Here is a 57,671-nt window from a genome sequence, read left to right on the forward strand (position 1 = left end):
GCGCCGCCGGAGCCGGGGCGGGCGCCGCCGGAGCAGCGGGAGCCGGGGCGGCAGCGGCGGGTGCCGGGGCCGGGGCGGCCGGGGCCGGGGCAGCCGCGGGAGCGGCACCCGGCTGGCCGATGACGGCGAGCTTGGAGCCGACCTCGGCCGTCTCGTCCTCGCCGACCACGATCTCCAGCAGCACACCGGAGGCGGGCGCCGGGATCTCGGTGTCGACCTTGTCGGTGGAGACCTCGAGCAGCGGCTCGTCGGCCTCGACGGAGTCACCGACCGACTTCAGCCAGCGGGTGACGGTGCCCTCGGTGACCGACTCGCCGAGCGCGGGCAGGACCACGTCGGTGCCCTGGGCGCCACCGGCCGGAGCGGGCTCGGCGGCGGGAGCGGCAGCGGCAGGCGCGGGAGCGGCCGGGGCCTCGGCGGCCGGAGCCGGAGCGGGCTCGGCGGCGGGGGCGGGCTCGGCGGCCGGAGCCGGAGCGGCGGCCGGGGCGCCCGAGCCGTCGTCGATGACGGCCAGCTCGGCGCCGACCTCCACCGTCTCGTCCTCGGCGACCTTGATGGAGGACAGCACGCCGGAGGCGGGCGCCGGGATCTCGGTGTCGACCTTGTCGGTCGAGACCTCGAGCAGCGGCTCGTCGGCCTCGACGCGTTCGCCCTCGGCCTTCAGCCAGCGGGTGACAGTGCCCTCGGTGACGCTCTCACCGAGCGCCGGAAGGGTTACGGAAACCGCCATGGTTTCGGTTTCTCCTTAACGAAGTGCGGAAGTCTGTGTCGTCGCGTCCGAAGACTGAAGGCGTCAGTCGTGGGAGTGCAGGGGCTTGCCGGCCAGGGCCAGGTGGGCCTCGCCGAGCGCCTCGTTCTGCGTCGGGTGGGCGTGGATGAGCTGGGCGACCTCGGCCGGCAGCGCCTCCCAGTTGTAGATCAGCTGCGCCTCGCCGACCTGCTCGCCCATGCGGTCGCCGACCATGTGTACGCCGACCACGGCACCGTCCTTGACCTGGACGAGCTTGATCTCGCCCGCGGTCTTGAGGATCTTGCTCTTGCCGTTGCCCGCCAGGTTGTACTTGAGAGCGACGACCTTGTCCGCGCCGTAGATCTCCTTGGCCTTGGCCTCGGTGATGCCCACGGAGGCGACCTCCGGGTGGCAGTACGTCACCCGCGGCACACCGTCGTAGTCGATCGGGACGGTCTTGAGGCCGGCCAGCCGCTCCGCCACCAGGATGCCCTCGGCGAAGCCGACGTGGGCGAGCTGGAGCGTCGGGACCAGGTCGCCGACGGCGGAGACGGTCGGGACGTTGGTGCGCATGTACTCGTCGACGAGGACGTAGCCGCGGTCCATGGCGACCCCGGCCTCCTCGTAACCCAGCCCCTGGGAGACCGGGCCGCGGCCGACGGCGACGAGGAGGACCTCGGCCTCGAACTCCTTGCCGTCGGCGAGGGTGACCTTGACACCGTCCTGGGTGTACTCGGCCTTCTGGAAGAAGGTGCCCAGGTTGAACTTGATGCCGCGCTTGCGGAAGGCGCGCTCGAGAAGCTTGGAGGAGTTCTCGTCCTCGACCGGGACGAGGTGCTTGAGGCCCTCGATGATCGTGACGTCGGAACCGAAGGACTTCCAGGCGGAGGCGAACTCGACGCCGATGACGCCGCCGCCGAGGATGATCGCGGACTTGGGCACGCGGTCGAGGACGAGGGCGTGGTCCGAGGAGATGATGCGGTTGCCGTCGATCTCCAGCCCCGGCAGCGACTTCGGCACGGAACCGGTCGCCAGGAGGATGTGGCGGCCCTGGATCCGCTGACCGTTCACGTCGACGGACGTCGGGGAGGACAGCCGGCCCTCGCCCTCGATGTAGGTCACCTTGCGGGAGGCGATCAGGCCCTGCAGACCCTTGTACAGGCCCGAGATGACCTCGTCCTTGTACTTGTGGACGGCCGGGACGTCGATGCCCTCGAAGCTGGCCTTGACACCGAACTGCTCGCTCTCGCGGGCCTGGTCGGCGATCTCGCCCGCGTGCAGCAGGGCCTTGGTGGGGATGCAACCCCGGTGCAGGCAGGTGCCGCCGACCTTGTCCTTCTCGACCAGGGCGACGTCCAGGCCCAGCTGCGCCCCGCGCAGGGCCGCGGCGTAACCACCGCTACCACCGCCGAGGATCACTAGGTCGAAAACGGTGCTGGCGTCGTTCGCCACGTCACGTCCTCCATGCATGTGCGCCGTGCGCCGGTCTCCGATGACCGGCAGGCGGCTGGTGTCCGGCCGCTTGTTGCTTCGGCCCTTCGGTGGGGCCCTGTCCTGCCGAGACCCCATCTTTGCACTTGTCGGCGGCTGAGGAGACGCCGGGCCGCTGTCTGCAACGTCTGATCCATCACGTCGGGAGGTCGCGGCCGCCCCGCCCGCGAGGAATTCGTCGACGGCGTAACGCCCGTACGCCCGGGAGAGCGGGCCGGGGTGTGCGGCGACGAGTGCGGCGGTCGCGGGTACGCCCCGACGAGGGCGGCCCCGGGTGCCGTGGCACCCGGGGCCGCCCTCATGTGCGCCTCATGCGCGCGGGGGGAGTCAGCCGAGGTCGCCCTCGGCGGTCAGCTCCGCGAGCCGCACCAGGGTGCGGACCGCCGAACCCGTGCCGCCCTTCGGGGTGTACCCGAAAGGCGCCTGCTCGTTGAAGGCCGGGCCGGCGATGTCGAGGTGGGCCCAGGTGATGCCCTCGCCGACGAACTCCTTGAGGAACAGACCGGCGACCAGGCCGCCGCCCATTCGCTCGCCCATGTTGGCGATGTCGGCCGTGGGAGAGTCCATGCCCTTGCGCAGGTGCTCCGGCAGCGGCATCGGCCAGGACTGCTCGCCGACCTCGTCGGCGGCCTCGTGGATCGCGGTGCGGAACGCGTCGTCGTTCGCCATGATCCCGAAGGTGCGGCTGCCGAGCGCCAGCATCATCGCCCCGGTCAGGGTCGCGACGTCCACGATCGCGTCCGGGTTCTCCTCCGACGCCGCCCACAGCGCGTCGGCGAGCACCAGACGGCCCTCGGCGTCCGTGTTGAGGACCTCGACGGTCTTGCCGCTGTACATGCGCAGCACGTCACCGGGACGGGTGGCGGAGCCGGACGGCATGTTCTCGGCGAGGGCGAGCCAGCCGGTGACGTTGACCTCGAGACCGAGACGGGCGGCGGTCACGACCGCGGCGAAGACCGCCGCCGCGCCGCTCATGTCGCACTTCATGGTCTCGTTGTGGCCGGCCGGCTTGAGGGAGATGCCGCCCGAGTCGTAGGTGATGCCCTTGCCGACGAAGGCCAGGTGCTTGTCCGCCTTGGGGTGCGTGTACGACAGCTTCACCAGGCGGGGGGCGGAGGCCGAGCCCGCGCCGACGCCGAGGATGCCGCCGTAGCCGCCCTTGGCCAGCGCCTTCTCGTCGAGCACCTGCGCCTTGAGGCCGTGCTCCTTGGCCGCGGTCTGCGCGAGGGCCGCGAAGGCCGCCGGGTTCAGGTCGTTCGGCGGCATGTTGATCAGGTCGCGCGCGCGGTTGAGCTCCTCGGTGACCGCGACGGCGCGCTCGACGGCCGCCTTGTACGCCTTGTCGCGGGGCTTGCCGCCGAGCAGGGCGACCTCGGCGAGCGGAGCCTTGCCGTTCTTGGCGTTCCTGCCGCTCTTGCCGTTGTTTTTGTACGTGTCGAAGGAGTACGCGCCGAGCAGCGCGCCCTCGCCGATGACGCCGGCGTCGGCGGCGTCCGTGATCGGCAGCGCGAAGACGGCCTTCTTGGAGCCGGCGAGCGCACGGGCCGCGGAGCCGGCGGCCCGGCGCAGCGACTCGGCGGTGTAGGTCTCGTCCTTCTCCGGTGCCGCACCGAGACCCACGGCGACCACGACGGGAGCCTTGAAGCCGGAGGGCGCGGGCAGCTTCGTCACCTCGCCCTCGGCACCCGAGGCGCCCAGGGTCTCCAGGACGGCGGCGAGCCTGCCGTCGTACGCCTGGTCCACGGCCTCGGCGCCCGGTGCGACGACCGGGCCCTCGGCGCCCTTCGCGACACCGACCACGATTGCGTCGGCGCGCAGGCCGGCCGCCGCGGCGGTGCTGAGAGTGAGAGCAGTCACGGTGGTGAATTCTCGCTTCCAATTGAGTTTCGGTGGCCGAACGGGATGGGGTCGACCGGCCCGGGAACCGACCCTAGATTGCTCCGATCGTTCGGTCTTCACCTGGGCAGGGAAACACCCGGCACGAGCCTACGCGCGGTGGCCGGGTTCGCCATGGCCGAGGGTGCCCGCCCGCCCGTGGCGCCCCGCCGCACCGTGGAGCGCCGGGCGTCGGGCGATCCCCCTTCAGCCCAGGGACAGCACCACGAGCGCGGTCGTCGCGGCCGTTTCCGCGAGGCCGCCGAAGACATCACCCGTCACCCCTCCGAAGCGCCGGACGCAGTGACGCAGCAGCAACTCCGCGGCGGCCACCGCGAGCACCACCGAGGCCGCGGTGCGGACGCCGCCGTCAAGGCCGGACAGCGCGCCCCCGGCCGCCGCCGACGACGCGGTCACCGCGAGCCCCACCGCGAGGGCGCCCCCCACCGGAACCACCCCGGCGACCGCCGCCCCCAGCCCCTCCGGCCGCGCGGCCGGCACCCCGTCGCGCGCGGCCAGCGTGAGGGCGAGCCGCGCCGCGGTCGCCGAGACGACGGCGGCCAGCAGGCCCCGCGTCCAGGAGGCGCCGTACGCCTGTGCGAGGGCCGCCACCTGTGCGAGCAGCACGAGCACCAGGGTGATCACACCGAACGGCCCGATGTCCGACTGCTTCATGATGCGCAGCGCGTCCTCGGCGGGCTTTCCGCTGCCGAGCCCGTCCGCGGTGTCGGCGAGCCCGTCCAGATGCAGGCCCCGGGTCAGCACGGCCGGCACGGCGGCGCCGGCGACGGCGGCCGTCAGCGGGCCCGCGCCCAGCAGGAGCAGGACCGCGCCGAGCACTCCGGCGAGGGCTCCTACCGCAACTCCGGCCAGCGGCGCGCACACCATGCCGCCGCGAGCGGCCTCCCGGTCCCAGCGGGTCACCGTGACGGGCAGCACGGTGAGGGTGCCGAAGGCGAAGCGGAGGCCGTGCAGCTGCGGGGTCTTGGACACGGCCGAAGGGTACGGGACCGGTACGGCCGTCCTGCCGTCGGGCGGCCGTGAACAGGCGGGGTGGGGGCCGCCGCGGGCACACTTGCCCGATGGGCCACTGGCTGGAGCGCAACATCGTCGAGCCGGGCAAGCTCCCGCTGCTGCTCGCGCTGGCCTCGTTCGTGCTGACGTTCGTGGTCACCCGGGTCGTCACCCGTCTCATCCGCGCGGGCAAGGGCCCGTTCGGCAACGTCAGCTACGGGGGTGTGCACATCCACCACGTCGTCCCCGGTGTCGTCCTCGTCGTGGTGGGCGGTTTCGGCGCGCTCGCCAGCCGCCACGGCCCGGGTTCCGGTGTCTGCGCGATGCTCTTCGGTGTCGGGGCGGGCCTCGTCCTGGACGAGTTCGCCCTGATCCTGCACCTCGCCGACGTCTACTGGACGGAGGAGGGCCGCAAGAGCGTCGAGGCCGTCGTGCTCACGGCGGCCCTGGTCGGGCTGGTCCTCGCGGGCTTCGCGCCGTTCGGCGTCGACAACGTCTCCGCGGACGAACTGCACGATCGCGCCGCCGTCGCCGTGAGCGTCGCCGCGAACTTCCTCCTCGTGCTGCTCGCCCTGAGCAAGGGCAAGGCGCGTACGGCGCTGTTCGGCGTGATCGTCCCGCTGATCGCCATGGTCGGCGCCGTACGGCTGGCCCGCCCCGGCTCCCCGTGGGCCAGACGCTTCTACCGCCGACGGCCGCGCGCCCGCGCCAGGGCGGGCCTGCGCGCGTACCACCACGACCGCCGCTGGGCGGCCCGCAGCCGCAGACTTCAGGACTGGATCGGCGGCAGGCCCGACTCGCAGGACACCCGGGTGCCCCAGCGCCAGTAGCGGCCCAGCGCCGAGAGGCCGCACAGCACCAGCACCGCGGCGATCGCGGCGATGTGCTCCTTGCCCGCGAGGTTCTCCTTGATCAGGAGTTCCCCGGCCATCGCCGTGGTCACCACGCCGCCCGTGACGTACGCCTGGTAGCGCCAGGAGAGAAACAGGGCCAGCCCGATCACCGCCGCCGACGGGCCGGTGTCGACGACCTGCGCATCCGTGGCGGCCAGCCCCAGCGGATGGTGCGGGCCCAGTTCGACCCCCACGCGCGCGTACAGCGTGCCCGCCAGCGTGGCGACGTACGCGATACCGAGCGTGCGCAACCAGCCCAGGCAGATCTCGCCGATCCCGAACACACACAGGATCTGAAGGAGCGCCCCCCACACCGGCAGATCGAGGGCCGGTACGAAGAGGGAGAACGGGGTCCGCAGCAGCGCCTGCCCGAGGGGCTCCTCGGCCCGTACGGACCCGATGTGCTGCACGAACGCGAAGCCCCACGACTGGTTCTGCACGAACTGAAGGACCGACGTCAGGCACACGGCCGTGAGCGTCATCGGCACCGCCCGCCACCGCCGCCGTGCGAGGGCCTGCCGCACGGTGACGTACAGCGGTCCCCACTCGGTGCGGGCCAGACGGGCGAGTGCGTTCATCCAGCGTTCCTCATCGTCCGGCGCTCCTCATCTGTGTGACTCCAGGTGCTTGCGGTGCAGCCACTTCGGCAGTCCCGGAGCCTCCAGGAACCCCTCGGCGCGCGCCGAGGCGACGCCGATGCGCAGCAGGTCCGCGCTCTTCTCGAAGAGCAGGAACCGGGGCTCCCAGATGGGCCGGTACTTCGCGTTGGCCCGGTACAGCGACTCGATCTGCCACCAGCGCGAGAAGAAGCTGAGCAGCGAACGCCACAGCCTGAGCACCGGTCCGGCGCCGAGGCGCGCACCACGTTCGAAGACGGACCGGAACATGGCGAAGTTGAGCGACACCTGGGTGATCCCGATCTCGCGGGCGCGGCGCAGGAGTTCGATGACCATGAACTCCATGAGTCCGTTCTCGGAGTCGCGGTCACGCCGCATCAGGTCGAGCGAGAGTCCGCGTGGTCCCCACGGCACGAAGGACAGCAGCGCCCGCAGCCGGCCCTCGGCGTCCGCGCACTCCAGCATCATGCACTGCCCGTCCTCCGGGTCGCCGAGCCGCCCGAGCGCCATGCTGAAGCCGCGTTCGGTGGCCCCGTCCCGCCAGTCGTCGGCCTTCTCCAGCAGGAGTGCCATCTCCTCCGCGGGGATGTCCTGGTGGCGCCGGATGCGTACCGTGTACCCGGCGCGCCTCACCCGGTTGCAAGCCTGGCGGATGGTGCGCATGGCCCGCCCGTCGAGGGTGAACTCGCCGACCTCCACGAGGGCTTCGTCACCGAGTTCGAGGGCGTCCATCCCGTGCCGCGCGTACACGGTCCCGGCCTCCTCGCTCGCGCCCATCACCGCCGGGATCCAGCCGTGCGCGCGGGCCTCGGCGAGCCAGGGCTCGATGGCGCCGGGCCATGCCTCGGGGTCGCCGAGCGGGTCGCCGGAGGCGAGCGAGACTCCGCCGACGACGCGGTAGGCGACCGCGGCCTTGCCGGTGGGTGACCAGATCACGCTCTTCTCCCGGCGCAGTGCGAAGTACCCGAGGGAGTCCCGCTCGCCGTGCCGGGCGAGCAGCGCCCGCAGCCGCTTCTCGTCGTCCTCGGTGAGCGGGTCGACGGCCCGCCGGGAGCGGAAGGCGGCGTACAGCACGGCGAGCACCAGCAGCGTGCTGAACACGTTGATGGTGACGTTGACCCAGTTCGGCGTGGAGATGCCGGGGTAGTGCGACTCGTCGGCGGTGACCGAGACCAGCCGCAGGGTGCCGTAGCGCCACCGGTCCGGGAAGGTCGAGCGGTGCGCGTCGTGCGCGGTGTTGGTGACGGTCACCAGGAGCGCGGCGAGCAGCGAGGATGCGAGCAGGCCGCCGGCGGCGACCACGGCGGCGAGCCGGGGGTTGGAGCGGTCGCCCTTGGCGTAGAACTCGCGCCGCCCGACGAGGAGGGCGGCCACGAAGCCCGCGGTGAGCACCAGGGAGACCCAGTTCTGCGCGTACCGCCGGATCTCCGGGAAGGTCATGGCGAAGGCGAACAGCAGCAGGAACGGCCCGCCGAGCGCCAGGTTGAGGATCCATGCGGCCCGCTTGCGCCGGCGCATGGTGACGGCCAGGAACATCGTGAAGACGCCCGAGGCGAAACCCGCGGTCAGCAGGTACGGGGTGAAGAGGTCCTCCTGGTTGTGCCGCCGTACGTCCTGGCCGAGGGAGACCCAGACGGCGGAGAGGAAGTTGACGAAGGTGACGGCGCGCAGGTACCAGACGGCGCAAGCTGCGGCCCGCCGGGAGGCCCGACTGGGCCGCCGCGCCTCGCTCTCCGGCCGAACCGTGCGTTCCTGTTCCGCGGTAAAAGGGGCATCTCCCATGAACGGCGATGATATGGGGCGTTCGAGTGTGTGCGGGGGAGCCGTACGAGGCGGAATCCGGCCGGTCCGGCCTCTCCGGACCGGCCGCGCGCCCGGCCGTTCACAGCGCCCGGCAGCGCGTCGTGCCCCCGCTCCTTCGCCGTGCTCCGGTTACTCGTAACCCTCGGCCCGAGCGGACTCCTCCGGGAGCTCCGCCGCCAGCGCGGCGGCGGCCTGCACCAGCGGCAGCGCCAGCAGCGCACCGGCTCCCTCGCCGACGGTCACACCGTGGTCGAGAAGCGGCTCCAGCGCCATCCGGTCCAGTGCCTTGGCCTGCGCGGGCTCGCCGCTGTTCTGCCCGGCCAGCCACCAGTCCGGCGCGCGGAACGCGATCCGCTGCCCGACCAGCGCGCACGCCGCCGACACCACCCCGTCAAGGATCACCGGGGTCTTGCGCACGGCGCACTGCAACAGGAAGCCCGTCATGGCGGCCAGATCGGCCCCTCCGACCGCGGCGAGCAGCTGCATCTGGTCGCCCAGCACCGGCCGGGCCCGCCGCAGCGCGTCCCGTACGGCCGCGCACTTGCGCATCCACGCCAGGTCGTCGATCGCAAGACCCCCGCGCCCGGTCACCACGGACGCGTCCGTTCCGCACAGCGCGGCGACCAGCACGGCCGCCGCAGTGGTCCCGCCGACGCTCACATCCCCGAGGAGCACCAGGTCGGTCCCGGCGTCCGCCTCCTCGTCCGCGACCGCGATCCCCGCCCGGAACGCCGCCTCCACCTCTTCGGGCGTCAGAGCGTCCTCGACATCGATGCGTCCGCTGCCGCGCCGCACCCGGTGCCGTACGACGTCCGCGGGCAGTTCGTCCGGATCGCAGTCCAGCGCCATGTCGACCACGCGCACGGGCACGTTCAGCTGCCGGGCCAGGATCGACGCCGTGCTCGCGCCCTCCAGCACCGCCCGCACCAGCCGGTCCGCACTGCCCGCCGGCCGCGCGGACACGCCGAGGCCGGCGATGCCGTGGTCGCCCGCGAACAGCACCACACGCGGTCGCTCGATCGGCCGCACCGGTACGGCGGACTGCGCGGCCGCCAGCCACTCGCCCAGGTCGTCCAGGCGGCCCAGTGCCCCGGGCGGCACGATCTGACGCTCCCGGCGCGCTTCCGCGTCGCGGCGCACCCCGCCGTCGGGGCGCTCGATCAGATCGGTGAAGTCGTCGAGATTAAGCGAGCTCATTCGCCGAACAGTACCGGCCCTGATCCAGCGTCGAGGCGCCACGTCGACGCCATGTCATTGCATCTCCGAGCGGTGTTCCGTACATACCTTTTGGGTAGATATGTTCGCGCGGCTCGGTCACGGCCGAACGCCCCTTTCACCGCTGCCGTCGGTCGTCCCGCCGTCACCCCACCGCCTTCAGCCGTCACCAGCGTCACCACCGTCGCCCACAGGAGCCGCCCATGCGCCGCACCCCACGGACGGCCGCCGCGCGCCGCGCCGATTGCCCCGGCGAACCCGCCCCGGACATCGGCCGGTTGCCGGAACCACCCCGCAAGGACTGCCCGTGGTGCGGCTCCCCGCGGCTGCGCAGCCGGCCGCGCGCCCGGCACCCGCTGTGGCCGGGCGCGTTCGGCGTCGACGTGTGCCGGGACTGCTCCCACGTCTTCCGCAACCCCCGCCCCACCGCCGAGGAACTCGCCCGCCACGACTCCGACGCCCCCGACGGCCACCCGGGACGTCACCGCCTCGCCGAACGCCTGCTCGGCGCCCGCGCGAGCGCCCGGCGCCACCGGGCCGCCGCCCGCGCTCTGCTGCCCCTCGTGGAGCCGGAGAGCTGGCTCGACGTCGGCACCGGGCACGGCCACTTCCCCGAAGCGGCCAGGGAGATCCACCCGTACACGTCCTTCGACGGACTCGATCCCACCCGGCGCGTCCACCGGGCGTGCGCCGCCGGCCGCCTGGAGGAGGCGCACCGCGGACACCTCACCGACCCGGCGATCCTCGCACGCCTGCGCTCCCGCTACGACGTCGTCAGCATGCTCCGCCACCTGGAGCACACCCCCGACCCGCGCGCCGAGCTCCGCGCCGCCCTGACCCTGCTGCGCCCAGGCGGCCATCTGCTCGTCGAATCCGCCGGCCCCGGCCGCGCGTTCGGCCGGCTGCCCGGCAAAGGGTGGTGGGCTCTCCATGGCCGGCCGAGGGGTCTCCACCTCGTGCCGCAGGCCAACCTGCTCGCCGAACTCGAGGCCCTGGGCTGTGCGATCGTCGATGCCACGGCCACGGCGAACCGCGCGCCGGCCACGCTGCCGAGGCTCCTCCGCCTCTCGACCGCCTACCGGGTCATCGCCCGCAGACCGCCGTCACCCGCCTAGCGCCGGGCGAACCGCCATCACCCGCGTGCGCGGGCCGGGCCGCCGTCATTCGTGTGCGTGGGCCGGGCTGCCGTCAGCCGCGTACGCCGGCCGGGCTGCCGTCACTCGCGCAGTGTCAGCGCCTGTCCGGCCACCACCAGCAGCACATGCTCGCACTCCGCGGCGAACGCCGCGTTCAGACGGCCGAGTTCGTCGCGGTAGCGGCGGCCGGAGGCCGTGGCCGGGACGATCCCGGAGCCCACCTCGTTGGAGACGGCGACAACCGTCCGGCGGGTCCCCCGCACCGCCGCCGTCAGCTCCTCCACCCGTGCCCGCAGCGCCCGCTCACCGCCGTCCGCCCACTCCGCGTCGTCCCATGCGTCCACCGCGTCCATCGCGTCGGTCAGCCACAGCGACAGACAGTCGATCAGCAGCGGCGGCCCGTCCTCCTTCAGCAGCGGTACGAGGTCACAGGTCTCGGCGGTGCGCCAGGACCCGGGCCGCCGCTCCCGGTGCGCGGCCACCCGCGCCGCCCACTCCGCGTCCCCGCCCCGCGACCCGCCCGTGGCCACGTACAGCACGTCCGGGAACGCCTGAAGACGCCCCTCGGCCTCCACCGACTTCCCCGAGCGCGCCCCGCCCAGCACCAGAGTGCGCCGCGGCACGTCCGGAACCTCGTCGTACGCGCCCACGGCCAGCGTCGTCCCGTCCGGCACCGCCCGGGCTCCCGCCGCCGCGAGCCGCCGCCGCAGCTCGGCGCCCGGCGGCACATCGTGGTCGAGGTGCACGGCGATGACATCGGTGGTCGGCCCGGCCGCCCCCACCGCGCGCAGCCTCGCGAGCGCGTCCGGCCGCCCCACCACATCGGCGACCACCATGTCGTACGGCTCCACCGGCCCCTCCAGCCCCGCCGGCGCCCCGCCCGGCGGCAGATACAGCAGCCGCAGCCCGTCCGGGCCCGTCACCGCGTAGCCCGTGCCCGGCGCGTCCATCGCGAGTGCCCGTACCCGATGGCCGGTCAGCAGCGCCAACTCCCGCCCGTCCGGCACTCGCCCGGGCTGCGGCAGACCCGCCGGAACCTCCACCGGGGGACCCTCGTGCGGGTGCGTGAGCAGCACCTGGCGCACCCCGGTGAGTGAGTGCCCGGCGCGCGCGGCCGCGAACGCCGCGCCCGGCGTCAGATCCAGCAGCAGCGTGCCGTCCACCAGCAGCGCGGTCGCCGCGCGCGCCTGAGGACCGAGCGCACGCGCGCAGGCCGCGCAGGGACAGTCGGGGCGGGGGAGTCCCGCGGGGGCACCGGTGCCGAGCAGAGTCAGTTCCACGGACCCGATTTTCCCGGGTCGCCGCAGGTCTTGCGCGTCCGGCTAGGCTCAGGACAGCGGCCGGACCAAGATCCGGCCTGTGCTCTGCATGTGCTCACATCTGGGAGGCGTACATGGCGGCATGGACGTGGCGGTTCGAGAAGGCCGACGGGGCGGAGGTCCAGCCCGCGGTCGCGCCCGAGGAGTTCACCACGCAGGGGGACGCCGAGTCATGGATCGGGGAGCACTGGAGGGAACTGCTCGACGGCGGCGCCGACCGGGTGTGGCTGTACGAGGACTCGGCGGAGATCTACGGGCCCATGAGCCTGCACGCCGACGAGGCCTAGCCGTGGGCGCGAGGGCGGGCGAGGGCCGCACGGCCCTCGCCCGCCCTCGCGCCGCTACTGCTCGCTCAGGGTGATGCCGGCCGTCCTGCGGACGCCGTCGCGGGTGTAGGTGACGGTCGTCCGCTGCCCCGGCCGGTCGCCGGCGAGCGCCTCCGCGAGAGAGGTGACCGTGGTGATCTGCCGGTCACCCAGCCCGACGATGACGTCCCCGGTCTTCAGGCCCGCCTTGTCGGCCGCGCCGCCCGGCCGGACGTCGACCACCGCGACCCCGATCGGCCGGGAGCCGCCGTTGACCACCGTGCGGCCGGTGATGTCGAGCGCGGCCCGCCCCGAGGCGGTGACCCTGCCGCTCTTGATGATCTGGTCGGCGATCCTCTTCACCTGGGACGCCGGGATGGCGAACCCGATGCCGGGCGCCGCGCCGTTGCCGGCGAGTTCGGGGTCGGTCGCGGCGAGCGTGGGGATGCCGATGACCTGGCTGTTCAGGTTGACGAGTGCGCCCCCGCTGTTGCCCGGGTTGATCTCCGCCGAGGTCTGCACCATGTTCGCGAGGGTGGCGCCCGGGCCTGCCTCGCCCTGCTCGCTGACGGTCCGGCCGGTCGCCGACACGATCCCGTCGGTCACGCTCGACGACAGCCCGAGCGGGGAGCCCATGGCGAGGACGATCTGCCCCACCTCGACCTTGGCCGCATCGCCGAAGACGGCCGGCCGCAGGCCCGCCGGCATCCGGTCCAGCCGGATGACTGCGAGGTCCTGCTGCGGATACGAGTAGACGAGCCCGGCGGTGAGCTCCTCCTGGCTGTTGGCGGTCGTCACCTTGAAGGTATTGTGGTTGCCCACCACATGCGCGTTGGTGACGATGTGTCCCTTGTCGTCGTACACCACGCCGGATCCCAGGGCATCGCCGGCCTGGATCTGCACCACCGAGGGCAGCACGTTCCTGATGACGCGCTGATAGTCGCTCTGGAGGTCGTTGGCGTTCGTGGGGGAGGGCGCCACCGCGCTGGTCGCGCCCTCCTTGCCGGCCGGCGCCCCGGCGACGGTGCAGCCGACGGGCAGGGCCAGGAACCACAGGAGCAGTGGAACGCACCGCCGAACGGCACGGGTACGGGAAGCGTCCATGCCCCGAGTCTCACCTCGGCAGGACCCTCCGGCTCCTTGTGCGCGTCCGAACGAGGCCGGGCCCCGCTCAGCCGCGCACCCCGCACAGATGCAGCAACGCGGCCACGCCCCGATACGGATCCGCGCGCCCCGCCCGTTCCTCCGCGGCCAGCAGGTGCTCCAGCTCCGCGGGGAGCGGTGCGTCATCGGGCGCCGTGTCCGTGAAGACCCGCACCCCGTACCAGGTGTGCAAGGGCGCCCCGATCCCGGCGAGCGTCGCGGTCAGCGCCGCCAGCCGGTCGGCCCGCACGGTCAGGCCCGGGCGGGATGGGGGTTCCCCCGCTCGAGCGGAGTCGGGAGTGGGGGAGTAGGCGGTCGTTTCGAAGGCGGTGAGCGCCGTGTCCCAGTCCCCGGACAGCCCCGGCCGCATCGCCGGCGCGTCGCCGTTCCGTACGAGCAGCGACAGCAGTCCCCCGGGCGCCAGCATCCGCGCCAGCCCCGCCAGCAGCGGATCGGGCTCGTCCACGTACATGAGCACCCCGTGGCACAGCACGACGTCGAAACTGCCCGGCAGGAAGTGCACCCCCGTGTCGCGCCCGTCCCCCTCGATGATCCGCATCCGCTCCCGGATGCCCTCGGGCTCCGCGGACAGGGCCTGACGAGCCGAGGCGATCATCGTCGGGTTCTGCTCGAGCCCGGTGACCCGGTGCCCGGCCCGGGCCAGGCGCAGCGCCTGGGTGCCCTGGCCCATCCCCACGTCGAGCACCCGAAGCCGCTGCCCGACCGGGAAACGCCCGGCTATCTGCTCGTCGAGCTGCCGGGCCACCAGCTCCTGCCGTACGACATCGCGCAGACCGCCCAGCCCGTTCAGCCGGGCATCCGCCGCCTCCCCGGAGAAGGACTCCGCGCTCAGGGCCGCTCTCCGCGCTTGACCTGCGGCTTCGGCAGCCGGAGTCGGCGCATCTGGAGGGAACGCATCAGCGCGTAGGCGACCGCGCCCTTGGTGTTCTGGCCGGCGAAGCGCTCGCTCAGCCGCTTGCGCAGCCGGAACCCGGAGAGAGCCGAGTCGAGCACGATCAGCACGATCACGACAAGCCACAGCAGCAGCGCGATGTTCTGGAGCGAGGTCACCTTCACCAGGCTCAGTGCCAGGATGACCACGGCCATCGGCAGGAAGAACTCGGCGACGTTGAAGCGCGCGTCGACGTAGTCGCGGGCGAACTTGCGGACGGGACCCTTGTCCCGGGCCGGCAGATACCGCTCGTCACCGCCTGCCAGCGCCTGGCGCTGCTTCTCCATCTGCACGCGGCGCTCGTCGCGCTGCCGTTTGGCGGCGTCCTTGCGCGTCGTCGGCGTGCTGGCGACGCTGCGTCGCTGGGACTGGGCCTCACTGCGCTTGGGCGTGGGCCGGCCCTTCGGGGCCTGCGGGTCACGGGGCTGCTTGGAGTCGGTCACCGGCGCCTTGTCGGCGACCTGGGCCTTCTCGTCCTTGGCACGGCTACGGAACACAAAACCCAAGGGTACGGTGTCCCGCCGCATGGACCCCAGCCCCGTGAGGAACGATCCGGCAACATCGGTCGTCTGTACTGGGACAGAGGGGCCCGAAAAGGAAGACCGCTGCCGTTCTCCCGCGAGGCGGCCCGGGGAAACATGGAGTCACCCCGTACGCAACCTCGGGGGACACCTACTCCCTACGCCGGAGCGGGAGAACCCGCAGTCGTCCTTGGGTATGACCGCATCCGTTCCCGAACAGTGCGGTAATGGATGCAGGGCCCGTACTGTGGGTCCTGTCGCAGACCTGTGAGCCGGAGTCCGTCAGAAGGGGGCGCGCGAAGCCCATGAGCGGTGTCATGAAGCGTATGGGGATGATCTTCCGCGCGAAGGCGAACAAGGCCCTTGACCGGGCCGAGGACCCGCGCGAGACCCTCGATTACTCGTATCAGAAGCAGCTGGAGCTGCTCCAGAAGGTGCGCCGCGGAGTCGCGGACGTGGCGACCAGCCGCAAGCGCCTGGAACTCCAGCTCAACCAGTTGCAGCAGCAGTCCTCCAAGCTGGAGGAGCAGGGCCGCAAGGCGCTCGCGCTCGGCCGCGAGGACCTGGCCCGGGAGGCTCTGTCCCGGCGCGCCGCGCTCCAGCAGCAGGTGACGGACCTGGAGACCCAGCACCAGACCCTTCAGGGCGAGGAGGAGAAGCTGACGCTGGCGGCCCAGCGCCTCCAGGCGAAGGTGGACGCCTTCCGCACCAAGAAGGAGACCATCAAGGCGACCTACACGGCGGCCCAGGCGCAGACCCGGATCGGCGAGGCGTTCTCGGGTATCTCCGAGGAGATGGGCGACGTCGGCCTGGCGATCCAGCGCGCCGAGGACAAGACGGCACAGCTCCAGGCCCGTGCCGGCGCGATCGACGAACTGCTGGCCTCCGGCGCCCTGGACGACCCCTCCGGCATGGCCAAGGACGACATCCAGGCCGAGCTGGACCGGCTCTCCGGCGGTACGGACGTGGAGCTGGAGCTTCAGCGCATGAAGGCGGAGCTGGCCGGCGGGTCGGCCGACCAGCGGCAGGCGCTGGAAGGCGGCACGGGCCAGGGGCAGTCCCAGTCCCAGCCGCAGGACACCCCCCGCTTCGACAAGCAGTGACGTTCGGTAACGCTGTCACCCACGGGTCCACGTCCTAAGGAGGGCCACATGATCGTACGGATCATGGGGGAGGGGCAGGTGAAGCTGGACGACGCCCACTTCACCGAACTGAACAAACTGGACGACGAGCTGCTCCAGGAGATGCAGAGGGACGACGAGCAGGGCTTCCGCCGCACCCTGAACTCCCTCCTGGACGCGGTCCGCCGTCTGGGCACCCCGCTGCCGGACGACTCCCTGGAACCGTCGGAGCTGATCCTGCCGTCGCCGGAGGCGACCCTCGCGGAGGTCCGCGAGATGCTGAACGACGACGGCTTGATCCCGGGCTGAGGGATTCGGCACCAACAGCCCGTGAGCACACTGGAACGCACCCGGTGCCGCATCCGCGCGCACCCCCTCGCCCTGGACGCCGCCCTCGCCTTCGGTGTCCTGGTCTGCATGGTGGCCGGCTCCTTCGTCGACCCCCACGGCGAAAACGGCGCCACCTGGAGCACGCGCGGCCCGGCCGTGCTCAGCCTCACCCTCATGGTGCTCGGCGCGGCGGCGCTCGTGCTGCGCCGCCGGTCGCCCTTGACCGTCCTCGCGGTCACCGGCGCGCTCTCCCTCGTGGAGCTCCTCACCGCCGACCCGCGCGCCCCCGTCGCGATGTCCGCGGTCGTCGCCCTCTACACCGTCGCTGCCACCACCGACCGCCCCACCACCTGGCGTGTCGGCCTGCTCACCATGACGGTGCTCACCGGCGCCGCCATGCTCTCCGGGCCCCTTCCGTGGTACACCCAGGAGAACCTCGGCCTCTTCGCCTGGACGGGCATGGCCGCGGCCGCGGGTGACGCCGTCCGCAGCCGCCGCGCCTTCGTGCACGCCATCAGGGAGCGCGCCGAACGCGCGGAACGCACCCGTGAGGAGGAGGCCCGCCGCCGGGTCGCCGAGGAGCGGCTGCGCATCGCCCGGGACCTGCACGATGTCGTCGCCCACCACATCGCCCTGGTCAACGTGCAGGCCGGGGTCGCCGCGCATGTCATGGACAAGCGCCCCGACCAGGCGAAGGAGGCCCTCGCCCACGTCCGCGAGGCCAGCCGCTCCGCGCTCAACGAACTGCGCGCGACCGTCGGTCTGCTGCGGCAGTCCGGCGACCCCGAGGCACCCACCGAGCCCGCCCCCGGCCTCGCCCGTCTCGACGAGCTCGCCGACACCTTCCGCAACGCCGGCCTCCCTGTGGAGGTCGCCCGCGCCGACCACGGCACCACCTTGCCCGCGGCCGTCGACCTGGTCGCGTACCGCGTGATCCAGGAGGCCCTGACCAATGTGCAGAAGCACGCGGGCCGGACGGCGAAGGCCGAGGTCAGCGTGGTGAGAGTGGGGCCCCGTGTGGAGATCACGGTCCTCGACGACGGTGCGGGCGAGGACGCCTGGCACGAAGGCGACGACGGATACACCGGACGCGGCCAAGACGCCCGACACGACGGACGCGGCGGGCATCCCGGGCGCGGCGGGCACGGACTGCTGGGCATGCGGGAGCGCGTCACCGCCCTCGGCGGCGCCCTCACCACCGGTCCCCGCTACGGAGGCGGCTTCCGGGTCCATGCGATCCTGCCGCTCAAGACGCACACGACGACGGCAGCCGGGGAGAACGTGTGACCGCCGCCCAGGGAGGGCCCGTATGACCATCCGTGTCCTGCTCGCCGACGACCAGGCGCTGCTGCGAAGCGCCTTTCGGGTCCTCGTCGACTCGGAGCCGGACATGGAGGTGGTCGGCGAGGCGTCCGACGGTGCGGAGGCGGTCCGGCTGGCCGCGGAGCGGCACGCCGACGTGGTCCTCATGGACATCCGGATGCCCGGCACGGACGGTCTCGCCGCGACCCGTCTGATCAGCGCCGATCCCGCTCTCGCCCAGGTCCGGGTGGTCATACTGACCACCTTCGAGGTCGACGACTACGTAGTGCAGTCGCTGCGCGCCGGGGCGTCCGGCTTCCTCGGCAAGGGCTCCGAACCCGAGGAACTGCTGAGCGCCATCCGGGTCGCGGCGGGCGGCGAGGCGCTGCTGTCCCCCGCCGCCACCAAGGGGCTGATCGCCCGGTTCCTGGCCCAGGGCGACGACGAGCGCGACCCGGCCCGCTCCGACCGGCTCGGCACCCTGACCGTCCGGGAACGCGAGGTGCTCGTCCAGGTCGCCGGCGGCCACTCCAACGACGAGATCGCCGAACGGCTGGAGGTCAGCCCGCTCACGGTGAAGACACACGTCAACCGGGCCATGGCCAAGCTCGGTGCCCGCGACCGGGCCCAACTCGTCGTCATCGCCTACGAGTCGGGGCTGGTGCGGCCGCGGGCGGAGTGACCGGCGGGAGGAGGCCCGAGCGCCGCGCCGAGGAGGCCCGAGCGCGGCGCCCGGTCCGCTACATCCAAGGGTGGAGTGCGCTCCACCGGGCCGTACTGCGCCCGTAGTAGGTGCCTTGTGAGGAACGGGACCTCGGGGCGACGGAACGGCGCCGGCCCATGCCTCAAGGTGTAAGGGCGGGCGCTCACCGCGCCCCGGACCCTCCGCTCAGCCACAGAGAGAGACGCCGACCCATGTCCTGGCTGTCACGCTTCAGCCTCGCGCAACGGGCCCTGATAGCGCTGATGTCGATCGTCGCGCTCGTCTTCGGGGCGATCGCCATACCCCAGCTCAAACAACAACTGCTGCCCACCATCAACCTGCCCATAATCTCCGTCCTGGCGCCGTACCGGGGTGCGTCTCCCGACGTGGTCGAGAAGCAGGTCGTCGAGCCCCTCGAGAACAGCCTGAAGGCGGTGGACGGCCTCAAGGGCGTCACCTCCACGGCGAGCGAGGGCAACGCCGTCATCAGGGCGTCCTTCGACTACGGCAACAACACCAAGCAGCTGGTCGCCGACGTCCAGCAGGCCGTGGGCCGGACCCGGCTGCCGGACTCGGTCGACCCCCAGGTCATCGCCGGTTCGACGGACGACATCCCGGCCGTGGTCCTTGCGGTCACCTCCGGCAAGGACCAGCAGGCCCTGTCCGACCAGCTCGACAAGACGGTGGTGCCCGCCCTGAAGGGCATCGACGGCGTCGGCCAGGTCACCGTGGCCGGTGTGCGCGAACTCCAGGTCACCGTCTCGCCCGACGACGCGAAGCTCGCCCGGGCCGGACTCACCCCGGCCGCCCTCGGCCAGGCGCTCCAGGCGGGTGGCGCGACGGTCCCGGCGGGCTCCTTCGACGAGAACGGCGGCAACCGCACGGTCCAGGTCGGCGGCGGCTTCACCTCGCTCGGGCAGATCGAGGACCTGAGGGTCACGCCGGGGGCCGGGAAGAAGCCCGTACGCCTCGGTGACGTCGCCACAGTCCGGCAGGAGCAGTCCAAGGCCGACTCCCTCACCCGCACCGACGGCAGGCCCAGCCTCGCCGTGAACATCACCATGGACCACGGCGGCAGCGCGGTCGCCATCTCCGACGCCGTCAAGGACAAGCTGCCCGGCCTGCGCAAGGACCTCGGCTCCGGAGCCAGGATCACCGTGGTCGGCGACCAGGGCCCGGCGGTGTCGAAGTCCATCCACGGCCTGACCACCGAGGGCGCGCTGGGCCTGCTCTTCGCGGTCCTGGTGATCCTGGTCTTCCTCGCCTCGCTGCGCTCGACCCTCGTCACCGCGGTGAGCATCCCGCTCTCGGTCGTGCTGGCCCTGATCGTGCTGTGGACGCGCGACCTGTCGTTGAACATGCTCACCCTGGGCGCGCTCACCATCGCCATCGGCCGGGTCGTCGACGACTCCATCGTGGTCCTGGAGAACATCAAGCGGCACCTCGGCTACGGCGAGGAGCGGCAGACGGCGATCCTCACCGCGGTCCGCGAGGTGGCCGGTGCGGTGACCTCCTCCACGCTGACGACCGTGGCGGTATTCCTGCCGATCGGCCTGGTCGGCGGCATGGTGGGCGAGCTGTTCGGCCCGTTCTCGCTGACCGTGACGGCGGCCCTGCTCGCCTCGCTGCTGGTGTCCCTGACGGTCGTGCCGGTGCTGTCGTACTGGTTCCTGCGCGCGCCCAAGAGCGTGTCCGGGGACGCGGTCGAGGCGCGCCGCGCGGCGGAGGAGAAGGAGGCGAGGAGCCGTCTTCAGCGCTTCTACGTGCCCGTGCTGCGCTTCGCGACCCGCCGCCGCCTCACCAGCCTGGCCATCGCGGCGGTGGTCCTGGTCGGCACCTTCGGCATGGCGCCGCTGCTGAAGACGAACTTCTTCGACCAGGGGGAGCAGGAAGTCCTCAGCATCAAGCAGAAGCTGAAGCCGGGCACGAGCCTCGCGGCGACGGACGACCAGGCCAAGAAGGTCGAGAAGATGCTCTCCGGGGTGAAGGGCGTCAAGGACTACCAGGTGACGGTCGGCTCGTCCGGGTTCATGGCCGCCTTCGGCGGTGGCACCGACACCAACCAGGCGTCGTACACGGTGATGCTGGACGGCTCGGCGAAGTACGAGGACGTGCAGAACCGCATCGAGGACGGCCTGGCGAAGCTGTCCGGGATCGGCACGACCACCGTGTCGGCCGGGGACGGCTTCGGCAGCCAGGACCTGAGCGTGGTGGTGAAGGCGGCCGACGCGGACGTGCTGCGCAAGGCGTCTGAGCAGGTCCGCGCCCAGGTGGCCCAGCTGAAGGACGTCACGGACGTGACCAGCGACCTGGCGCAGAGCGTGCCGCGCATCTCGGTCCGGGCCGACTCTCGTGCCGCCGCGGCCGGTCTCGACGACCAGACGCTGGGCGCGGCCGTCGCCCAGGCCGTCGGGGGCAACACCGTCGGCAAGGCGGTCCTTGACGACACCGAGCGCGACGTCGTCATCAGGGCGGCGAACCCGGCGACGACGCTGGAGCAGCTGAGGAACCTCCGGCTGGGCCCGGTGCGGCTCGCCGACGTCGCGACGGTGAAGCTGGTGGACGGCCCGGTGTCGATGACCCGGATCGACGGTCAGCGGGCGGCGACGATCACGGCCCGTCCGACGGGTGACAACACCGGCGCGGTGAGCGCGGACCTCCAGTCGAAGATCAACGCGCTGGAGCTGCCGGCGGGCGCGAAGGCGGAGATCGGTGGTGTCTCGCAGGACCAGAGCGACGCGTTCAAGAACCTGGGCCTGGCGATGCTGGCCGCGGTGGCGATCGTGTTCATGCTGCTGGTCGCCACGTTCCGCAGCCTGGCCCAGCCGCTGATCCTGCTGGTGTCCATCCCGTTCGCGGCGACGGGCGCGATCGGTCTCCTGGTCGCCACGGGCACCCCGATGGGCGTTCCGGCGCTGATCGGCATGCTGATGCTGATCGGCATCGTGGTGACCAACGCGATCGTGCTGATCGACCTGATCAACCAGTACCGCAAGCAGGGCCTCGGCGTCGTCGAGGCCGTGGTCGAGGGCGGCCGGCACCGGCTGCGCCCGATCCTGATGACGGCCCTGGCGACGATCTTCGCGCTGCTGCCGATGGCCCTGGGCATCACCGGCGAGGGCGGCTTCATCGCCCAGCCGCTCGCCGTGGTGGTGATCGGCGGCCTGGTCACGTCGACCCTGCTGACGCTCCTGCTGGTTCCGACGCTCTACGCGATGCTGGAGCTCCGCAAGGAGCGCCGGGCGAAGAAGAGGGCGGCGAAGCGGCAGAGCAGGGACAAGGACACGGTCCTGGAGCCCGTGGAGCCCGCGGGCGTGTAGCACGGATGACAAAAGGGCCCGGCCCGCACCAGCTTCCGTTCTAGTGGTCGTCGCAACACCCCAGTTCAGGGGATGCGATGGACTTCGAGGTTCGGAAGGTGCGGGCCGGGCCCTTTTGTCGTGGTGAGAGGCAGGACCACGGAGTCGGACCGCGGTCCTACGGCAGCGCCAGCATCCGCTCCAGCGCCAGCTTCGCGAAGGCCTCCGTCTCCTGGTCCACCTCGATCCGGTTGACCAGGTTGCCCTCGGCCAGCGACTCCAGCGCCCACACCAGGTGTGGCAGGTCGATGCGGTTCATCGTCGAGCAGAAGCACACCGTCTTGTCGAGGAAGACGATCTCCTTGCCCTCCGGCGCGAACCGGTTCGCCAGCCGCCGTACGAGGTTCAGCTCCGTGCCGATGGCCCACTTGGAGCCCGCCGGGGCGGCCTGAAGCGCCTTGATGATGTACTCGGTCGAGCCCACGTAGTCCGCGGCGGCGACGACCTCGTGCTTGCACTCCGGGTGCACCAGCACGTTCACACCGGGGATCCGCTCCCGCACGTCGTTCACCGAGTCGAGGCTGAAGCGGCCGTGCACCGAGCAGTGCCCCCGCCACAGGATCATCTTCGCGGCGCGCAGCTCCTCGGCGGTCAGCCCGCCGTTCGGCTTGTGCGGGTTGTAGACCACGCAGTCGTCCAGCGACATGCCCATGTCCCGCACCGCGGTGTTGCGGCCCAGGTGCTGGTCCGGCAGGAACAGGACCTTCTCACCCTGCTGGAACGCCCACTCCAGGGCCCGCTCGGCGTTCGACGAGGTGCAGATCGTGCCGCCGTGCTTGCCCGTGAACGCCTTGATGTCCGCGGAGGAGTTCATGTACGAGACCGGTACGACCTGCTCGGCGATCCCCGCCTCGGTCAGCACGTCCCAGCACTCGGCGACCTGTTCGGCGGTCGCCATGTCGGCCATGGAGCAGCCGGCCGCCAGGTCCGGCAGGACCACCTTCTGGTGGTCGGACGTCAGGATGTCCGCCGACTCCGCCATGAAGTGCACACCGCAGAACACGATGTACTCGGCCTCCGGGCGGGCCGCCGCGTCCCGGGCCAGCTTGAAGGAGTCGCCCGTGACGTCGGCGAATTGGATGACCTCGTCGCGCTGGTAGTGGTGGCCGAGCACGAAGACCTTGTTCCCGAGCTTCTCCTTGGCCGCGCGGGCGCGCTCGACCAGGTCAGGGTCGGACGGGGAGGGCAGGTCGCCGGGACACTCGACGCCGCGTTCGCTCTTCGGGTCGGCCTCACGGCCGAGCAGAAGGAGGGCGAGGGGCGTCGGCTGTACGTCGAGCTCCTGGGTCTGGGCGGTGGTCACGACACGCACCCTTTCTGTTCTGCGGCTCGCCGCCCGGAAGCGGGGCGGCGGGACATGCGGGACAAAGCCTTTTCGTCGAATTGACGCTATCTATCATAACTGCTTCACGTCAGTTTGACGATGGCCATAGTGTCGATGTGACGTGAATCCCGGTCCGGTGCCCCGGCCATCCCCCGGGGGCCCGGCGGTGTCACCCGGGTCGTCCACAGGCCGCTGTCCGCGTTCCGGCGCATGTGCGAGCATGAAGGGGGGAAGCGAAAAGAAACGCGCTCGGCCCGGAATGAATCCGCGGCCATGCCGGTTGCACCCGTCGGCAAGCAGTCTCCGTACAACCCGGGAGAGATGTAGATGTCCGTACAGGACGAGACCACCACCGTCACCGACGGCATCATCCTGACCGACGCCGCTGCGGCCAAGGTCAAGGCCCTGCTCGACCAGGAAGGCCGTGACGACCTGGCGCTGCGCGTCGCCGTTCAGCCCGGCGGCTGCTCCGGCCTGCGCTATCAGCTCTTCTTCGACGAGCGCTCGCTCGACGGCGACGTGGAGAAGGACTTCGGCGGGGTCAAGGTCGTCACCGACCGCATGAGCGCCCCGTACCTGGGCGGCGCCACCATCGACTTCGTCGACACGATCGAGAAGCAGGGCTTCACCATCGACAACCCGAACGCGACGGGTTCCTGCGCCTGCGGCGACTCCTTCAGCTGAGCCGGCACCACCACCGGTGGTCCCGCTGTACACGAAGGCGGCGTCCCCCTCCGACGGGGACGCCGCCTTCGTGCTGCCACGGAACCGTCGTCACCGTCCAGGCGTCGACCCCGCCCCGCCCGAGGACGCCCCGGGCAGTGTCTTCGCCGTCTCCTCGGGGATCGGCCTGCCGTCCGAATCCACCACCCGGCGGTCCCCGAGCGGCGCCTTGAGGCGCAGCGTCTCGTGGTACACCTTGGCGATCATGGCGCAGAACCTGCCCTGCCAGGGCGTCTCCGTCACGGTCACCGTCACCCGGTCGGAGTCCTCGTGTACGGACGCCGCGTAGTCGGCGCACACCCCGCCCTCGTAGGCGATGGTGAGGTCCTGGCCGTCGGCCCTATAGCCCAGCACCTTCACCTCACGGTGCGTGGGCGAGGGCCGGCCTCCCGGCCCGCTCGTCGACGGGCTCGTCCGCGGGACCGGCGTCCCGCTGGGCTGCCCCGGCGGCCGCGGTGCGGCCAGATACCGCGGTTCGACCGCGGGATGCGTCACCGTGAAGCGAGCGCCGTTCCCCGAAGCCCCCGTTCCCCGTACCTCGAACAGCCACGACGGCACCAGTACCGCTTTCCCGCCCGACGCGTGCACGGCCAGTCCGAACACCGCACCCGTCACGGAGACCGACGCCCGCTGCGGCGTGGACGCCCCCGCCCTGCACGGCGTCTCGTCCCGGTCCTTGACCGGTACGGGACCGGGGCAGCCGCCGATGCCCTTGCGGCCGTACGACGACGGTGCGCCGTTCATCAGGTCCAGCGTCTTCCTCGCGCCGAGCACGGGATAGGTGGCGCCCTTGACCGGTGCCACCAGATTGCCGCTGCCGCCGATGACCTTGCCCTCGGAGCCGATCCGCAGTCCGGTCGTCCAGCCGTGTGTCGGCAGCCCGCCCACCTCCGGTTCGGCGTTCACCACCCGTACCCGGTCCATCAGCTGGGACGCGTCCAGCTTCGCGTGGTCCTGGCCGACCGCCTTGAGCACGGGAGCGGCCGCCCGCTTCGCCGCCTCCTCGCTCACCGGGCCCGGCCGCGCCCCCTGCATCCCGGACCCGGCGGGCCGGCACATCTTGCCCCGGGGGCAGTTGTCGGTGCCCGGCACATAGGAGCTGAACGTCCATGTGCCCGGCGCGTCCCTGTTGACCCGCAGATTCGGCTCCGAGCCGTCCTTCACCGCCCCCACCTGCCAGGTGTCGCCGACGAGCCTCGGCGTGCCGCTCAGGTCCAGGGCCCCGGCGAGCCGGGCCACCTCCTGCCGCGTCACCCGGCCCTTCGCCCAGTACACCGGTGCGGACTTCGGGCCGTCGGGGAGCGTGCCCCGCACGGTGTACGTGGTGCCGTAGGGGTTGGGCTCGCCCACCGCGATCCCGGAGGTCGTGCCCTCGCCGGCCCCGTCGAGGGCCAGCGCCGGGGGAGTGCCGTCGCCGCCCGGCGAAGGGGAGCCGCCCGGTCCGCCGGACGCCCTCGCGGCGAGGAAGGCCCCGCCCCCGCCGACGAGCAGAACCGCGGCCGCGACCGAGGCGACCACCGCGGGGGACCGCCGCCGTGGCGCGGTACCGCCCGTGTCCTCGGTGACCTCGGGTGCGCCGCTCGTGTCGTCGGGTTGCTCGGTGCTCACCGCATCGCTCCTTCGGCTCCACTGCTGTCCCGGAAGGCCCCGCCGTACCGGAAAGAAGCACACAGGGGTCGTATCCCGCCTCCCCACCACGGGGGACGGCAATGGGACGCAATGGGGGAGCGCACGGTTCCCTCGTGGGCGCGCCGGTCTCCTCAGGGCGCCGGTCTCCTCGACGCCGGTCTCCTCAGGGCGCCGGGCCGGTGCTCAGGGGGCGGCCGGTCAGTCCCCGTAGTCGGACATCGCGTCGAGCAGGCGCGCCGAGGCGGGCGGCACCCGCACGCCGTGGATCAGGGACGGGGAGACCGGCCGGGAGGCGCTCTTCTCGGGCGCGGCCCAGTGCGGGACCATCCGGGCGCAGTCGCCGCGCAGCGCCGCCAGTTCTCCGTCCGGGTCGAGCGGGCCGGTCTTGTGGAACTCGAGGTTCGTCATAGCGGAAACCGTAGGCCCGCTCGAGCCGACGAAGAAAGATCTACTATCGGGTAGTTTCTCCTGCTTCGTTGGACCAGGTCGACCGGGTAGCGTGAACTGTCAATCCCCCTCCTCCACAGGAGCGTGTCCTCGCCGTGCGTATCGCAGTCACCGGCTCCATCGCCACCGACCACCTCATGACCTTCCCCGGTCGTTTCGCCGATCAGTTCGTCGTGGACCAGTTGCACACGGTCTCGCTCTCCTTCCTGGTCGACCGCCTCGACGTACGCCGGGGCGGGGTGGGCGCGAACATCGCCTTCGGCATGGGACAGCTCGGCACCCGGCCGGTCCTGGTCGGCGCGGCCGGCTCGGACTTCGACGAGTACCGGGCGTGGCTGGACCGGCACGGAGTGGACACGGCCTCCGTCCGGATCTCCGACACCCAGCACACGGCCCGCTTCGTCTGCACCACCGACGCCGACCACAACCAGATCGGCTCCTTCTACACCGGCGCCATGAGCGAGGCCCGGCTCATCGAACTCAAGACGGTCGCCGACCGGGTCGGCGGCCTCGACCTGGTGCTGATCGGCGCCGACGACCCTGAGGCGATGCTGCGCCACACCGAGGAGTGCCGCTCCCGGGACATCCCCTTCGCCGCGGACTTCTCCCAGCAGATCGCACGGATGGACGGCGACGAGATCCGGATACTGCTGGACGGGGCGACCTACCTCTTCTCCAACGAGTACGAGAAGGGGCTCATCGAGAACAAGACGGGCTGGACCGACGCCGAGATCCTGGCCCGGGTGGGCCACCGGGTGACCACGCTCGGCTCACGGGGCGTGCGCATCGAGCGGTCCGGCGACGACCCGATCGAGGTCGGCGTGCCCGAGGAGACGGCCAAGGTCGACCCGACGGGCGTCGGCGACGCCTTCCGCGCGGGCTTCCTGTCGGGCCTGGCCTGGGACGTTCCGCTGGAGCGCGCGGCCCAGGTCGGCTGCATGCTCGCGACCCTGGTCATCGAGACCCTGGGCACTCAGGAGTACCAGCTGCGGCGGGCCCACTTCATGGACCGCTTCACCAAGGCGTACGGCGACGAGGCCGCCGCCGACGTCCAGGAGCACCTGGCCTGACCGCGGGCCACGCCCCCCGGGGGCGTGCGCGCGGCCTAGGAGAGCCGGCGGACCAGATAGGCGGAGCCCTGCTCCGCCGGCTCCTCCCCGATGTACTGCTGTCCCCGCATCTCGCACCACGCCGGGATGTCGAGGCGGGCGGCCTCGTCGTCCGAGAGGACACGGACCGTGCCGCCCACCGGGACGTCCCCGATGACCTTCGCCAGCTCGATCACCGGGATCGGGCACCGCTTGCCGAGGGCGTCGACGAGGAGGGCGTCCTCGTGCGCGGCCGTCCGCGGATCCGGCGCGCCGAGCTTCTCGCGCACCTCCGCCACCACGCCCGGCAGCACCGAAAGGAACCGGTCGACTTCCTCGGCCGGCGTCCCCGGCGGCAGCGACACCCGGACGTTGCCCTCGCTCAGCACCCCCATCGCCTTCAGGACATGGCTCGGGGTCAGTGTGCTGCTCGTACAGGACGAACCCGAGGAGACGGAGAAGCCCGCACGGTCCAGCTCGTGCAGCACCGTCTCCCCGTCGACGTAGAGACAGGAGAAGGTGACGATCCCGGGCAGCCGCCGAACCGGGTCGCCCACCACCTCCACATCGGGGACCAGCTCCGGCACCCGCGCCCGGATCCGCTGCGTCAGCTCCCGCAGCCGGGCCGCCTCCTCGGCCGCCTCCGCCCGCACCGCGCGCAGCGAGGCCGCGGCCGCCACGATCGCCGGGATGTTCTCGAATCCGGCCGCGCGCCCCGACTCCCGCTCGTCCACGGGCCCTTGGGGCGCGAACCGCACGCCTTTCCGTACGACGAGAAGCCCGACACCTGAGGGCCCACCCCATTTGTGCGCACTCGCCGTCAGCAGCGACCAGTCGCCCTCCACCGGGCCCCAGCCCAGTGACTGCGCCGCGTCCACCAGCAGCGGCACCCCGGCCGCACGGCACACGGCGGCCACCTCGGCCACCGGCTGCACCGTGCCCACCTCGTGGTTGGCGGACTGGAGGCAGGCCAGCGCGGTGTCCGGGCGCAACGCCGCTCCGTACGCCTCCGCACCGGCCATGCCCGCCCGGGAGACCGGCACCCGGGTCACCGTTCCCCCGTCGGCCTCGAACTCCTCCGCCGAATGAAGGACAGAGGAGTGTTCGACCGCGGACACGATCAGGTGACGTCCGACCCGGCGACGGCCGGCCAGCGCCCCCTCGATCCCGGAGTGCACCGCCCGCGTGCCCGAGGGGGTGAACACCAGCTCGTCCGGGCGGCAGCCCACCGCCTCCGAGGCCGCCTCGCGCGCGGCGTCCAGCAGCATCCGGGCCCGCCGTCCCTCGCGGTACAGCCGGGCGGGGTCGGCCCACCCCTCGTCGACGGAGGCCAGCAGGGCCTGACGGGCGACGGGATGCAGGGGAGCGGCGGAAGCGGCGTCGAAGTAGGACACACCGCAACGCTAACTCCTGCGAAACGTGCGGTCCCTCGCAGCGGCCGAAGGGCCCCTCGGGAGCGGCCGAAGAACCCGTCAGGAGGGGGTCACAACCGGGCATTCCCTCCCTTCGGGGTGACCGGCGGCGCGTTGGGCACCCTCCCCGCGCGGCCCCAAATAGCGTCCAGTAGGGTTTGGTCCGCATAAACATCAAACCCTGCCCGACGCAGGACGGCGACCGACCAGCGAGAAGGCCGCAGCCAACCGCGCGGGCGAGACTCTCGGGAAGGCGCTACGTGAGTCCCAACGGCTCCGACCGCTCGCCGCGGCGCCCGATGCGGCGGAAGCTGCTGCAGGCACTGACCGCGGGCCTGGTCCTGGCGACCGCTACCGGTTGCACATACAAGGACTTCCCCCGCCTTGGTATGCCCACCCCGACCACGGAAGAGGCTCCGCGGATCCTCTCCCTGTGGCAGGGCTCATGGGCTGCCGCGCTCGCCGTCGGCGTGCTGGTGTGGGGCCTGATCCTGTGGAGCGCCATGTTCCACCGGCGCAGCCGCACCAAGGTCGAGGTTCCTCCGCAGACCCGGTACAACATGCCGATCGAGGCGCTGTACACGGTGGTCCCGCTCATCATCGTCTCGGTGCTCTTCTACTTCACCGCCCGCGACGAGTCGAAGCTCCTCAGCCTCGACAAGAAGCCCGACGTCACCATCAACGTCGTCGGCTACCAGTGGAGCTGGGGCTTCAACTACGTCACCCCCGTCAGCGGGGTGACCGGTGACGCCAAGACCGATCCGAACCTGACCGCGATTCCGGACCGGTACAAGAACGACTTCCCGGCGAACGCCGGTGGCGTCTACGACTTCGGCACGCCGGGCACGCGGAACCCGCAGAACAACAACCCCGGTCCGACCCTCTGGCTCCCCAAGGGCAAGACGGTCCGCTTCGTCCTCACCTCGCGCGACGTCATCCACTCCTTCTGGGTGCTGCCGTTCCTGATGAAGCAGGACGTCATTCCGGGCCACACCAACGCCTTCCAGGTGACCCCCACCATGGAGGGCACCTTCCGCGGCAAGTGCGCCGAGCTCTGCGGCGTCGACCACTCCCGAATGCTGTTCAACGTGAAGGTCGTCTCGCCCGAGCGCTACGAGCAGCACCTCAAGGACCTGGCGAAGAAGGGGCAGACCGGTTACATCCCCGCGGGCATCGCGCAGACGAGCCACGAGAAGAACCGGGAGACGAACAAGCTGTGAGCATCCTCAACGAACCCCAGGGTGCCGCCGCAGCCGCTGGCTCATATGAGAACGAGCTGCCGGTCAGGCGCAAGAATCCCGGCAATGTCGTCGTCAAGTGGCTGACCACCACCGACCACAAGACGATCGGCACGCTGTATCTGGTCACGTCGTTCGCGTTCTTCTGCATCGGCGGCGTCATGGCGCTCCTCATGCGCGCCGAGCTCGCCCGGCCGGGTCTGCAGATCATGTCGAACGAGCAGTTCAACCAGGCGTTCACGATGCACGGCACGATCATGCTGCTGATGTTCGCGACGCCGCTGTTCGCCGGTTTCACGAACTGGATCATGCCGCTGCAGATCGGCGCGCCCGACGTGGCGTTCCCGCGGCTGAACATGTTCGCCTACTGGCTCTACCTGTTCGGCTCGACCATCGCGGTCGGCGGCTTCCTCACCCCGCAGGGCGCGGCCGACTTCGGCTGGTTCGCCTACAGCCCGCTGTCGGACGCGGTGCGTTCGCCGGGCATCGGCGCCGACATGTGGATCATGGGTCTGGCCTTCTCCGGCTTCGGCACCATCCTCGGCGCGGTCAACTTCATCACCACGATCATCTGTATGCGCGCGCCCGGCATGACCATGTTCCGCATGCCGATCTTCGTGTGGAACGTGCTGCTGACCGCGGTGCTCGTCCTGCTGGCCTTCCCGGTCCTCGCGGCCGCGCTGTTCGCCCTGGAGGCGGACCGCAAGTTCGGTGCGCATGTCTTCGACGCGGCCAACGGCGGTGCCCTGCTGTGGCAACACCTCTTCTGGTTCTTCGGCCATCCGGAGGTGTACATCATCGCGCTGCCGTTCTTCGGCATCATCTCCGAGGTCATCCCGGTCTTCAGCCGTAAGCCGATGTTCGGTTACATGGGCCTGGTCGGCGCGACCATCGCCATCGCCGGCCTGTCCGTGACGGTGTGGGCGCACCACATGTACGTCACCGGTGGCGTGCTGCTCCCGTTCTTCTCCTTCATGACGTTCCTCATCGCCGTCCCGACCGGCGTGAAGTTCTTCAACTGGATCGGAACGATGTGGAAGGGCTCGCTGTCCTTCGAGACTCCGATGCTCTGGGCGACCGGCTTCCTGATCACCTTCACGTTCGGCGGTCTGACCGGTGTCATCCTGGCCTCGCCGCCGATGGACTTCCACATCTCGGACTCGTACTTCGTGGTGGCGCACTTCCACTACGTGGTCTTCGGTACGGTCGTCTTCGCCATGTTCGCCGGCTTCCACTTCTGGTGGCCGAAGATGACGGGCAAGATGCTCGACGAGCGCCTCGGCAAGATCACCTTCTGGACGCTGTTCGTCGGCTTCCACGGCACGTTCCTGGTGCAGCACTGGCTGGGCGCCGAGGGCATGCCGCGCCGCTACGCGGACTACCTCGCCGCCGACGGCTTCACCGCCCTGAACACGGTCTCGACGATCTGCTCGTTCCTGCTCGGCCTGTCGATACTGCCGTTCCTCTACAACGTGTGGAAGACGGCGAAGTACGGCAAGCCGGTCGGCGTGGACGACCCGTGGGGCTACGGCCGTTCGCTCGAGTGGGCGACGTCCTGCCCGCCGCCGCGGCACAACTTCCTCACGCTGCCGCGGATCCGCTCCGAATCCCCCGCCTTCGACCTGCACCACCCGGAGATCACCGCGCTCGAGCAGCTCGAGCACGCGGGTGCCGGAAGCAAGGCCGTCGCTGGTGGCAAGGAGGCCGGCAAGTGAAAATCCAGGGCAAGATGTTCCTCTGGCTGGCCGTCTTCCTGCTGATCATGGCCGTGGTCTACGGCCTGTGGTCGAAGGAGCCCGCCGGTACCACCGCGCTGTTCCTGTCCTTCGGCCTGAGCGTGATGATCGGCTACTACCTGGCCTTCACGGCCCGGCGGGTCGACGCGGGCGCCCAGGACAACAAGGAGGCCGACGTCGCGGACGACGCCGGTGAGCTCGGTTTCTTCAGCCCGCACAGCTGGCAGCCGCTCGCCCTCGGTGTCGGTGGCGCGCTCGCCTTCCTGTCCATCGCGGTCGGCTGGTGGCTGATGTACTTCTCCGCCCCGCTGATCCTGGTGGGCCTGTGGGGCTGGGTCTTCGAGTACTACCGCGGCGAGAACCGCACCCAGTAACACGCGCGAAGCGCACGGGAGCCCGGACACTCTCTCCAAGTGTCCGGGCTCCCTCTTTTGCCACTCCTCACGTCCCCCGCACGGATCACTCGGCGCGCCGCGGCCGAGCGGGATTCATAGCGTGAGGTCATGAGCCACTCAGTGTTCTTCCGGGGGCCACGACACCGCACGGTCGTCGGCTGCACCCTGTTGCTGATATCCCTCGCCGCAGGCCCCGTCGCCTGCGGCATCGACGGCGACCCGCTCGCGCAGCATCCGTTCGACGCGGCGGACCAGATCTCGTACAACGCCCCTGACGACAACGCCAAGAAGGCCGATCCCGACAAACCCCTGGAGATCACCGCCCCGGACTCGGACGCGCGCATCACGGACGTCACGGCCATGGATGCCCGAGGACGCTACGTGGCCGGTGAACTCACCGCCGACGGCAGCCGCTGGCACAGCACCTCACCGCTGGCCGCCGGCACCCACTACACGGTGCGGGTGAGCACCGAGGACGAGGACGGCCTGCCCGGCCGCAAGGTCCTCGAGTTCGACACCGCCGCCCCGAAGAAGAAGCTTCTGAAGGTCGGTCTCGGCCCCGAGACCGGCACCTACGGCGTCGGCCAGCCCGTCACCGCCGAACTCAGCGAGCCCGTCAAGGACAAGGCGTCCCGGGCGATCGTCGAGCGCTCCCTGAAAGTGGAATCGGTGCCTCGGGTCCAGGGCTCCTGGTACTGGGTGGACGACAAGATGCTGCACTTCCGCCCCAAGGAGTACTGGCCCGCCCACACCACCGTCACGGTGCACAGCAGTCTCGTCGGCGTGAAGGTCTCAGACAGCCTGTGGGGCGCCGACAGCAAGCCCGTACGGCTCACCATGGGCGACCGCCTCATCGCCGTCACGGACGCCGCCGCGCACCGTATGACGGTCTTCAAGAACGACGAGGTGCTCCGACGGATCCCCGTCACCACCGGCAGGCCCGGTTACGACACCCGCAACGGGGTCAAGGTCGTGCTGGCCAAGCAGTCCGCCGTACGTATGCGCGGAACGACCATCGGCATCTCCAGGAGTTCCAACGACTCCTTCGACCTGATGGTCTACTGGGCGGCCCGGGTGACCTGGAGCGGCGAGTACGTGCACGCCGCGCCCTGGTCCGTCGGGGACCAGGGGTACCGCAACGTCAGCCACGGCTGCACCGGGATGACCACGGGCAACGCCCGTTGGTTCTTCAACACCGTGCGGCTGGGCGACATCGTCCAGGTCGTCAACTCCCGCGGCAGGCTGATGGACCCCTTCGGCAACGGCTTCGGCGACTGGAACGTCGACTGGGGCAAATGGCAGAAGGGCAGTGCCCTGACCCCGGACAAACCGGGCCCGAACCCGGTGGACCGCGCCAGACTGCGCCCGCAGGCGTTGTGACGAGGGTGCCCGTGCCCCGGCAAGGGGCGCGGGCCGGCGCCCGGGAAGCCGTCAGGCGCTCGCCAGAGCCCGCCGCCGCAACAGCGATGCCAGCGCGGAGGCGAACTCCACCGGCTCCACCGGCAGCGCCACGGCCGCATCGGCCCGGCTCCACGTCGCCAGCCACGCGTCCTGGGGCCGCGCGATCAGCAGCAGCACCGGAGGGCAGTGGAAGATCTCGTCCTTGATCTGCCGGCAGACGCCCATACCGCCCATCGGCACGGCCTCGCCGTCCAGCACGCAGACGTCGATGCCGCCCTTGTCCAGCTCCCCGACGACCGCACCGGGCGTCGCGCACTCCACGAACCGGACCTCGGGGACGTCCGGAGCGGGCCTGCGCCCGGTCGCGAGCCGCACCTGCTCGCGCGTGCGGGCGTCGTCGCTGTAGACCAGCACCGTGGCGGTCGGCTGCATGCTTCCTCCGGGACGTCAGCGTCGTACGGAACGGACCGTTGGGGCGGATGCTACTCCCTTGAACACCGGGCCAACAGCGGTCCGCACACGCCTTCCATGGGCCATACGGGCACTACAGACGGTACGGACACTCCGAACGGCACCCCCCGGAGTGAGGGCGGGATAAGCGCCCGACATAATGTCGGTCGTGGCGACAGCAACGACAGTAGAAACCGGGCACGCGCACCCGTCGGTCAACCGGCCGAACCTCACCAGCGTCGGAACCATCATCTGGCTGAGTTCCGAGCTGATGTTCTTCGCGGCCCTCTTCGCGATGTACTTCACCCTGCGATCGGTGACCGGGCCGACGCACTGGAAGGAGATGGCGAGCCATCTCAACTTCCCGTTCTCGGCGACCAACACCACGATCCTGGTGCTCTCCTCCCTGACCTGTCAGCTCGGCGTGTTCGCCGCCGAGCGCGGAGACGTGAAGAAGCTCCGGGGCTGGTTCATCGTCACCTTCATCATGGGTGCGATCTTCGTCGGCGGGCAGATCTTCGAGTACACCGAGCTGGTCAAGAAGGACGGCCTCTCGCTGTCCTCGGACCCGTACGGCTCGGTGTTCTACCTGACCACCGGCTTCCACGGCCTGCATGTGACGGGTGGTCTCATCGCCTTCCTGCTGGTCCTCGGACGCACCTACGCGGCGCGGAGGTTCACTCACGAGCAGGCGACCGCCGCGATCGTCGTGTCCTACTACTGGCACTTCGTCGATGTCGTCTGGATCGGCCTCTTCGCCACGATCTACATGATCAGGTAGTCGGCCGTCCGCTGCGGCGGAAGGTCACCCGAACGGGGTGAACCGATCGCCCGCGACGATCCGATCCATTTCCAGAAGCATCGACGCAGAAGATCCTGACACCGGGGTAATCCGTGAAAAAGCTCTCCGCACGACGACGCCATCCGCTGGCGGCTGTCGTCGTCCTACTCCTCGCGCTGGCGGCCACTGGGGGGCTGTACGCCGCGTTCGCGCCCGCGAGCAAGGCGCAGGCCGATGAAACCTCCCAGTCCCTCGCCATCGAGGAGGGCAAGAAGCTCTACCAGGTGGGCTGCGCCAGCTGCCACGGCACCGGCGGTCAGGGCACCTCCGACGGCCCGAGCCTGGTGGGCGTCGGCGCCGCGGCCGTGGACTTCCAGGTGGGCACCGGCCGCATGCCGGCCGCCACCTCCCAGGGCGCCCAGGTGCCGAAGAAGAGGAACATCTACACGCAGGCCCAGATCGACCAGCTCGCGGCGTACATCTCTTCGCTCGGCGCCGGCCCGGACGTGCCCACGAAGAACGACTACAGCCCCGAGGGCGCCGACATCGCCAAGGGCGGGGAGCTCTTCCGCACCAACTGCGCGCAGTGCCACAACTTCACCGGCCAGGGCGGCGCCCTGACGCACGGCAAGTTCGCGCCGAGCCTCGAGGGTGTCGAGCCCAAGCACATCTACGAGGCCATGCAGACGGGCCCGCAGAACATGCCGTCCTTCCCCGACACCACGCTGTCGCAGCAGAACAAGAAGGACATCATCGCGTACCTCAAGGCGGTCAACGGTGACCAGACCGAGAACCCCGGCGGCCTTGACCTGGGCGGTCTCGGTCCGGTTTCCGAGGGCCTGTTCGGCTGGATCTTCGGACTCGGCGTGCTGATCGTTGTCGCCGTCTGGGTCGCCGCTCGGACCGCAAAGGCCAAGAAGTCATGAGTAGCCACGACATTCCCGAAGAGAACCTGCCCGCTGAGCAGGACGCCGAGCACGGTGCCGTAGCCGTCGCGGACGAGCGCAACCCGTTCGCCGACCCGGGCCTGCCGCCCCACGAGCACCGGATCCAGGACATCGACGAGCGGGCCGCCAAGCGCTCCGAGCGCACGGTCGCCATGCTGTTCACCGTGTCGATGCTCGCCACCATCGGCTTCATCGCCTCGTACGTCACGATCCCGAACGACAGGTCGATCTACGTCTTCCCGATCGGGCACCTCAGCGCGATGAACTTCGCGCTGGGCCTGACGCTGGGCGTGGCGCTGTTCACGATCGGCGCGGGTGCGGTCCACTGGGCCCGCACCCTGATGTCCGACGTCGAGGTCGCCGACGAGCGTCACCCGATCGAGGCTCCGCCGGAAGTCAAGGCGAAGGTCGTCGCCGACTTCCGGGAGGGTGCCAGGGAGTCGCAGCTCGGCCGTCGCCCGCTGATCCGGAACACCATGCTGGGCGCGCTGGCCCTGGTGCCGCTCTCCGGCCTGTTCCTGCTGCGCGACCTCGGTCCGCTGCCCGGCACCAAGCTGCGCCACACGATGTGGCGCAAGGGCAAGCTCCTCGTCAACATGAACACGAACCAGCCGATGCGTCCCTCGGACATCGCGGTCGGTTCGCTCACCTTCGCCAAGCCCGAGGGCCTGGAGGAGAACAACGAGGACTTCCAGAAGGAGATCGCCAAGGCGGCCCTGATGCTCGTCCGGCTCCAGCCGGACAACATCAAGGACAAGAAGGAACTCGAGTGGTCCCACGAGGGCATCGTGGCCTACTCGAAGATCTGCACCCACGTCGGTTGCCCGATCTCCCTGTACGAGCAGCAGACGCACCACGTCCTCTGCCCGTGCCACCAGTCCACCTTCGACCTCTCCGACGGTGCCCGGGTCATCTTCGGCCCGGCCGGTCACGCCCTGCCGCAGCTGCGCATCGGCGTCAACGCGGACGGCTACCTCGAGGCGCTCGGCGACTTCGAAGAGCCCGTCGGTCCTGCTTTCTGGGAGCGCGGATGAGCACTACACCGAGCAACTCGAGTCGATCTGCCGCCGACGCGGCGGGCACTTCGCGCGGAAGGGCACCGGCCGGCGAGCGACTCGCCGACTGGGCCGACGGCCGCCTGGGGATCTACTCCCTGGCCAAGTCGAACCTGCGCAAGATCTTCCCCGACCACTGGTCGTTCATGCTGGGTGAGGTCTGCCTCTACAGCTTCATCATCATCATCCTCACGGGTGTGTACCTGACGCTGTTCTTCCACCCCTCGATGAACGAGGTGGTGTACCACGGCTCGTACGTGCCGTTGCAGGGCCAGCTGATGAGCGAGGCGTTCAACTCGACGCTGCACATCAGCTTCGACGTCCGGGGCGGTCTGCTGATCCGGCAGATCCACCACTGGGCGGCGCTGGTCTTCCTCGCCGGCATGTTCGTGCACATGATGCGCGTCTTCTTCACGGGCGCGTTCCGCAAGCCGCGTGAGATCAACTGGCTGTTCGGCTTCCTGCTGTTCGTCCTGGGCATGTTCACCGGCTTCACCGGCTACTCGCTCCCGGACGACCTGCTCTCCGGCACCGGTGTCCGCTTCATGGAGGGCGCGATCCTGTCCGTGCCGATCGTCGGCACGTACCTGTCGTTCTTCCTCTTCGGCGGCGAGTTCCCGGGTGGCGACTTCGTGGCCAGGTTCTACTCGATCCACATCCTGCTGCTGCCGGGCATCATGCTCGGCCTGGTGGTCGGCCACCTGATCCTGGTCTTCTACCACAAGCACACGCAGTTCGCGGGTCCCGGAAAGACGAACAACAACGTCGTCGGCATGCCGCTGCTGCCGGTCTACATGGCCAAGGCCGGAGGCTTCTTCTTCCTGGTCTTCGGTGCCATCGCGGCCATCGCGGCGGTCGCCCAGATCAACCCGATCTGGGCCATGGGTCCCTACCGTCCGGACCAGGTGTCCACCGGTGCCCAGCCCGACTGGTACATGGGCTTCTCCGAGGGCCTCATCCGTACGATGCCGGGCTGGGAGATCAACGTCTGGGGCCACACGCTCGTCCTGGGAGTGTTCATCCCGCTGGTGATCTTCCCGCTGGTCCTGGTCGCGATCGCGGTCTACCCGTTCATCGAGTCCTGGGTCACCGGTGACAAGCGCGAGCACCACATCCTGGACCGCCCGCGCAACGCGCCGACGCGTACGGCCTTCGGTGCCGCCTGGATCTCCTGGTACTTCGTGCTGCTGGTCGGTGGCGGAAACGACATCTGGGCCACCCACTTCCACCTGTCGATCAACGCGATCACCTGGTTCGTCCGCATCGCCTTCTTCGTGGTGCCGGTGCTCGTGTTCATCGCCACCAAGCGGATCTGCCTCGGCCTCCAGCGCCGCGACCGCGACAAGGTGCTGCACGGCCGCGAGTCGGGCATCATCAAGCGGCTGCCGCACGGTGAGTTCATCGAGGTCCACGAGCCGCTCAGCCAGGAGGCGCTGCACACGCTCACGGCGCACGAGCAGTACAAGCCGGCCGAGATCGGCCCGACGGTCGACGAGAACGGCGTCGAGCGGAAGATCAAGGGCTCGGAGAAGCTGCGTGCCAAGCTGAGCAACGCCTACTACGGCGAGGACAACCAGATCCCCAAGCCGACGGTCGAGGAGTACAAGGAGATCACGAGCGGCCACGGCCACCACTGATCGCTGCGCGCGCCACGCCACGGTCGAAGGGCCCCGTCCTCCCCGGACGGGGCCCTTTGCCGTGCCCCGGGCTGGATAGGGTGGACCTGTTCGAGATGTGCGTCCCGTCCGGGACACCGACCCAGGAGCGGCTTATGAGCGCTGTGACCCCCGCAGGAGGCGACACCGCGGCGGGCCGTTCCTGGCCCCAGGTGCTGAACGGGCTGCTGGACGGCCGTGACCAGAGCGCGGACGACACGGCCTGGGCGATGGACCGCATCATGCGTGGTGAGGCCACGGACGCGCAGATCGCCGGGTTCGCGGTGGCGCTGCGCGCCAAGGGCGAGACGGTGGAGGAGATCACCGGTCTGGTCCGGACCATGTACGAGCACGCCAATGTCATCGAGGTTCCGGGGCCGACGGTGGACATCGTCGGTACGGGCGGCGACGGCGCGAAGACGGTGAACATCTCCACGATGTCGTCGATCGTGGTGGCCGGCACGGGCGCCAAGGTCGTCAAGCACGGCAACCGGGCCGCGTCCTCCGCGTCCGGGGCCTCGGACGTGCTGGAGAAGCTCGGTGTCAATCTCGAGCTGACGGTGCAGCGGGTGGCCGAGGTGGCCGAGGAGGCCGGGATCACCTTCTGTTTCGCGGTGAAGTTCCACCCGGCGCTGCGGCATGTGGCCGCAGCGCGCGGACAGCTCGGCATCCGTACGACGTTCAACGTCCTCGGCCCGCTGACCAACCCGGCACGGGTGAGGGCGCAGGCGGTGGGTGTCGCGGACCCGCGGATGGCGCCGATCGTGGCGGGAGTGCTCGCCGAACGCGGGAACTCCTCCCTGGTCTTCCGGGGGGACGACGGACTGGACGAGCTGACGACGACCTCGACCTCACGGGTGTGGGTGGTGCGCGACGGCAAGGTCACCGAGGAGTCCTTCGACCCCCGCGACGTCGGCATCGAGCTGGTGCCGGTGGAGGCCCTGCGGGGCGCCGACGCGTCGTACAACGCGGAGGTCGCGCGGCGGCTGCTGGACGGTGAGACGGGGCCCGTCCGGGACACCGTGCTGCTGAACTCGGCGGCCGCCCTGGTGGCCCTGGAGCCGACGGGAGCACCACTGGCCGAGCAGCTCCGCGCCGGGATGGAGAAGGCGGCGGAGTCGATCGACTCGGGGGCCGCGAAGCGGACCCTGGAACGCTGGGTGGCCGCGAGCAACCGCTAGCACCGTATGGCGCGCACGGCGGGGGGAGCCCGGCACGGCCAGGCTCCCCTCCCTTTCGCCGCTCCCCGTCTTTCGCCGTGGCGTCCCGTCCCGGCGGGGACGCGCGCCCCACATCCCGGCATCCGGACGGAGTTGCGGCCGGGCGATCACCTCCCGTAGCGTCCTGTCCAGGTCATGAGCGACAGCCACTCGGCCCCGGCCGGCTGTCCGGCAACCCTCCGTCCGTGGCGGGGTGCCCCGGGTGAAGACCGGGCCGTAGGCAGCGAGGTCTACGGCAAGCGCGGACCCCTCACACGCCGGTGGATGAGCGTGGGGCCAGGGGTCCTGGTCGTTCGAGGGAGCCTTCCGTGAGCAAGCGAATGCGCTAGGGCCGCAGAGCCCCGCCTCCGCATCACCTTCTTCCCCCTCTTTTCCTTTTCCCGCGCCGTCGAGGCAGCCGCGCGCCGTTGTGCGTGCCCTCCGGCGCGGTGATCCCATCTGCCTTCACGGGAGTGCGCTCATGTCCGTCTCCACCCTTGCCGCCGACCAGTCCGTTTGTGCCCCGCTGCCCGTTCTGGGCCGGGATGTCAGCGTCCCGCTCGTCACGGGCGGGGAAGTCACCTACGCCGCGCTCGACTACGCGGCCAGCGCCCCGGCGCTCCAGCGGGTCTGGGACGACGTGGCGGCGTACGCGCCGTACTACGGCAGCGTCCACCGCGGTGCCGGGTACCTGTCGCAGCTGTCCACCGATCTCTTCGAGAACGCGCGCCGGACCGTCGCAGAGTTCCTCGACTGCCGCGAGGGCGACCAGGTGGTCTTCACCCGGTCCACCACCGACTCGCTCAACCTTCTCGCCGCCACCCTGCCGGCCGGCTGCCAGGTCTTCGTCTTCGAGACGGAGCACCACGCCTCACTGCTGCCCTGGCGCGACGCCCGGGTGACCTTCCTCGACGCCCCGCGCTCCCCGCAGCAGGCCGTCACCACCCTGGGGCGCGCCCTGGCGGACCGCGAACCTCACGGCCCGGCCCTCGTCTGTGTCACCGGAGCCTCCAACGTCACCGGTGAGCTGTGGCCCGTACGGGAGCTCGCGGCGGCCGCCCACGCCCACGGCGCCCGTATCGTCCTGGACGCCGCCCAGCTGGCCCCGCACCACCCCGTGTCGGTCAGGGACCTCGACGTGGACTGGGTCGCCTTCTCCGGCCACAAGCTGTACGCCCCCTTCGGCTCCGGCGTGCTGGCGGGCCGCTCCGACTGGCTGCGCGAGGCCGAGCCGTACCTCGCGGGCGGCGGCGCCAGCCGCAAGGTCACCCGGCGCACGGACGGGGGAGTGGACGTCGAGTGGCACGAGACCGCCGCCCGGCACGAGGCCGGTTCGCCCAACGTGATCGGCGCCTACTCCATCGCCTCCGCCTGCAAGGCCCTCACGGAAGCAGGCTTCGAGGCGCTCGTCGCCCGTGAACAGCACCTCGTCCGCGAGGTCAGGGCAGGGCTCGCCCGGATCCCGCAGGTCAAGGTGCTCTCCCTCTTCGGTGACGACGCCCCCCGGGTCGGCGTCCTGTCGTTCGTCGTGGAGGGCTGGAACAGCTCCCACTTCGCCGCCGCGCTCTCCGCCGAGTACGGCATCGGCGTCCGGGACGGTCTCTTCTGCGCCCACCCGCTGGTGCGCACCCTGCTGGGCGGCGACCCGGGCACCCAGGGCGAGTGCGGGGCCCCCGAGGCCGCACCCGGCGAGAGGTCCCTGAACGCCATCCGCGTCAGCTTCGGCGCGGGCACGCCCGACGAGCATGTGGAGCGTTTCGTCCGGGCGGTCGGGGAACTGGTCAGGGACGGCGCGCAGTGGAAGTACCGCACGCAGGACGGGCGGTGCGTTCCGGCGGTCTGACCGCGGGTCCCGTCACCGTCCGCCTGCGCGCCCACGGTGACGGGCCGTGCGCCGTGCGGGAGGCGCCGCCGCGCCCCAGGCTAGTTGTCGAGCCCGATCGCGAACGCCGCCTCCAGATCGTGCTGGGAGTACGTGCGAAAGGCGACATGCGTATCCGTGGCCAGGACGCCGGGGATCTTGCTGATCCGGCCGGGGATGACGTCCGCCAGATCGTCGTGCGCCTTCACCCGGACCATGGCGATGAGGTCGTAGGTGCCGGTGACCGAGAAGACCTCGCTGACGGAGTCCAGCGCGGCGATCGACTCGGCGATCTCGGGGATCCGGTCCACGCTGGTCTTGATGAGCACGATCGCGGTGATCACGGCTGGCGTTCTCCCTCGGGGGCCTGGGCTGGAGGTTTCACCCTACTCGTACTGCCGTAGCGCACCCAGGCATAGAGGAAGCCCAGCGCGAAGCCCACCAGGTGGGCCAGGTAGGCGACGCCCGGGCCCTGACCGGCGCGGCCCGCCGCGATCCACTGGAGCGTCGCCCAGAACGGCAGCACCACCCAGGCGGGAAAGCGCAGCGGCAGGAAGAAGAGGAACGGGAAGAGACTGGTCACCCTGGCTCCGGGGAAAAGGAACAGGAACGCGCCGAGCACCGCGGAGATCGCCCCGGAGGCCCCGACCAGCGTCTGTGCGGAGTCGGCGTTGGCCGCCGCATACCCGAGCAGCGCGAGAAAGCCGCAGCCCCCGTAGAACAGGGCGAACTCCAGATGGCCCATCCGCTCCTCGGTCATCGCCCCGAAGACATAGAGGAACAGTATGTTGCCGAGCAGATGCACCCAGCTGCCGTGCACGAACAGTGCCGTCGCGGGCGTGAGGACGGCCCGCGGGGCCCCGCTGAACAGCTCCGTGGGCACCACGCCCCAGCGGGTGAAATAGGCCTGCTGGGCGGCGAGCAGCTCGTCGCCCCTGCCGTACGCCGGATTCAGGCCCGAGGCCGGTCCCAGCGCGAAGATCAGACAGCACAGGATGATCAGTCCGTACGTCATCGGCGCCGGCTGTCCTCGCAGCGCCCTGCCGGCCGTCCTGCTCCAGGTGCTGATCATGGGACAGAGCATGGCGTAACCGGACCGATCGGCACAGAGTGCCTCGCCGTGGGATAGGGGCGGGCGGCGACTCCCTGCCAGGCCGTAGGGTTACGACCCACATGCTCCAGGGAAACTGGCGCATCACGGAGACTGGAAGAAGAGGGAAGACAGCGACGATGACGGTTCCCCTGCCGACCGAGACGACCCGCTGGCGCTGCACACTCTGCGGCAACCTCACCCGGTTCGACGTGACCCGCTCGTCGAAGGTCGTCGAGTATGTGCACCTCGATCTGGCCGGGGAGCCGAAGGTCGAGGAGCGCAAGGTGGTCAGTGAGACCATCGAGTCGGTGCGTTGCCGTTGGTGCAACGCACTGGACCAGGTGGAGCTCGTGGACAGGCCGGGTGCCGGCTCCTGAGGGAGGCGGCCCCGCACAGGCATTGGGGTGACGGATGGTGGAGACTTCGGGCGGGGAGCCGGTCGACGGCACCGCTGAGGTGCTCGACCGTCCGCTGCCCGACGGAGTGCGCCGACGGGTCGTGCAGATCGTCTCGGACGGCTTCGGCGGGCTGACTCTGGCCGAACTGCCCGCACAGTTGCGACAGTACGCCCGGTTCGCCCCGAACCGTCGGGCCAAGTTCGCCGGCAACGCCATGGCGGCGGCCCTGGAGACCGACGCGCTGTTCCGGCAGCGGATCGCGGAGAAGCTCAGAGAGGCCCAGCCGGAACTCACCGGCGCCCTCGACTCCGGCTCGCCGCCTCCGGCCGCGGATCCGCTCGACGTGGCGGCCGCGGCCTATGTGCTGCGCCCCGCGGGCTGGGTGAAGCTGGTGGCCGCCGCGGGCGAGGAGGCCCAGCGGGCGGACGCCGAGCGCGCCGACGAGGAGAACCGGGCCGAGCTGGAGCGGCTGCGCGAGGAACTGGCGGTCGCCCGCGAACAGACCCGCACCGAGACCGAACGGCTGCGTGGGGAGCTGGAGTCCGCCCGCAAGGATGCCGAATCGCTTCACCGTAAGCTGCGTGCCGCGCTCAGTGACGTCAAGCGCGGCGAGGCCGCCCTGCGCAAGCTCCAGGGCGAGGTGGAGGCCGTGCGCGCCGAGGGGCAGGCGCAGCTGTCCGCCGCCGAGAGCGAGGCCCGTCGGCTCAAGGCGCGCCTCGGCGAGGCGGAGGCCGCCCTGGAGGCCACCCGCCGGGCGGTGCGCGAGGGGCGCAGCGTCGAGGACATGCGGCTGCGGCTGCTGCTCGACACCGTGCTGGACGCGGCCCAGGGGCTACGGCGGGAGCTGGCGCTGCCGCCGGTCTCGGTACGGCCCGCGGAGACCGTGGACGCCGTCGAACCGGGACGGATGACGCCGAAGGACATCGCCGCCCGGGCGCTGTCCGAGAACGATCCCGCCATCCTCGACCAGTTGCTCGCGCTGCCGCAGGCGCATCTGGTGGTCGACGGTTACAACGTCACCAAGACCGGCTATCCGCAGATGCCGCTGGAGAAGCAGCGGCTCAGGCTCCTCGGGCAGCTCTCGCAGCTCGCCGCGCAGACCGGTGCGGAGGTCACCTGCGTCTTCGACGGGGCCGAACTGGCCGCCCCCGTGCTGCTCGCGCCGCCGCGTGGAGTGCGGGTGCTGTTCTCCAAGCCGGGCGTCACCGCCGACGAGTTGATCCGTCAGCTGGTGCGGGCGGAGCCGCCGGGCCGGCCGGTCATCGTGGTCTCCACCGACCGCGAGGTGGCCGACGGGGTCGCCCGGGCCGGCGCCCGCCCCGTCGCGTCGGTGGTCCTGCTCAAGCGGTTTTCCAGGGCATAACGGACTTCCTTGCCGAACTTGCCCGTTGCGCCGAACATCCCATGAGACACCTACGCACCAACTGCAACGTCCGCCTGGCATGCCCGAATTGGACCGGCCTTCGCGCAACGTAGCGTCAAGGCTGTATCACCCCACGTGAGTTCCGCGCAAAGAATGCATTGCCCCACGGGAATTTTTCCGCTCAGGATTTGAACTGATCACAGCATGGTCACTAGGGTCTGGCCTCGAACCTCCGCACGGGTGATCACTCACAAGGGGTGAGTGACGGCGGAGGGCACCGCCCGCCGGCGTGTCGGTAGGCGGCTGGAGGAAGAAGGAGCTCGCCCCCGTGGCGTCCCACCGTCGACCCAAGCAGCCGAGCCGCACCCGTGTGACCGTGCTCACCACCGCCGCCGCCGCTGCCGTGGCCTTCAGCGCGCAGGCCGCCAACGCCGCGCCCAGCGAGAAGCCGAGCAAGGACGAGGTCAAGTCCAAGGTCGACAAGCTCTACGAAGAGGCGGAGAAGGCCACCGAGACCTACAACGGCGCCAAGGAGAAGCAGGACAAGCTGGAGAAGCAGATCTCCACCCTGCAGGACAAGGTCGCCCGGGGCCAGGACGAGCTCAACCAGCTGCGCGAGGGCATCGGCACCATGGCCAGCGCCCAGTACCGCACCGGCAGCATCGACCCCTCCCTGCAGCTGTTCCTCTCCTCGAACCCGGACGACTACCTCGACAAGGCGTCCACGCTGGACCAGTTGAGCAGCCAGCAGGTCGAGGCGCTGAAGAAGATCCAGGAGAAGCAGCGCGAGCTGGCCCAGGAGCGCCAGGAGGCCTCCGACAAGCTCAAGGACCTCGCCGCCACCCGGACCGAGCTCGGCAAGAAGAAGCAGGAGGTCCAGGGGAAGCTCGCCGCGGCGCAGAAGCTGCTCAACTCCCTGACCGCCCAGGAGAAGGCGGCACTGGCCGCCGAGCAGAGCCGGGCCAGCCGGGCCAGCGAGCGCAACGTCCTCAGTGGCGACACCGGCTCCGCCTCCAACAGGGCCGCCGCGGCGTTCTCCGCCGCCCAGAGCAGGCTCGGCTCGCCCTATGTGTACGGCGCAACGGGTCCGTCCTCCTTCGACTGCTCGGGCCTGACCTCCTGGGCGTACGCGCAGGCCGGCGTCTCCATCCCGCGCACCTCGCAGGAACAGGCCAACATAGGCACCCGGATCTACTCGGTGAACGACCTCAAGGTCGGCGACCTGGTCTTCTTCTTCAACGACATCCACCACGTGGGCCTCTACGCCGGCAACGGCCAGATCCTGCACGCCCCGCGCACCGGCACCGTCGTCCGCTACGAGTCGATGAACACCATCGGCGGACCCTTCATGTTCGGCGTCCGGGTCTGACCGGGTCCCCCGCCGACCCGGACATCACTCCGCCCGAACGGGCGAATTCCAGCGACGCCCGCTGACTCCGCGCCCCGCCGATGACCTGCGTCAGCGGCGGGGCGCCCCGTTGTGCCCCCGTCACGCTCTTTGGACCGAGCGTGATCATCCGGCTACTGTCTGCCGCGTTTCCCCCGCCGTGCGGCGGGGCTCGTCAGCGGAAGGGAGTGCGACCGGTCGTGGGGTCCCATCGCCGCCTTGCACCAACCGGCCTCGCCCGGGGCCGTGGCGCCGTGCGCCTGGTGAGCCGCAGGGGCGCGCCGGAGGCGAACCAGGCTCTGAAGAAGGCAGCCACAGTGCTGTACGCCGCTGCAGCCGCCACGGCGCTCGGTGCCACACCGGCGGACGCCGCGCAGCCCCGCGACCCCCGGGTCACGGTGGACCGGCTGTACCAAGAGGCCGAGCAGGCCACCGAGGCGTACAACAAGGCGACCGAGGACGCCGGTTCGCTGCGCCGGGAGGTCGGCCAGGCCCAGGACCGGATCGCCCGTCAGCAGGACCGCGTCAACTCCCTGCGGGACGCGCTCGGTTCGCTCGCCGGGGCCCAGTACCGCTCCGGCGGCCTCGGCTCCGCGCTCGGGCTGCTGCTGTCCGACGACCCGGGCGAGTACCTGGACCGGGCGGCCGCCCTGGACCGGATCGGCTTCCGCCAGGCCGGGCAGCTGAGGGAACTCCAGAGCGCCCTGCGCGAGCTGGCCCGGGAACGCGCGGAGGCCACCGGTGAGCTGGCCGAGCTGGAGAGGAACCGCACGGCCGTCGCACGGCACAAGAGGACCGTCGAGCGGAAACTCGCCACGGCGAGACAACTGCTCAACTCCCTGCCTCTCACCGCACGCGCCGCCTACGACAGGGCGTCCCGCTCCGGCGGCGACGTGCCCGACCTCACCGGCGTCGCCGCGTCGGACGGGCGCGCCTCGGCCGCGGTCGCCGCGGCCCGCTCCGCGCTCGGCCGCCCGTATGTGTGGGGCGCCAGCGGCCCGGGCGGCTTCGACTGCTCGGGTCTCATGCAGTGGGCGTACGCGCAGGCGGGCGTCGGACTGCCGCGCACCTCCCAGGAGCAGCGGTACGCCGGCCACCAGGTGCCGCTCTCCCAGGCGCGCCCCGGCGACCTGGTCGTCTACCGCTCCGACGCGAGCCATGTGGCCATGTACGTCGGGGGCGGCCAGGTCATCCATGCGCCCCACCCGGGAGCAGCGGTCCGCTACGACCCGGTCGGGATGATGCCGATCTCCTCGATCACCAGGCCCTGACCACGAGGCTGGTACGGCGTGACCGGCGCGTACGATGCCACGGTGGCTGGTCGTGGGCGTGCGTCGGGGATCGTGGCCTGCTGTGCGCTGCTGCTCACCGGGCTCGTCGGCTGCGGCGGGCGGCCCGGGCCGGACATCCGGACGGCCGCGGTGCAGCAGGTCCTCGACCGGCGGGCGGCCGCCGTCCTCGACGGGAACCGGCCCGCGTTCCTCGCGACCGAGGCGCGGTCCGCCGGCGCCGCGGGCCGGCCGGCCGCCGGTGCCTCCGAGTTCGACAACCTCCGTGCCGTGCCGCTGGCCGCCTGGTCCTACCGCGTGACGGCTCTGCACCGCACCGGCGACCGGGCGAGCGCCGACGCCGAACTGCGCTACCGCATCAAGGGCTACGACCGGGCGCCGGTCACCGCCGCCCGGGTCCTGCGGCTGGTCCGCACCGGCGGCCGCTGGTACGTCAGCTCCGAGGAGCCCGCGAAGAAGGCCCCCGAGCAGTTGTGGGAGCAGGGCGCCGTCGAGACCGTCCGCGGAGCGCACAGCCTCGTCCTCGGGGTGGGGCAGCCGCGGGCCGTCCTGCGGATCTATGCGGACCTCGCGGACCGGTCGGTGCCCGCCGTCACCGAGGCATGGGGAACGGACTGGGCCCGTCACGTCGTGGTGCTCGTGCCGCGGTCCGTCCAGGGGATGGCGGGGCTGCTCGGCGCCACGGCGTCCGGGTACCGGGGGATCGCCGCGGTCACCACCGGGGAGGCCGGGGGCACGGGGAAGGCACCCGCGGACCGGGTCATCGTCAACCCGGACGCGTACGGGGTCCTCGGCGACCTGGGCAAGCAGATCGTGCTCCGGCACGAGACCGCCCATGTCGCCACCCGCGCCCACACCACCGCGGCCACGCCCCTGTGGCTGTCCGAGGGGTACGCCGACTATGCCGGTTACCGCGACAGCGGCCGCACCGCCCGGGAGGCGGCCCCCGAGCTGGGCCGCTCGATCGCCCTGGGGCACGTCCCGGCCACTCTGCCGAAGGACGCGGACTTCGCCTTCTCCGGGGACGCGGACACGCTGGCGCGGGCCTACGAGGGCGGCTGGACGGCCTGCCGGATGATCGCCGACCGCTGGGGAGAGGCGCGGCTGAACGCGTTCTACCGGGCGGTGGGCGACCACCGTGGGCGTGCCGGAGCGGTCGAGGCCGCACTTGGACGGGTGCTCAGGACGACACCGGAGAGGTTCACCGAGCAGTGGCGGGCGTATCTGCGGGCGCGACTGGGCTAGGGCGCGCCGCCGGGCACCGCTCCCGCCCCGTCAGGAGGGCGCGAGGCTCTCCTCGGTGCGGGCGGTCCGGGGCGGCAGGGTCGGTGGCTGTCCGGAGACCGTGGCGCGCCACAGCTGCCGGGCGGCGGTCACCGTGGCGAGCAGCAGCAGTCCGTTGCGGACGAGCAGGAGGGCGATGCCCAGCCGGTCGCTGGCGACGACGTTCGCGAAGCAGACGGGGAACTCCAGCACGGTGGCGAGGCAGGCGGCCAGCACCAGTCCGGCGGGCAGGGTCATCCGGCTGCCGCGCCGGCACAGGCACACGGCCGCGATCCCCACCAGCCACACCAGGTACTGGGGGCTGATCACCCGGCTGGTCACCGTGAACAGCAGCACCGCCACGAAGGCCGCGTCCGCGAGCGCGTGCGGCGGCAGACGGCGGACGCGCACCCGCCACAGCAGCAGCCAGCCGAAGGCGGTCACGGTCAGGGCCAGGGCCGCCGCGCTGACCCAGTCCACGTACGGGCCGAGGAACTCCACCGAGCCGTAGTTGAGCAGCACCTGCCCCTTCCAGCCGAAGTGCCGGGCGACGTGGAAGACCAGCGAGCCCATCGACTCCACCTCGGTGCCGCGGTCGCGCTGGGCGGTCAGGAAGGCGAAGGAGCCGGGCGCCGTCAGGCCGAACAGCAGCGCCAGACCGCCGGCCGTCGCCGCGGCCGAGAACCAGGCCCGGCGGCTCGCGGCCCCCGCCAGCAGCAGCACCGGCCACACCTTCAGCAGGGCGCCGAGGCCCGTGAGCGCCCCCATCACCCGCGGCCGGCCCGCTCCCGCCAGCAGTGCCGCCACCGCCACCGCGGTCACCATCAGGTCGTAGCGGGCGTAGACGGTCGGCCCGAGCAGGGCCACGCCGGCCGTCCACAGCCAGGCACCGCGTACCGTCCTGCCGGGGCGGCCGCCCGCGTACCGGAGCAGGCAGAGGACCGCCAGATCGGCGAGGAGGGCGAGGACGTAGAAGGCCTGCGCGTAGTCCAGGAAGGGCAGCAGTGCGGGAGAGAGGATCGCGAGCGCGGCGGCGGGCGGGTACTGCCAGGTGACGTCGTCGTGCGGGAACGCCCCCGTGCTCAGGGTCTCGTACCACCCGTGGTAGATCACCGAGACGTCGGTGGTGACATCGGGGCCGGGGAAGACGAGCACCCGGAGGACGAAGAGCAGCAGGAGGACTCTGGTCAGGACCCACACGGTGAACAGCCAGACCGGGAACCTCCGTGTGCCCGTCATGTCCACTTGAGCCCCTGTTCCGGCGCGTCGCGCGTCGTTGCCATTCTGCGGGGCCATGATTCCGCGCCGGACTGTGCGAGGGCCAAGAAGCGCGGCCGTGGGGAGCTGTGAGTACGGTCTCATGCCGGGTTCGGTACTGTCGACGACGATGCACAAGACCCTGATCGTGACCAACGACTTCCCGCCCCGCCCCGGCGGCATCCAGGCGTTCCTGCACAACATGGCCCTGCGCCTGGACCCCGACCGCCTGGTCGTCTACGCCTCCACCTGGAAGCGCGGCCGCGAAGGCGCCCGGGCGACGGCCGCGTTCGACGCCGAGCAGCCCTTCACCGTCGTACGGGACCGGACGACGATGCTGCTGCCGACGCCGGGCGTGACCCGGCGGGCCGCGGGACTGCTGCGGGAGCACGGCTGTACGTCGGTGTGGTTCGGGGCGGCGGCACCGCTCGGCCTGATGGCTCCGGCGCTGCGCCGGGCCGGGGCGGAGCGACTGGTGGCCACCACCCACGGCCATGAGGCGGGCTGGGCCCAACTTCCCGCGGCACGCGAGCTGTTGCGCCGGATCGGCGAGTCGACGGACACCCTCACCTATCTCGGCGAGTACACCCGCTCGAGAATCGCCTCCGCGCTGACCCCGCAGGCGGCCGGGCGCATGGTGCAACTGCCCCCGGGGGTCGACGAGAAGACGTTCCACCCGGACTCGGGCGGCGGTGAGGTCCGGGCCCGGCTGGGACTCACGGACCGCCCGGTGGTGGTCTGTGTGTCCCGGCTGGTCCGGCGCAAGGGCCAGGACACGCTGATCCGGGCGATGCCGCTGATCCTGGCCGAGGAGCCGGACGCGGTCCTGCTGATCGTCGGCGGCGGCCCCTACGAGAAGGACCTGCGCAGACTCGCCCACGAGACCGGGGTCGCCGGCGCCGTCCACTTCACGGGCGCCGTTCCGTGGTCCGAGCTGCCCGCCCACTACGGTGCCGGCGACGTCTTCGCGATGCCGTGCCGCACCCGCAGGGGCGGCCTGGACGTCGAGGGCCTCGGCATCGTGTACCTGGAGGCGTCCGCGACAGGTCTCCCGGTGGTCGCCGGCGACTCGGGCGGCGCCCCGGACGCGGTGCTCGACGGCGAGACCGGCTGGGTGGTGCGGGGCGGCTCCCCCGAGGAGGCGGCGGAGCGGATCATCACCCTCCTGGGCGACCCGGAGCTGCGCCGCCGTATGGGGGAGCGGGGCAGGCGGTGGGTCGAGGAGAAGTGGCGCTGGGATCTGCTCGCGGAGAGGCTCAGGGACCTGCTGTAGGGGGCCTTGACGGGGTCGGCGCCCAAAAACGGCGGAGCCACTAGGCGGAAGGCGAAAATCCGCCGATGCTGCGGCCATGACAGAAAAACTGACGCATCGTCAACTGACCAGACGTCATATTCTCGGGATGGTCGCCCTCCAGACAGCGGCGGCCCTGGGGTTCACCCGTATCGGCCTTCAGTCCGCCGAAGCGGCCGAGCCCGACGCGGTCGAGTCCGCGCCCGCGATCGTCGTCGGCTCCGGCTACGGCGGCGCCGTGGCCGCCCTGCGCCTCGGCCAGGCGGGCATCCGCACCCACGTCCTGGAGATGGGCCGCCTGTGGAACACCTCCGGCCCCGACGGCAAGGTGTTCTGCTCCACCAGCGCCCCGGACCAGCGAGCGATGTGGTTCCGCACGCGCACCGAGGCACCGCTCGCCACCTTCCTGTGGCTGGACGTCGTCAACAGGGACATCAGCCGCTATCCCGGAGTCCTCGACCGAGTGCACTTCGACCACATGTCCGTCTACGTGGGCCGGGGCGTCGGCGGCGGCTCCCTGGTCAACGGGGGCATGGCCCCGGCACCCCTGCCGTCCTACTTCAGCGAGCAGTTCCCCACCGTCGACGCCGGCGAGATGTACGCCACGTACTTCCCGCGCGCCCGCTCCATGCTCGGCGTCAACACGGTCGACCCCGCCTGGTTCGAGTCCACGGAGTGGTACCGGTTCGCCCGCACCTCCCGGAAGGCCGCCGCCAACACCGGTCTGAAGACCCCCTTCGTGCCCAACGTCTACGACTTCGACTACATGCGGCGCGAGGCGGCCGGCACGGCGACCAGATCCGCGCTGGCCGGCGAGGTCATCTACGGCAACAACCACGGCAAGCGCAGCCTCGACCAGACCTATCTGGCCGCCGCACTCGGCACCGGCAACGTCACCATCGACACCCTGGAGCGGGTCAGGGAGATCCGCCGGGCCGCCGACGGCACCTATCTGCTGACCGCCGACCGGATCGACCTCACCGGCACGGTCGTCGAGACCAAGCAGTACGGGTGCACCTACCTGTTCCTCGGCGCCGGCAGCCTCGGCACCACCGAACTGCTGCTGCGCGCCCGCGAGACGGGCACCCTGCCCGCGCTCGACGCGAGCGTCGGGGCCGGCTGGGGCACCAACGGCAATGTGATGCTCGGCCGCGCCAACCACCTCTGGGACACGGTGGGCGCCAACGAGTCGACCATCCCCGTCATGGGCATCGACGACTGGGCCAACCGCGACAACCCCGTCTTCGCCGAGATCGCCCCCCTGCCCATGGGGCTGGAGCACTGGGTCAGCCTCTACCTGGCGATCACCAAGAACCCGGAGCGCGCGTCTTTCTCCTACGACGCGGCGACGGACTCGGTGAAGCTCGGCTGGACCGCCGCCCAGAGCGCCGTCTCCGTGGGCATGGCGAAGAGACTGTTCGACCGGATCAACGCCGCCAACGCGACCATCTACCGGTACGACCTCTTCGGCGCGACCGCCAAGGCCTTCGCCGACGACTTCACGTACCACCCGCTCGGCGGCTGCGTCCTCGGCCGGGCGACCGACGACTACGGCCGGGTCAAGGGCTACTCGAAGCTGTACGTCACCGACGGCTCCCTCGTGCCGGGTTCCCTCGGCGTCAACCCGTTCCTCACCATCACCGCACTCGCGGAACGCACCATGACGCGGGTCCTCGCCGAGGACACCGCGTCATGAGCCGGGGTCCGGGCCGCTACTTCCGGTAGATGGCCTCGATCTCCTCCGCGTAGTCCTTCGCCACCACACTGCGCCGGAGCTTCAGGGACGGCGTGAGGTGCCCCGACTCCTCGTCGAACTGGGAGGAGAGAATGCGGAACTTCCGCACCGATTCCGCCTTCGACACCGCGGCGTTGCCGTCGTCGACCGCGTCCTGGATCGCCGCGAGCAGATCCGGGTCGTCGCGGAGCGACGCCGCGGTGGAACCCGCCGGCTTGCCGTGCTCGGACGCCCAGCGCGCCAGGAACTCCTCGTCGAGAGTGATCAGCGCGCCCACGAACGGCCGCCCGTCACCGACCACCATGCACTCCGCGACCAGCGCATGCGCCCGGATACGGTCCTCGATCACGGCCGGGGCGACGTTCTTGCCGCCCGCGGTGACGATGATCTCCTTCTTGCGGCCGGTGATCATCAGATAGCCGTCCTCGTCGAGGGTGCCGATGTCACCGGTGTGGAACCAGCCGTCGGACAGCGCCTCCGCGGTCGCGGCCTCGTTGTTCCAGTACTCCCGGAAGACGTGCTCGCCGTGGATCAGCACCTCGCCGTCGTCCGCGATCCGGACCACGGACCCCGGCAGCGGCTGGCCGACCGTGCCGATCTTCTGCCGGTCCCACGGGTTGAAGGCCGTGGCCGCGGCGGTCTCGGTCAGGCCGTAGCCCTCCAGGACCGTGAAGCCGATGCCGCGGAAGAAGTGTCCGAGGCGCTCGCCGAGCGGGGCGCCGCCGGAGATGGCGTACTCGCCGCGACCGCCCAGCACCCCGCGCAGCTTGCTGTAGACGAGCTTGTCGAACGCCTTGTGCTTGATCCTCAGACCGAGCGACGGGCCGGACGGGGTGTCCAGGGCGCGGCTGTACGCGATCGCCGCGTCCGCCGCCTTGTCGAAGATCTTCCCCTTGCCTTCGGCCCGCGCCTTGGCCCGCGCCGAGTTGTAGACCTTCTCGAAGACGCGCGGCACACCGAGGATCAACGTCGGCCGGAACGCGCCGAGTTCCTCGGTGAGGTTCTTGATGTCCGGGACGCAGCCCAGCTTGATCGGCGCCATCATGGGCGCGATCTGCACCAGACGCCCGAGGACGTGCGCGAGCGGCAGGAAGAGCAGGACGGAGCACTCGCCCGTGCGGAAGAGCGGACGCAGCCGCTCGACGATGTTGCCGCACTCGGCGAAGAAGTTGCGGTGCGTGAGCACACAGCCCTTGGGGCGTCCGGTGGTCCCGCTGGTGTAGACGATCGTCGCCGGGTCGTCGGCCTTGGCGAGCGAGCTGCGCTCCTCGACCGTCGCGTCGCTGACGTCCTTGCCGGCCCGGCCCAGCTCCTCCACGCCTCCGGCCTCGATCTGCCAGACGTGCTTCAGCGCGGGCAGCCGGTCGCGCACCGACTCGACGGCCGCGGCGTGAGCGTCCAGCTCCACGATGCAGGCGGTGGCGCCCGAATCGCCGAGGACCCACTCCACCTGCTCCGGCGAGCTGGTCTCGTACACCGGCACGGTGACCGCCCCGGCGCTCCAGATCGCGAAGTCCAGCAGGGTCCACTCGTAGCGGGTGCGGGACAGGAGACCCACCCGGTCGCCCGGCTGGACACCGGAGGCGATGAGTCCCTTCGCCGCGCTCCGCACCTCGGCGAGGAAGGTGGTGGCGGTGACGTCCTGCCAGGTACCGCCCACCTTGCGGGCGATGACGGCGACATCGGGATGCTGCGCGGCGTTTCTGCGGACGATGTCGGTCAGATTGCCGTCCGCAGGGACCTCGTACAAAGCCGGAAGGCTGAACTCGCGCAAGACTGCTGCTCCTCATAGGGCGCCGACGCCACGACTCTGTGTGCTGCGACGGTGCGGTCCAAGGCTCGGTCAGGTGCGCAGCGTTCCCACCGACAGACGTTGGTTGAAACCCTGAGCACGACTGGACTGCCCGGACGTTACCCGCCGGTATGGCCTCCGGGACAGGGGGTCCCGGCGAGATGTTCCGTGCGTCACACGTCTTGGCGTTCCTTCGCGCACAGTAGTCCACCCCTTTACTGACTGGCCAGTAACCGCAGGTCCGCCCGCCACTGTTCACATATGTCCCACAGCCCTACCCTTGATCGTCATGGCACCCACACCGGCCGGCACTCCGAAGACGCGCGTTCACGTGGTCAGCGACGTGCACGGCAACGCGCGCGACCTGGCCAGAGCAGGGGACGGGGCCGACGCCCTGCTCTGCCTGGGGGATCTGGTCCTCTTCCTCGACTACGCCGACCACTCACGCGGAATCTTCCCGGACCTGTTCGGCAAGGAGAACGCCGACCGGATCGTCGAGCTGCGCACCGCCCGCCGCTTCGAGGAGGCGCGCGCCTTCGGCGCCCGGTTGTGGGCCGGGGTGGGCGATGACCGTGCCGCGGCGATCGAGAAGGCGGTGCGCAAGCAGTACACCGAGCTGTTCGCCGCGTTCCCGACCCCGACCTACGCCACCTACGGCAATGTCGACATGCCGGCCCTGTGGTCCGAGTACGCCGGTGCCGGCACCACCGTGCTCGACGGCGAGCGGGTGGAGATCGGCGGCTGGACCTTCGGCTTCGTCGGCGGGGGCCTGCGCACCCCCATGCGCACCCCGTACGAGATCAGCGACGAGGAGTACGCGGCGAAGATCGAGGCGGTGGGCGAGGTGGACGTACTGTGCACCCACATCCCGCCGGAGGTGCCCGAGCTGGTCTACGACACGGTGGCGCGCCGCTTCGAGCGCGGCAGCCGGGCCCTGCTGGAGGCGATCCGTCGCACGCGTCCGCGCTACTCGCTCTTCGGTCATGTCCACCAGCCGCTGGTGCGCCGGATGCGGATCGGCGCCACGGAGTGCGTGAACGTGGGGCATTTCGCGGGCAGCGGGAGGCCCTGGGCGCTGGAGTGGTGACCCGCGGGGGCCCGGACCGCCCCGCCCGCACGACGGGCCGGTGGCCGAACCGCAGGTGGGGTGGTAGCGGCACGGCGCGTGCGCGGTAGCCTTCACGCTGCACACACGTGCGCACTTGCGCACGGGCGCACCACCCTCCCTCACCGGACCGCATCTGGAGGAGCCACGGCGATGGCGGAACACACCAGCTCGAGCATCACGATCGAGGCGGCTCCGGCCGACGTCATGCGGGTGATCGCCGACTTCGCGCGCTATCCGGACTGGACGGGCGAGGTGAAGGAGGCGGAGGTCCTCGCGGCGGACGCGCAGGGCCGTGCCGAGCAGGTGCGCCTGGTCATGGACGCGGGCGCGATCAAGGACGACCAGACTCTGGCGTACACCTGGACGGGCGACAACGAGGTCTCCTGGACCCTCGTCAAGTCCCAGATGCTCCGCTCCCTGGACGGCTCCTACCTGCTGAAGCCGGCCACTTCCGGCGGCACGGAGGTGACGTACCAGCTGACGGTCGACGTCAAGATCCCGATGCTCGGCATGATCAAGCGCAAGGCGGAGAAGGTCATCATCGACCGGGCCCTGGCCGGGCTGAAGAAGCGGGTGGAGTCGGGCGAGAAGAACGAGAAGTAGGGGACCGGCTCTGCCCGTCCGCCCGAAGCGCGGTCCGGGGCCATGGGCCCCGGACGCCACGGCGACTTCGGGCACGCCGGTGTCCTGCTCAGCCCCGCCGCCGGGCGCGGGTAGCGTTCACGACCATGCGCACCATCCTGATCACCGGCCCCGGCGGTTCCGGCCGCACCACCGTCGCCGCGGCCACCGCGCTGGAAGCGGCCCGGAGGGGCACCCGCACCCTGGTGCTCAGCGCCGACCGCACCGACACCCTCGGTGCCGTACTCGGAGTCCGAACCGGCACCGCCCCCGCCGAGGCCGCGCCCGGGCTCACGGCCTGGCGCCCGGACGCCGACGCCCGCTTCCGGGAGGACCTCGTCGCCTTCCAGGACCGCGCGGCCGGCGCACTCGACCTGCTCGGCGCCGCCCGGCTGGACCCCGAGGAGGTCACCCCGCTGCCCGGCGCCGAGGAACTCGCCCTGTTGCGCGCCCTGCGCGACGCCGCCCTCTCGGACTCGTACGACCTCCTCGTCGTCGACCTGCCCCCCGCCCCCCAGGCGCTCGCCCTGCTCGCCCTGCCCGAGGAACTCCGTCGCTATCTGCGCCGGCTGCTCCCGCCGGAACGGCAGGCCGCGCGCGCCCTGCGCCCCGTGCTCGGCCGCCTCGCGGGCGTGCCGATGCCCGCCGAGTGGCTGTACGAGACCGCCGCCCGCTGGGACGTCGAACTGGCCGCCGTCGAGGCCGTCGTCGCCGACCGGGCCACGAGCGTCCGGCTGGTCGCCGAGCCCGGCCCGGCCGGCGCCGACGCTGTCCGGTCCGCGGCCACCGGCCTCGCCCTGCGCGGCCTGCGCCCCGAGGTCCTGGTCGCGAACCGCGTCCTGCCCGAGGACGTCCCGGACCCCTGGCTCGCCGGGCTCGTCGCCCAGCAGCGCAAGACGGTGGAGGAGTGGCGGGGCGTCCACGGCGTGCACGGTGTCCCCCATCTCGGCCGGGACCCGCGCGGCGCCGACGACCTCGCCGCGCTCGCCGTCCCCGCCGTCGACCGGGCACCCGCCCCGGTCGAGTGGCACGTGAAGGACCGGCTCGCCGACGACGGTGTGCTCGTATGGCACATCCCGCTGCCCGGCGTCATACGCGACGACCTCGACCTCGTGCGGCGCGGCGACGAACTGGTCGTGACCGCGGGACCGTTCCGCCGTGTCGTCCCGCTGCCGTCGGCCCTGCGCCGGTGCACCGTGTCCGGGGCCGCGTTGCGGGAGGGCGAGCTGCGCATCCGGTTCGCGCCGGACCCCGTGCTGTGGCCGCGCCGGGCCTGACCGGGACCGTCTCGGGCGCCCGGAAACGACCCCGTACACGGAGAATCGGGTACCCCCGTTCGGGTAACGTCGGGGGTACGAACCGCAGTCAGGAGTCCGCCATGAGCGAAGAGCGCCCCCCGTACGACGCCGCACAGGGGGAAGGCGCCGATGGTGGGGGTACCCCCTGGACGAACGGGGCCGGGAACATGGGGGAGGCGGCGTCCGACGCCGACGCCTGGGCCAAGGCGTGCGCCGAGGACCTCGCCGCGGAGAAGGCCCGCCGCCGTGCCCGGTACGGTCAGCCGTCCGGCTCGGCCGCCGAGGAGCTGCGCAAGCTCGTCGACGCCGTCGCCGACAAGCTGTCCGAGCTGCCGACGCCCCTGTTCGGTGCCGCCGCCTCGGGAGCGGCCCAGCAGATGGTCCAGCAGGTGGTGCAGCAGGCCAAGGCCGCCGTCGAACCGGTGATAGAGCGCAATCCGCAGGTCTTCGACCATCTCGCCGCGGCCGGTTCCGAGCTCCTGGCGGCCTACCGCTCCGCCGTCGAGGCCCAGGAGAAGCGCTGGACGAGCCGCACCTCCGGGGACGCCGACGCCCGCCGCCGGGGCGGGGAGCAGGGGCCCGGAGAGCACATCGACCTCGACTAGG

51 protein-coding genes and 1 riboswitch are annotated in these 57,671 nt (G+C 71.2%); of the genes, 31 read left to right on the top strand and 20 right to left on the bottom strand.

The window, feature by feature from the left end:
• From ABZ876_RS07190 to ABZ876_RS07205, 4 genes are all read right to left on the bottom strand, one after another.
• The coding region (locus ABZ876_RS07190; RefSeq protein ID WP_361775624.1) for a biotin/lipoyl-containing protein at positions 1-730 on the bottom strand (730 nt) is incomplete at its 3' end.
• A gap of 63 nt (positions 731-793) precedes the next feature.
• The gene (lpdA, locus tag ABZ876_RS07195; RefSeq protein ID WP_361775626.1) at positions 794-2,182 is read right to left on the bottom strand and encodes a dihydrolipoyl dehydrogenase; all 1,389 of its coding nucleotides are present in this window, start codon (positions 2,180-2,182) and stop codon (positions 794-796) included.
• A gap of 366 nt (positions 2,183-2,548) precedes the next feature.
• Positions 2,549-4,078 (bottom strand): leucyl aminopeptidase, encoded by a 1,530-nt coding sequence (locus ABZ876_RS07200; protein ID WP_361775629.1) that lies wholly within the window; start codon positions 4,076-4,078, stop codon positions 2,549-2,551.
• A 225-nt stretch (positions 4,079-4,303) separates the two neighbouring features.
• Positions 4,304-5,089: an adenosylcobinamide-GDP ribazoletransferase gene (locus ABZ876_RS07205; RefSeq protein WP_361775631.1), complete on the bottom strand. Its 786-nt coding sequence runs from the start codon at positions 5,087-5,089 to the stop codon at positions 4,304-4,306.
• 89 nt (positions 5,090-5,178) lie between these two features.
• Between ABZ876_RS07205 and ABZ876_RS07210 the strand changes: the two genes are divergently transcribed.
• Positions 5,179-5,940: a hypothetical protein gene (locus tag ABZ876_RS07210; protein ID WP_361775634.1), complete on the top strand. Its 762-nt coding sequence runs from the start codon at positions 5,179-5,181 to the stop codon at positions 5,938-5,940.
• Here ABZ876_RS07210 and ABZ876_RS07215 read toward each other — a convergent pair.
• The 3 genes from ABZ876_RS07215 to cobT form a co-directional block, all read right to left on the bottom strand.
• Positions 5,880-6,581 (bottom strand): hypothetical protein, encoded by a 702-nt coding sequence (locus ABZ876_RS07215; RefSeq protein ID WP_361775637.1) that lies wholly within the window; start codon positions 6,579-6,581, stop codon positions 5,880-5,882. The genes ABZ876_RS07210 and ABZ876_RS07215 overlap by 61 nt on opposite strands.
• Before the next feature lie 27 nt (positions 6,582-6,608).
• The gene (locus tag ABZ876_RS07220) at positions 6,609-8,402 is read right to left on the bottom strand and encodes a phosphatidylglycerol lysyltransferase domain-containing protein (protein WP_361775640.1); all 1,794 of its coding nucleotides are present in this window, start codon (positions 8,400-8,402) and stop codon (positions 6,609-6,611) included.
• A gap of 150 nt (positions 8,403-8,552) precedes the next feature.
• Positions 8,553-9,620, bottom strand: a complete 1,068-nt coding sequence (cobT, locus tag ABZ876_RS07225; protein WP_361775643.1) for a nicotinate-nucleotide--dimethylbenzimidazole phosphoribosyltransferase — start codon at positions 9,618-9,620, stop codon at positions 8,553-8,555.
• A 221-nt stretch (positions 9,621-9,841) separates the two neighbouring features.
• Between cobT and ABZ876_RS07230 the strand changes: the two genes are divergently transcribed.
• Positions 9,842-10,753, top strand: coding sequence for a class I SAM-dependent methyltransferase (locus ABZ876_RS07230; RefSeq protein WP_361775645.1), 912 nt, complete (start codon positions 9,842-9,844; stop codon positions 10,751-10,753).
• Positions 10,754-10,854: 101 nt separating this feature from the next.
• Here ABZ876_RS07230 and ABZ876_RS07235 read toward each other — a convergent pair whose 3' ends face one another.
• Positions 10,855-12,054, bottom strand: a complete 1,200-nt coding sequence (locus ABZ876_RS07235; protein ID WP_361775648.1) for a bifunctional adenosylcobinamide kinase/adenosylcobinamide-phosphate guanylyltransferase — start codon at positions 12,052-12,054, stop codon at positions 10,855-10,857.
• A gap of 113 nt (positions 12,055-12,167) precedes the next feature.
• Here ABZ876_RS07235 and ABZ876_RS07240 point away from each other — a divergent pair, with 113 nt between their 5' ends.
• The gene (locus ABZ876_RS07240; protein WP_361775651.1) at positions 12,168-12,380 is read left to right on the top strand and encodes a hypothetical protein; all 213 of its coding nucleotides are present in this window, start codon (positions 12,168-12,170) and stop codon (positions 12,378-12,380) included.
• A 54-nt stretch (positions 12,381-12,434) separates the two neighbouring features.
• Here ABZ876_RS07240 and ABZ876_RS07245 read toward each other — a convergent pair whose 3' ends face one another.
• The 3 genes from ABZ876_RS07245 to ABZ876_RS07255 form a co-directional block, all read right to left on the bottom strand.
• Positions 12,435-13,502 (bottom strand): trypsin-like peptidase domain-containing protein, encoded by a 1,068-nt coding sequence (locus ABZ876_RS07245; RefSeq protein ID WP_361775654.1) that lies wholly within the window; start codon positions 13,500-13,502, stop codon positions 12,435-12,437.
• Between the two features lie 67 nt (positions 13,503-13,569).
• On the bottom strand, positions 13,570-14,307 hold the full coding sequence (locus tag ABZ876_RS07250) for a methyltransferase domain-containing protein (RefSeq protein ID WP_361775657.1): 738 nt from the start codon (positions 14,305-14,307) through the stop codon (positions 13,570-13,572).
• Positions 14,308-14,390: 83 nt separating this feature from the next.
• Entirely contained in the window at positions 14,391-15,020 is a 630-nt protein-coding gene (locus tag ABZ876_RS07255) for a DUF3043 domain-containing protein (protein ID WP_361775660.1), read from the bottom strand.
• Between the two features lie 299 nt (positions 15,021-15,319).
• On the opposite strand from ABZ876_RS07255, the gene ABZ876_RS07260 reads away from it, so the two are divergent.
• From ABZ876_RS07260 to ABZ876_RS07280, 5 genes are all read left to right on the top strand, one after another.
• A complete protein-coding gene (locus ABZ876_RS07260) occupies positions 15,320-16,117 on the top strand; it encodes a PspA/IM30 family protein (protein WP_361775663.1) in 798 nt (265 codons plus the stop codon).
• A gap of 48 nt (positions 16,118-16,165) precedes the next feature.
• Complete coding sequence (locus ABZ876_RS07265) at positions 16,166-16,444, top strand: hypothetical protein (protein ID WP_361775666.1); 279 nt, start codon at positions 16,166-16,168, stop codon at positions 16,442-16,444.
• 21 nt (positions 16,445-16,465) lie between these two features.
• On the top strand, positions 16,466-17,752 hold the full coding sequence (locus tag ABZ876_RS07270; protein ID WP_361775669.1) for a histidine kinase: 1,287 nt from the start codon (positions 16,466-16,468) through the stop codon (positions 17,750-17,752).
• 22 nt (positions 17,753-17,774) lie between these two features.
• A complete protein-coding gene (locus ABZ876_RS07275) occupies positions 17,775-18,449 on the top strand; it encodes a response regulator transcription factor (RefSeq protein ID WP_361775672.1) in 675 nt (224 codons plus the stop codon).
• A gap of 233 nt (positions 18,450-18,682) precedes the next feature.
• Complete coding sequence (locus ABZ876_RS07280) at positions 18,683-21,790, top strand: efflux RND transporter permease subunit (protein ID WP_361775675.1); 3,108 nt, start codon at positions 18,683-18,685, stop codon at positions 21,788-21,790.
• A gap of 157 nt (positions 21,791-21,947) precedes the next feature.
• Here the strand turns inward: ABZ876_RS07280 and nadA are convergent, their stop codons facing one another.
• Positions 21,948-23,132, bottom strand: a complete 1,185-nt coding sequence (gene nadA / locus ABZ876_RS07285) for a quinolinate synthase NadA (RefSeq protein WP_361775678.1) — start codon at positions 23,130-23,132, stop codon at positions 21,948-21,950.
• Positions 23,133-23,480: 348 nt separating this feature from the next.
• Between nadA and ABZ876_RS07290 the strand changes: the two genes are divergently transcribed.
• Entirely contained in the window at positions 23,481-23,837 is a 357-nt protein-coding gene (locus ABZ876_RS07290) for an iron-sulfur cluster assembly accessory protein (RefSeq protein WP_055491910.1), read from the top strand.
• 90 nt (positions 23,838-23,927) lie between these two features.
• On the opposite strand, the gene ABZ876_RS07295 is transcribed toward ABZ876_RS07290, so the two are convergent.
• On the bottom strand, positions 23,928-25,484 hold the full coding sequence (locus ABZ876_RS07295) for a hypothetical protein (RefSeq protein WP_361775681.1): 1,557 nt from the start codon (positions 25,482-25,484) through the stop codon (positions 23,928-23,930).
• A gap of 219 nt (positions 25,485-25,703) precedes the next feature.
• A complete protein-coding gene (locus tag ABZ876_RS07300) occupies positions 25,704-25,913 on the bottom strand; it encodes a hypothetical protein (RefSeq protein ID WP_361775684.1) in 210 nt (69 codons plus the stop codon).
• A 134-nt stretch (positions 25,914-26,047) separates the two neighbouring features.
• Between ABZ876_RS07300 and ABZ876_RS07305 the strand changes: the two genes are divergently transcribed.
• Positions 26,048-27,022 carry a carbohydrate kinase family protein gene (locus ABZ876_RS07305; RefSeq protein WP_361775687.1) on the top strand — a complete coding sequence of 325 codons (975 nt, stop codon included), beginning with the start codon at positions 26,048-26,050 and terminating at the stop codon, positions 27,020-27,022.
• A 35-nt stretch (positions 27,023-27,057) separates the two neighbouring features.
• Here ABZ876_RS07305 and ABZ876_RS07310 read toward each other — a convergent pair whose 3' ends face one another.
• Positions 27,058-28,434: an aminotransferase class V-fold PLP-dependent enzyme gene (locus tag ABZ876_RS07310; RefSeq protein WP_361775690.1), complete on the bottom strand. Its 1,377-nt coding sequence runs from the start codon at positions 28,432-28,434 to the stop codon at positions 27,058-27,060.
• Positions 28,435-28,712: 278 nt separating this feature from the next.
• Here ABZ876_RS07310 and coxB point away from each other — a divergent pair, with 278 nt between their 5' ends.
• The 4 genes from coxB to ABZ876_RS07330 all read left to right on the top strand — a co-directional run bounded on the left by coxB (position 28,713) and on the right by ABZ876_RS07330 (position 33,201).
• Entirely contained in the window at positions 28,713-29,672 is a 960-nt protein-coding gene (gene coxB / locus ABZ876_RS07315) for a cytochrome c oxidase subunit II (RefSeq protein WP_361775693.1), read from the top strand.
• The gene (ctaD, locus tag ABZ876_RS07320) at positions 29,669-31,405 is read left to right on the top strand and encodes a cytochrome c oxidase subunit I (protein ID WP_361775695.1); all 1,737 of its coding nucleotides are present in this window, start codon (positions 29,669-29,671) and stop codon (positions 31,403-31,405) included. The genes coxB and ctaD overlap by 4 nt, the downstream gene beginning before the upstream one ends.
• On the top strand, positions 31,402-31,800 hold the full coding sequence (locus ABZ876_RS07325) for a cytochrome c oxidase subunit 4 (RefSeq protein ID WP_361775698.1): 399 nt from the start codon (positions 31,402-31,404) through the stop codon (positions 31,798-31,800). The genes ctaD and ABZ876_RS07325 overlap by 4 nt, the downstream gene beginning before the upstream one ends.
• A gap of 129 nt (positions 31,801-31,929) precedes the next feature.
• On the top strand, positions 31,930-33,201 hold the full coding sequence (locus ABZ876_RS07330) for an Ig-like domain-containing protein (RefSeq protein WP_361775701.1): 1,272 nt from the start codon (positions 31,930-31,932) through the stop codon (positions 33,199-33,201).
• 51 nt (positions 33,202-33,252) lie between these two features.
• Here the strand turns inward: ABZ876_RS07330 and ABZ876_RS07335 are convergent, their stop codons facing one another.
• Complete coding sequence (locus tag ABZ876_RS07335; protein ID WP_361775704.1) at positions 33,253-33,654, bottom strand: hypothetical protein; 402 nt, start codon at positions 33,652-33,654, stop codon at positions 33,253-33,255.
• A 178-nt stretch (positions 33,655-33,832) separates the two neighbouring features.
• Here ABZ876_RS07335 and ABZ876_RS07340 point away from each other — a divergent pair, with 178 nt between their 5' ends.
• The 6 genes from ABZ876_RS07340 to ABZ876_RS07365 all read left to right on the top strand — a co-directional run bounded on the left by ABZ876_RS07340 (position 33,833) and on the right by ABZ876_RS07365 (position 41,152).
• Positions 33,833-34,453, top strand: coding sequence for a heme-copper oxidase subunit III (locus ABZ876_RS07340; protein ID WP_055491901.1), 621 nt, complete (start codon positions 33,833-33,835; stop codon positions 34,451-34,453).
• Between the two features lie 113 nt (positions 34,454-34,566).
• A complete protein-coding gene (locus ABZ876_RS07345) occupies positions 34,567-35,379 on the top strand; it encodes a c-type cytochrome (RefSeq protein WP_361775707.1) in 813 nt (270 codons plus the stop codon).
• Positions 35,376-36,434 carry a Rieske 2Fe-2S domain-containing protein gene (locus ABZ876_RS07350; protein WP_361775710.1) on the top strand — a complete coding sequence of 353 codons (1,059 nt, stop codon included), beginning with the start codon at positions 35,376-35,378 and terminating at the stop codon, positions 36,432-36,434. The genes ABZ876_RS07345 and ABZ876_RS07350 overlap by 4 nt, the downstream gene beginning before the upstream one ends.
• On the top strand, positions 36,431-38,092 hold the full coding sequence (locus ABZ876_RS07355; protein WP_361775713.1) for a cytochrome bc complex cytochrome b subunit: 1,662 nt from the start codon (positions 36,431-36,433) through the stop codon (positions 38,090-38,092). The genes ABZ876_RS07350 and ABZ876_RS07355 overlap by 4 nt, the downstream gene beginning before the upstream one ends.
• Before the next feature lie 134 nt (positions 38,093-38,226).
• On the top strand, positions 38,227-39,291 hold the full coding sequence (gene trpD / locus ABZ876_RS07360; RefSeq protein ID WP_361775716.1) for an anthranilate phosphoribosyltransferase: 1,065 nt from the start codon (positions 38,227-38,229) through the stop codon (positions 39,289-39,291).
• Between the two features lie 170 nt (positions 39,292-39,461).
• A riboswitch (SAM riboswitch) is annotated at positions 39,462-39,578 on the top strand.
• Positions 39,579-39,790: 212 nt separating this feature from the next.
• Positions 39,791-41,152 (top strand): aminotransferase class V-fold PLP-dependent enzyme, encoded by a 1,362-nt coding sequence (locus ABZ876_RS07365; protein WP_361775719.1) that lies wholly within the window; start codon positions 39,791-39,793, stop codon positions 41,150-41,152.
• 80 nt (positions 41,153-41,232) lie between these two features.
• Here ABZ876_RS07365 and ABZ876_RS07370 read toward each other — a convergent pair whose 3' ends face one another.
• On the bottom strand, positions 41,233-41,514 hold the full coding sequence (locus tag ABZ876_RS07370) for an Lrp/AsnC ligand binding domain-containing protein (protein ID WP_055491895.1): 282 nt from the start codon (positions 41,512-41,514) through the stop codon (positions 41,233-41,235).
• Entirely contained in the window at positions 41,511-42,242 is a 732-nt protein-coding gene (locus ABZ876_RS07375) for a rhomboid family intramembrane serine protease (RefSeq protein WP_361775722.1), read from the bottom strand. Before ABZ876_RS07375 ends, ABZ876_RS07370 begins: the two co-directional genes overlap by 4 nt.
• Before the next feature lie 158 nt (positions 42,243-42,400).
• Here ABZ876_RS07375 and ABZ876_RS07380 point away from each other — a divergent pair, with 158 nt between their 5' ends.
• The 5 genes from ABZ876_RS07380 (at position 42,401) to ABZ876_RS07400 (ending at position 47,945) form a co-directional block, all read left to right on the top strand.
• Positions 42,401-42,640, top strand: coding sequence for a hypothetical protein (locus tag ABZ876_RS07380; RefSeq protein ID WP_361775725.1), 240 nt, complete (start codon positions 42,401-42,403; stop codon positions 42,638-42,640).
• A 34-nt stretch (positions 42,641-42,674) separates the two neighbouring features.
• Positions 42,675-44,024, top strand: coding sequence for an NYN domain-containing protein (locus ABZ876_RS07385; RefSeq protein ID WP_361775728.1), 1,350 nt, complete (start codon positions 42,675-42,677; stop codon positions 44,022-44,024).
• Between the two features lie 328 nt (positions 44,025-44,352).
• A complete protein-coding gene (locus ABZ876_RS07390; protein WP_361775731.1) occupies positions 44,353-45,393 on the top strand; it encodes an NlpC/P60 family protein in 1,041 nt (346 codons plus the stop codon).
• A 218-nt stretch (positions 45,394-45,611) separates the two neighbouring features.
• Positions 45,612-46,682, top strand: a complete 1,071-nt coding sequence (locus ABZ876_RS07395; RefSeq protein WP_361775734.1) for an NlpC/P60 family protein — start codon at positions 45,612-45,614, stop codon at positions 46,680-46,682.
• Positions 46,683-46,724: 42 nt separating this feature from the next.
• Positions 46,725-47,945, top strand: coding sequence for a hypothetical protein (locus tag ABZ876_RS07400; protein WP_361775737.1), 1,221 nt, complete (start codon positions 46,725-46,727; stop codon positions 47,943-47,945).
• Positions 47,946-47,975: 30 nt separating this feature from the next.
• Here ABZ876_RS07400 and ABZ876_RS07405 read toward each other — a convergent pair whose 3' ends face one another.
• On the bottom strand, positions 47,976-49,202 hold the full coding sequence (locus ABZ876_RS07405; protein WP_361775740.1) for a glycosyltransferase 87 family protein: 1,227 nt from the start codon (positions 49,200-49,202) through the stop codon (positions 47,976-47,978).
• Positions 49,203-49,350: 148 nt separating this feature from the next.
• Between ABZ876_RS07405 and ABZ876_RS07410 the strand changes: the two genes are divergently transcribed.
• Positions 49,351-50,493 (top strand): glycosyltransferase family 4 protein, encoded by a 1,143-nt coding sequence (locus tag ABZ876_RS07410; RefSeq protein ID WP_361775743.1) that lies wholly within the window; start codon positions 49,351-49,353, stop codon positions 50,491-50,493.
• Positions 50,494-50,620: 127 nt separating this feature from the next.
• Positions 50,621-52,207 (top strand): GMC oxidoreductase, encoded by a 1,587-nt coding sequence (locus tag ABZ876_RS07415; RefSeq protein ID WP_361775746.1) that lies wholly within the window; start codon positions 50,621-50,623, stop codon positions 52,205-52,207.
• Between the two features lie 16 nt (positions 52,208-52,223).
• On the opposite strand, the gene ABZ876_RS07420 is transcribed toward ABZ876_RS07415, so the two are convergent.
• A complete protein-coding gene (locus ABZ876_RS07420; protein WP_361775749.1) occupies positions 52,224-54,020 on the bottom strand; it encodes an AMP-binding protein in 1,797 nt (598 codons plus the stop codon).
• Positions 54,021-54,327: 307 nt separating this feature from the next.
• Here ABZ876_RS07420 and ABZ876_RS07425 point away from each other — a divergent pair, with 307 nt between their 5' ends.
• From ABZ876_RS07425 to ABZ876_RS07440, 4 genes are all read left to right on the top strand, one after another.
• Complete coding sequence (locus ABZ876_RS07425; RefSeq protein WP_361775752.1) at positions 54,328-55,125, top strand: metallophosphoesterase; 798 nt, start codon at positions 54,328-54,330, stop codon at positions 55,123-55,125.
• A gap of 171 nt (positions 55,126-55,296) precedes the next feature.
• Entirely contained in the window at positions 55,297-55,749 is a 453-nt protein-coding gene (locus ABZ876_RS07430; protein ID WP_361775755.1) for an SRPBCC family protein, read from the top strand.
• Between the two features lie 125 nt (positions 55,750-55,874).
• Positions 55,875-57,044, top strand: a complete 1,170-nt coding sequence (locus ABZ876_RS07435; protein WP_361775757.1) for an ArsA-related P-loop ATPase — start codon at positions 55,875-55,877, stop codon at positions 57,042-57,044.
• 101 nt (positions 57,045-57,145) lie between these two features.
• Positions 57,146-57,670 (top strand): DUF5304 domain-containing protein, encoded by a 525-nt coding sequence (locus ABZ876_RS07440; protein ID WP_361775760.1) that lies wholly within the window; start codon positions 57,146-57,148, stop codon positions 57,668-57,670.
• Position 57,671 lies beyond the last annotated feature (1 nt).

The organism is Streptomyces sp. NPDC046931 (assembly GCF_040644655.1).
GTDB lineage: Bacteria > Actinomycetota > Actinomycetes > Streptomycetales > Streptomycetaceae > Streptomyces.

Bases quoted from the DNA above. Each gene is read 5' to 3' on its own strand.
- ABZ876_RS07210 (WP_361775634.1), top strand. From the start codon at position 5,179: ATGGGCCACTGGCTGGAGCGCAACATCGTCGAGCCGGGCAAGCTCCCG.
- ABZ876_RS07215 (WP_361775637.1), bottom strand. From the start codon at position 6,581: ATGAACGCACTCGCCCGTCTGGCCCGCACCGAGTGGGGACCGCTGTAC.
- ABZ876_RS07220 (WP_361775640.1), bottom strand. From the start codon at position 8,402: ATGGGAGATGCCCCTTTTACCGCGGAACAGGAACGCACGGTTCGGCCG.
- cobT (WP_361775643.1), bottom strand. From the start codon at position 9,620: ATGAGCTCGCTTAATCTCGACGACTTCACCGATCTGATCGAGCGCCCC.
- ABZ876_RS07230 (WP_361775645.1), top strand. From the start codon at position 9,842: ATGCGCCGCACCCCACGGACGGCCGCCGCGCGCCGCGCCGATTGCCCC.
- ABZ876_RS07240 (WP_361775651.1), top strand. From the start codon at position 12,168: ATGGCGGCATGGACGTGGCGGTTCGAGAAGGCCGACGGGGCGGAGGTC.
- ABZ876_RS07245 (WP_361775654.1), bottom strand. From the start codon at position 13,502: ATGGACGCTTCCCGTACCCGTGCCGTTCGGCGGTGCGTTCCACTGCTC.
- ABZ876_RS07255 (WP_361775660.1), bottom strand. From the start codon at position 15,020: ATGCGGCGGGACACCGTACCCTTGGGTTTTGTGTTCCGTAGCCGTGCC.
- ABZ876_RS07260 (WP_361775663.1), top strand. From the start codon at position 15,320: ATGAGCGGTGTCATGAAGCGTATGGGGATGATCTTCCGCGCGAAGGCG.
- ABZ876_RS07265 (WP_361775666.1), top strand. From the start codon at position 16,166: ATGATCGTACGGATCATGGGGGAGGGGCAGGTGAAGCTGGACGACGCC.
- ABZ876_RS07275 (WP_361775672.1), top strand. From the start codon at position 17,775: ATGACCATCCGTGTCCTGCTCGCCGACGACCAGGCGCTGCTGCGAAGC.
- ABZ876_RS07280 (WP_361775675.1), top strand. From the start codon at position 18,683: ATGTCCTGGCTGTCACGCTTCAGCCTCGCGCAACGGGCCCTGATAGCG.
- ABZ876_RS07290 (WP_055491910.1), top strand. From the start codon at position 23,481: ATGTCCGTACAGGACGAGACCACCACCGTCACCGACGGCATCATCCTG.
- ABZ876_RS07300 (WP_361775684.1), bottom strand. From the start codon at position 25,913: ATGACGAACCTCGAGTTCCACAAGACCGGCCCGCTCGACCCGGACGGA.
- ABZ876_RS07330 (WP_361775701.1), top strand. From the start codon at position 31,930: ATGAGCCACTCAGTGTTCTTCCGGGGGCCACGACACCGCACGGTCGTC.
- ABZ876_RS07335 (WP_361775704.1), bottom strand. From the start codon at position 33,654: ATGCAGCCGACCGCCACGGTGCTGGTCTACAGCGACGACGCCCGCACG.
- ABZ876_RS07340 (WP_055491901.1), top strand. From the start codon at position 33,833: ATGTCGGTCGTGGCGACAGCAACGACAGTAGAAACCGGGCACGCGCAC.
- ABZ876_RS07350 (WP_361775710.1), top strand. From the start codon at position 35,376: ATGAGTAGCCACGACATTCCCGAAGAGAACCTGCCCGCTGAGCAGGAC.
- ABZ876_RS07355 (WP_361775713.1), top strand. From the start codon at position 36,431: ATGAGCACTACACCGAGCAACTCGAGTCGATCTGCCGCCGACGCGGCG.
- trpD (WP_361775716.1), top strand. From the start codon at position 38,227: ATGAGCGCTGTGACCCCCGCAGGAGGCGACACCGCGGCGGGCCGTTCC.
- ABZ876_RS07365 (WP_361775719.1), top strand. From the start codon at position 39,791: ATGTCCGTCTCCACCCTTGCCGCCGACCAGTCCGTTTGTGCCCCGCTG.
- ABZ876_RS07375 (WP_361775722.1), bottom strand. From the start codon at position 42,242: ATGATCAGCACCTGGAGCAGGACGGCCGGCAGGGCGCTGCGAGGACAG.
- ABZ876_RS07380 (WP_361775725.1), top strand. From the start codon at position 42,401: ATGACGGTTCCCCTGCCGACCGAGACGACCCGCTGGCGCTGCACACTC.
- ABZ876_RS07385 (WP_361775728.1), top strand. From the start codon at position 42,675: ATGGTGGAGACTTCGGGCGGGGAGCCGGTCGACGGCACCGCTGAGGTG.
- ABZ876_RS07405 (WP_361775740.1), bottom strand. From the start codon at position 49,202: ATGACGGGCACACGGAGGTTCCCGGTCTGGCTGTTCACCGTGTGGGTC.
- ABZ876_RS07410 (WP_361775743.1), top strand. From the start codon at position 49,351: ATGCACAAGACCCTGATCGTGACCAACGACTTCCCGCCCCGCCCCGGC.
- ABZ876_RS07415 (WP_361775746.1), top strand. From the start codon at position 50,621: ATGGTCGCCCTCCAGACAGCGGCGGCCCTGGGGTTCACCCGTATCGGC.
- ABZ876_RS07425 (WP_361775752.1), top strand. From the start codon at position 54,328: ATGGCACCCACACCGGCCGGCACTCCGAAGACGCGCGTTCACGTGGTC.
- ABZ876_RS07430 (WP_361775755.1), top strand. From the start codon at position 55,297: ATGGCGGAACACACCAGCTCGAGCATCACGATCGAGGCGGCTCCGGCC.
- ABZ876_RS07435 (WP_361775757.1), top strand. From the start codon at position 55,875: ATGCGCACCATCCTGATCACCGGCCCCGGCGGTTCCGGCCGCACCACC.
- ABZ876_RS07440 (WP_361775760.1), top strand. From the start codon at position 57,146: ATGAGCGAAGAGCGCCCCCCGTACGACGCCGCACAGGGGGAAGGCGCC.